Below are 57,671 nucleotides of genomic sequence, written 5' to 3'. Positions count from 1 at the left end.
TATTCCAGGGGATTTGCGCCTTGGGGTGCTGGTGTTCGTGCATCGCGCCGAGTGCGTGGCCAAACTCGTGAATGACGACCGTCTCGAAGTCTTCGTGTTCGGGGTCGATGCCAAGGTTCATGGTTGGCGTGTCAGGAAACATATCCAGTGCATCGGTACCCAGAAATGAACTGTTCACCACACCCTCGGTGGCGATTCGGATCTCACCCTCTACGCCTTCAACGAACTCAAACTTCAAACTGATATAAGGAAGCCATTTTTCGGCGGCGGCAATGATTTTATCTTTGTGTTCCGGAGTTGGGTTATCCATGAAAGCTATTTTAAGAGTGTGTCGGCTTGGCCAAAGTTTGTCGTAGTGTACCAACGAGCGTTTTTTTCGGCTGTTGTTAAGGGCGCTGGATTTGAGTTCTTTAGCCGGTTTTTGCAGCGTGCAATATTGAAAGTTGTCCATGCTTTGTCTTGCTCCTTGATTTGTCTTTTTGGTTGTTTCGCGCATGCAAAAAACCACTGCGCGAGATTAAGCTTCGGGCAGTGTCTGGAGTAGTCGTAAAGTGGTTTTAAATGTAACTTGAGGGGTATGTCCGTGCCAGATGACTGGCACGGATATTAAAAACTCAGTGTTGGCGGGTGATGAAGTCGCGGATCCGTTCTGCAGCTTCAACACATTCAGCCAAAGGCGCAACCAGTGCCATGCGCACGCGCCCGGCGCCCGGATTCACGCCGTCGACCTCGCGCGACAGATACGAGCCTGGCACGACAGTCACATGTTCCTGCTCGAACAGGTCGCGGCAGAATGCGGCATCGTCACCGGCCACGTTCGGCCAGAGGTAGAAGCTGCCGTCCGGACGCTGTACGTCCATCACCGGGCTGAGAATTGCCAGCACTGCGTCGAACTTCTCGCGGTACAGCGCACGGTTGGCGCGTACATGCACTTCGTCATTCCACGCCGCAACGCTGGCCAGTTGGGTTTGCACCGGCATCGCGCAACCGTGGTAGGTGCGGTACAGCAGGAAACCCTTGAGGATATCCGCGTCACCGGCGACGAACCCGGAGCGCAGGCCCGGCAGATTGGAGCGCTTGGACAGGCTGTGGAACACCACGCAACGCTTGAAGTCCTTGCGGCCCAGTTCGACGCAGGCGCTGAGCAGGCCCGGCGGCGGGGTCTGTTCGTCAAAGTACAGTTCGCTGTAGCACTCGTCGGCGGCGATCACAAAGTCGTATTCGTCGGCCAGGGCGATGAGTTTTTTCAGTACATCAACCGGGATCAAAGCGCCGGTCGGGTTGCCTGGCGAGCACAGGAACAGGATCTGGCAGCGTTTCCAGATGTCCGGTGACACGGCGTCGAAATCCGGGTTGAAGCCGTTTTCGTCCAGGCAAGGCAGGTAGTGCGGCTTGGCCCCGGCGAGGAACGCTGCGCCTTCGTAGATCTGATAGAACGGGTTCGGGCTGACCACCAGTGCATCGTCGCCACGGTTGACCACGGTCTGGGTGAAAGCGAACAGCGCTTCGCGGGTACCGTTGACCGGCAGCACATTGCGCGCCGGATCGATCCAGCCGCTCGGTACGCCAAAACGACGTTCGCACCAGCCGGCGATGGCTTCGCGCAGGGCCGGGATGCCGAGGGTGGTCGGATACACCGCCATCTGATCCAGATTGTTCGCCAGCGCTTCGGCGACAAAGCCTGGCGAGCGATGTTTCGGCTCGCCGATCGACAGGGCGATCGGGCGTTTGTCCGGGTTCGGCGTGACCGTGCCAAGCAGCGCGCGGAGTTTTTCGAACGGGTAGGGCTGGAGCTGGTTCAGAGCGTTGTTCATGGGGGCCTCGTTCAATGTGGGAGCGGGCTTGCTCGCGAAAGCGGTGTGTCAGTGAATGATGTGTTGCCTGACACACCGCTTTCGCGAGCAAGCCCGCTCCCACAGGGGGGAATTGCTGGATCAAATACTGATGCGCGAAAGCTTGATATCCGGTTCCTGATTGACGCTCAGTTGCTCGACGATTGCGTCCTGCAAACGGCTGCACAGCAGCGGGTCGGAGAGCGGCTGGTTGTGGGCGTCGGTGATGAAGAACACGTCTTCCACGCGTTCGCCCAGGGTCGCAATCTTGGCGTTCTGCAGCGACAGGTCGAATTCGAGGAAGATCCCGCCGATCCGTGCCAGCAGGCCCGGGCGGTCAGGCGCCGTCAACTCCAGCACCGTCACCGGACGTTGCGCGTCGTTATGGATCGTCACCTGCGGCGCGAAGGCGAAGTGCTTGAGCTGGCGCGGCACCCGGCGCTGGATGATCGTCGGGTAATCGTCAGGATTGCGCAGCGCTTCGGTCAGGCCGTCGCGAATCTGTTTGACCCGCGCCGGGTTGTCGCCTATCGAGTCGCCGTCGGTGTCGAGCACGATGTAGGTGTCGAGGGTGAACTGGCTGCTCGAGGTGATGACCCGGGCATCGTGAATGTTCAGGTTGAGCTGGTCCATCGCGGCCACGGTCACGGCGAAGAAGTCGTGCTGGTCCGGGGCATAAATGAAGATCTGCGTGCCGCCCTCGAACTCGCGCTGGGTGGTTTCCTTGATCAGCACCAGCGGACCGCCATCGGCCGGCTGCTGCAGGATCGCGTCACTGTGCCAGGCCACGTCGCCGGCTGTGTGACGCAGGAAATAGTCATCGCCCAACTGCGCCCACAACTGCTCGACGTCGTCCGGGTCGGTGCCGCCGCGCACCAGGATGTCCAGTGCCGCACTCTGGGTCTGGCGGATCTGCTCTTCGCGATCCACCGGATTTTCCAGTCCACGGCGCAGAGCGCGTTTGGTCTCGGTGTAGAGCTGGCGCAGCAGGCTGGCGCGCCACGAATTCCATAGGGTCGGGTTGGTGGCGTTGATGTCGGCCACGGTCAGTACATACAAGTAGTCCAGACGGGTTTCGTCGCTGACGATCTGCGCGAAATCGTGGATCACCTGCGGATCGGACAGATCCTTGCGCTGTGCGGTGGTCGACATCACCAGGTGGTTCTGCACCAGCCAGACGATCAGGCGGCTGTCCCACAGCGGCAACTGATGGCGCTGGCAGAACGCTTCGGCATCGACCGCGCCGATGTCGGAGTGGTCGCCATGCCGGCCCTTGCCGATATCGTGATACAGGCCGGCCATGTAGATCAGTTCGGGCTTGGGCAGTTTGGCCATTAGCTTGGCGGCCAACGGGAATTTTTCCGACACCTGGGTGTACTGCAACTTACGCAGGTGCTTGATCAGGTTCAGGGTATGCGCATCGACCGTATAGATGTGGAACAGGTCGTGCTGCATCTGCCCAACGATGAAGCCGAACTCCGGCAGATAGCGCCCGAGGATGCCGTAGCGGTTCATCCGGCGCAGGTTGCGGTGCACGCCGATCTTGCACTTGAACAGCTCGATGAACAGGCTGGTGTTGCGGATATCGTTGCGGAAGTTGTCGTCGATCAGGTGCCGGTTCTCGCGCAGCAGACGAATGGTGTCGGCGCGCACGCCTTTGATTTCCGGCTGCTGGGCCATCAGCACGAAGATCTCGAGCATGGCGAACGGCGTGCGGCGGAACACGTTGTCGTTGCGTGCTTCGATGTAGCCGTCGTGCAGCTGGAAGCGCGAGTTGATCGGCTGCGGCGGTGCTTCGTCTTCCGGGGCGAGGATGACTTCCTCGAAGTGCTGGATGATCAGGTCGCTGAGCTGGGCGATGCTCATGACCACGCGGAAGTACTGCTGCATGAAGTTTTCGACGGCCTGTTTGGCGTCGTCGCCTTCAAAACCGAGCAGGCCGGCGATGGTCCGTTGATGATCGAACAGCAGACGGTCTTCCGAGCGCCCGGCGAGCATGTGCAGGGCGTAGCGCACTTTCCAGAGGAATTCCTGGGACGACGCCAACAGGGCGTTTTCGCTCTCGACCAGGAAACCTTCACCGGCGAGGGCGCGCAGGTTCAGGGTGCCGTACTGACGCCGGGCCACCCACAGAATCGTCTGGATATCCCGCAGGCCACCGGGCGAGCCTTTGACGTTGGGTTCCAGGTTGTATTCGGTGTCGTTGTACTTGTGGTGACGGGCCTTTTGCTCGGCGCGTTTGGCCAGGAAAAACTCCTTGGCCGGCCACATATGCGCGGTGCTGGTGACATCGAGCATGCGCTGGCGCAGGCGTTCGGGGCCGCAGATGGTGCGGCTTTCCATCAGGTTGGTGACCACCGTCAGGTCGGCGCGGGCCTCTTCGGCGCATTCGTCGACCGAGCGTACGCTCTGACCGACTTCCAGGCCGATGTCCCACAGCAGCGTCAGAAAACGCTCGATGGAATCGCGGAAGACTTCGTGATCGGCGCTGTCCAGCAGGATCAGCAGGTCGATGTCGGAATAGGGGTGCAACTCACCCCGGCCGTAGCCGCCGACCGCGACCAGCGCGATATCGGCGTCTTCGCTCCAGTTGAACTGCTCCCAGGCTTTTTGCAGGATGTTGTCGACGAACCACGCACGGTCTTCGATCAGCCGGCGGATGTCGCGGCCGCCGCGAAAACGCGTGTCGAGGACCTCGCGCGCCTGGCGGATCGCCTTCTTGAACGCCGCGATGGGACTCGCTTTCAGGGCCAGTTCAGCCTGGAACTGGCCGCGGTCGAAGAGTTCGGGATCCACCTGCGGCATCGATTGGCTTTCCTTCTATAGAGCTGGGAGCGTTCTTGGGATCAGGCCGAGACGCGCGGGATGGTGTCGTCGGCGCGCAGGGTGAAGATCTCGTAGCCGGTGTCGGTCACCAGCAGGGTGTGTTCCCACTGCGCCGAGAGCTTGCGGTCCTTGGTGATCGCGGTCCAGCCGTCGCCCAGTACCTTGGTGTCGGCCTTGCCCTGGTTGATCATCGGTTCGATGGTGAAGGTCATGCCGGCCTTCAGTTCCATGCCGGTGCCGGCGCGACCGTAATGCAGGATCTGCGGCTCTTCGTGGAACACCTTGCCGATGCCGTGGCCGCAGAACTCGCGAACCACCGAGAAACCGTTCTTTTCCGCGTGCTTCTGGATGATTTCACCGATGTCGCCGAGGCGGCAGCCAGGTTTGACGATTTCGATCGCCTTGTACATGCATTCCTGAGTGACCTGCGACAGGCGTTCGGCCCAGACCGGCACTTCGCCAACGTGGAACATGCGGCTGGTGTCGCCGTGGTAGCCGTCCTTGATCACGGTGACGTCGATGTTCAGCGTGTCGCCATTCTTCAGCGGCTTGTCATTCGGGATACCGTGGCAGACGACGTGATTGATCGAGGTGCAGATCGACTTCGGGTAGCCCTTGTAGTTGAGCGGGGCAGGGATGGCCTGCTGCACGTTGACGATGTAGTCGTGGCAGATCTGGTTCAGTTGATCGGTGGTCACGCCCGGTTTGACGTGTTCGGCAATCATTTCCAGCACATCGGCGGCCAGTTTGCCGGCGACACGCATGCCAGCGATGTCCTCGGGGGTTTTGAGGTTGACGGTCATACAGGCTCTCTCTGCGCTCGGCGGCGCTTGCTGATACGGATAGGGTGGCAGGTGTGGGATTTGCGACCCTGAAAAACGCGATTCTACCAGACGAAAGGAGCAAATCCGCGCCTGCGTGCATTGCGTCTGTCTATACAATGGTGCGCTTGAAGGCGATTCCAAGGGGGCTGAGCCCATGTCCCTGGTGCGATTGCAGATTCCGGGTTCCGTTTCTGTGCACCCTGTGGTATAAAATGCGCCGCTTTCCGGGGATACCCCGAAAAGCTTAAATCCACACACGTGTCGACACGATGACCTGGGTGCTTTTGGCTTTATGCCACTGGTTGGTCATTGGGATACGTGGAGGCCAAACCCGACTTATTAAGGAACTATCATGTCCCAAGTCAACATGCGCGATATGCTGAAGGCCGGTGTGCACTTCGGTCACCAAACCCGTTACTGGAATCCGAAAATGGGTAAGTACATTTTCGGCGCGCGTAACAAGATTCACATCATCAACCTTGAAAAAACCCTGCCAATGTTCAACGAAGCTCTGACTTTCGTAGAACGTCTGGCCCAGGGCAAAAACAAGATTCTGTTCGTCGGCACCAAGCGTTCCGCTGGCAAGATCGTTGCTGAAGAAGCAGCACGTTGCGGTTCGCCGTACGTCGATCACCGCTGGTTGGGCGGCATGCTGACCAACTTCAAAACCATTCGTGCTTCCATCAAGCGTCTGCGTGACCTTGAAGTTCAAGCCGAAGACGGTACTTTCGCCAAGCTGACCAAGAAAGAAGCGCTGATGCGCTCCCGTGACCTGGAAAAGCTGGATCGTTCGCTGGGCGGCATCAAGGACATGGGCGGTCTGCCAGACGCACTGTTCGTGATCGACGTTGACCACGAGCGCATCGCGATCACCGAAGCCAACAAGCTGGGCATCCCGGTCATCGGCGTTGTCGATACCAACAGCAGCCCGGAAGGCGTTGACTACATCATCCCAGGCAACGATGACGCAATCCGCGCTATCCAGCTGTACATGGGTTCGATGGCTGACGCAGTGATCCGTGGTCGCAACAATGTTGCTGGCGGCACTGTTGAATTCGCAGCTGAAGAAACTCAGGCTGCAGCTGAGTAATCGACGCCCTGGCGTTGACTCAGTAAGCAAAAAGGGGGCTTGGCCCCCTTTTTGCCACCTCGAAAACCGTTTGTTGGCGCCCACTTGTGGCAGCGCACCTCCTGCATTTGTAACGTGCAGCAGCTACAAGGTGTTTCGGGAAGAATTGAACGCCCGTTCGATCGGGTGGAATGGTTGAAAACCTATCCAAGAGGAATTTGAAAATGGCAGCAATTACTGCAGCGTTGGTTAAAGAACTGCGCGAGCGTACCGGCGAAGGCATGATGGACTGCAAGAAAGCCCTGGAAAAGGCTGACGGCGACATCGAAAAAGCCATTGATGACATGCGTGCTTCGGGCGCGATCAAGGCTGCGAAAAAGGCTGGCAACGTTGCCGCTGAAGGCGCAATCGCAATCAAGGACGACGGTAAAGCTGCCGTTATCCTGGAAGTGAACTCGCAGACCGACTTCCTGGCTCTGCAAGACGACTTCAAAAACTTCGTCGCTGCCAGCGTTGAAAAAGCTTTCGCTGACAAGCTGACCGACGCTGCTCCGCTGATCGCTTCGCAAGAAGCTGCTCGCGAAGCACTGGTTGCCAAAGTAGGCGAGAACGTCAACATCCGTCGTCTGGCCCGTATCGAAGGTGACGTTGTCGGTTCTTACCTGCACGGCAACAAGATCGGTGTCGTTGTGGCTCTGAAAGGCGGTGACGTCGAGCTGGCCAAAGACATCGCGATGCACGTAGCTGCCAGCAACCCTGAGTTCCTGCTGCCTTCGCAAGTTTCGGCTGAAGCGATCGAGCGTGAAAAAGCTGTGTTCCTGCAGCTGAACGAAGAGAAGATCAAAGGCAAGCCAGAAAACATTGTTGAGAACATGGTCAAAGGCCGTATCAGCAAGTTCCTGGCAGAAGCAAGCCTGGTTGAGCAGGCGTTCGTCAAGAACCCTGAAATCAAGGTTGGCGAGCTGGCCAAGAAAGGCGGCGCAGAAATCGTTTCCTTCACCTACTTCAAAGTAGGCGAAGGCATCGAGAAGCCGGTCGACAACTTCGCTGAAGAAGTTGCTGCCCAGCTGGCTGCCGCCAAGCAATAAGACGGTTTTTCAACTGTCGCCCGAAAGAGGCTGCCCGCTCACGCGCGCAGCCTCTTTTCAGATGGGGTTACCATTTTTTAATTGGTTTCCACTGGGAACTGACTTACAAAGCCAGGTTCCGATGGCGCTGAAGCAGCGCCAAGCTAGAGTGAACGGCAGCTGTAAAACAGCTTGCACAGAATTTTTTAAATACGCCGCAGGAGAGATTCGCAATGGCTCAGCAGGGCAGTGGTTATCAGGCTCGCTATAAACGCATTCTACTCAAGCTTAGCGGCGAGGCCCTGATGGGCTCGGAAGAGTTCGGGATCGATCCAAAAGTGCTGGATCGGATGGCGCTGGAAGTCGGCCAACTGGTCGGCATCGGCGTACAGGTCGGTCTGGTGATCGGCGGTGGCAACCTGTTCCGTGGTGAGGCCTTGAGCAAGGCTGGCATGGATCGGGTGACAGGCGACCACATGGGCATGCTGGCCACTGTGATGAACGCCCTGGCCATGCGCGATGCGCTGGAACGTGCCAATATCTCGGCCATCGTGATGTCGGCCATTTCCATGGTTGGCGTGACCGATCACTATGATCGCCGCAAAGCCATGCGCCACCTGAACTCCAAGGACGTGGTGATCTTCGCCGCCGGTACCGGTAATCCGTTCTTTACCACGGATTCGGCAGCCTGCCTGCGTGCCATCGAAATCGATGCCGACGTCGTGCTGAAAGCGACCAAGGTTGATGGCGTTTACACCGCAGACCCGTTCAAAGACCCGCATGCCGAGAAGTTCGATCATCTGACTTATGATGAAGTGCTGGATCGCAAGCTGGGCGTGATGGATCTGACTGCTATCTGCCTGTGCCGCGATCACAAGATGCCGCTGCGCGTATTCAACATGAACAAGCCCGGCGCCCTGCTGAACATTGTGCACGGCGGCGCTGAAGGGACTTTGATCGAGGAAGGCCAACAATGATCAACGAAATCAAGAAAGACGCCCAAGCGCGTATGCAGAAATCCTTGGAATCTCTGAACCACGCGTTCGGCCAGATTCGTACCGGCAAGGCTCACCCGAGCATTCTCGGCAGCGTCATGGTGCCTTACTACGGTACTGATACCCCGCTGAGCAGCGTCGCCAACGTCACCGTGAAAGATTCGCGTACCCTGCAAGTCGTGGCCTTCGAGCGCAACATGCTTGCTGCCGTCGACAAGGCGATCCAGAGCGCCGGTCTGAACCTCAATCCGACCAACCTGGGTGAGTTGCTTTTGATCCCGATGCCTGCCCTCACCGAGGAAACGCGCAAGGGCTTCACCAAGCAGGCCCGTAGCGCAGCGGAAGACGCGCGTGTTGCCGTGCGCAATATTCGTCGTGACGCATTGGGTGAGCTTAAAAAGCTGGTCAAGGACAAGGAAATCAGTGAAGACGAAGAGCGTCGTGCCATCGCTGATATCGATAAGCTGACCAAGGAATCCGAGGCCCAGATCACCAAGGCCACGGACGAGAAAGAAAAAGACCTGATGGCCGTATAAGGGTCGAGCTTTTAATGGACAAGACCAAGCAGTCTGCGCCGTCCGCGGTGCCGCGCCATGTCGCGATCATCATGGATGGCAATAATCGCTGGGCGAAAAAACGCTTTATGCCGGGTGTCGCCGGGCATAAGGCCGGCGTGGATGCTGTGCGGGCAGTGATCGAGGTGTGCGCCGAGGCCAAGGTCGAAGTGCTCACCCTGTTCGCCTTTTCCAGTGAAAACTGGCAGCGCCCGGCCGATGAAGTCAGTGCCTTGATGGATTTGTTCTTCAAGGCGCTGCGTCGTGAGGCCAAGCGTCTCAATGACAACAACATCAGCCTGCGCATCATCGGCGATCGCTCGCGCTTTCATCCTGAGCTTCAGGCGGCGATGCGCGAGGCCGAGGCCATGACCGCTGGTGCCAACCGCTTCATCTTGCAGATCGCCGCCAACTACGGCGGTCAGTGGGATATTGCCCAGGCGGCGCAGCGTCTGGCGCGTGAAGTCCAGGCCGGGCATCTGCGTCCGGAGGACATCACCCCGGATCTGCTGCAAACCTGTCTGGCCACCGGTGATCTGCCGCTGCCGGACCTGTGCATCCGCACCGGTGGCGAGCACCGCATCAGCAACTTCCTGCTGTGGCAACTGGCGTATGCCGAGTTGTACTTCTCCGACCTGTTCTGGCCGGACTTCAAACACGAAGCCATGCGCACTGCGCTGGCCGATTTCGCTTCACGCCAGCGTCGCTTCGGTAAAACGAGCGAACAGGTTGAAGCTGGAGCCCGGGTTTAATGCTTAAACAACGAATCATCACTGCGCTGATCCTGCTGCCGATCGCCCTGTGCGGGTTTTTCCTGCTCGAAGGCTCCGGTTTCGCGCTGTTCATCGGTCTGGTCGTAAGCCTGGGCGCCTGGGAATGGGCGCGCCTGGCTGGCTTTACCGCACAGTCGTTCCGTGTCGGCTATGCCGCTGTCGTCGCGCTGATGCTGTTCGTCATGTACGTCCTGCCGGGCCTCGCCCCTTGGGTGTTGGGCGCTTCGGTGTTGTGGTGGGCGGTAGCGACGTACCTGGTGCTGACGTACCCGCGCTCGAGCGAGCACTGGTCTACGGCGGCCACCAAACTGGTGATCGGCTTGCTGATCCTGTTGCCGGCCTGGCAAGGGCTGGTGCAGATCAAACAGTACCCGCTGGGTAACTGGCTGATCATGGCGGTGATGGTGCTGGTCTGGGGTGCCGACATCGGTGCTTACTTCTCCGGCCGTGCTTTCGGCAAGCGCAAGCTGGCGCCGCAAGTCAGCCCGGGTAAGAGCTGGGAAGGCGTTTATGGTGGTCTGGCGCTGAGTCTGGTGATCACTGCGATCGTCGGCCTGGTGCGTGACTGGACCGTGGCCGAACTGCTCAAGGGCTTGATCGGCGCTGCGTTGATCGTGTTCATTTCGGTGGTGGGCGACCTCACCGAAAGTATGTTCAAGCGCCAGTCCGGCATCAAGGACAGCAGCAACCTGCTGCCCGGTCATGGCGGTGTGCTTGATCGCATCGACAGCCTGACCGCTGCGATCCCGATTTTTGCCGTACTGCTGTGGATGGCTGCACCGTGAGCCGCCCGCAACAGATCACTGTCCTGGGGGCTACCGGTTCGATTGGCCTGAGCACCCTCGACGTTATCGCTCGGCATCCCGAGCGTTATCAGGTTTTCGCCCTGAGCGGTTTCACGCGCCTGAGCGAGTTGCTGGCCTTGTGCGTTCGGCATGTGCCGCAGTTTGCGGTGGTGCCTGAAGTGGCTGCGGCGCGTGGCTTGCAGGACGACTTGCGGGCTGCCGGGCTGTCCACTCGGGTGCTGGTGGGGGAAGAGGGCCTGTGCCAGGTCGCCTCCGCCCCTGAAGTTGATGCTGTGATGGCGGCCATTGTCGGCGCCGCGGGCCTGCGCCCGACGCTGGCGGCGGTGCAGGCCGGGAAGAAAATTCTCCTGGCCAACAAAGAGGCGCTGGTGATGTCTGGCGCGCTGTTCATGCAGGCGGTGCACAAGAGCGGTTCGGTGTTGCTGCCGATCGACAGCGAACACAACGCGATCTTCCAGTGCATGCCGCAGGATTTTGCCCGTGGACTGGGTGCGGTCGGCGTGCGGCGGATTCTGCTGACGGCTTCGGGCGGTCCTTTCCGGCAGACGCCGATGAGCGAGCTGGCGCATGTTTCGCCTGATCAGGCGTGTGCGCACCCGAACTGGTCGATGGGTCGCAAGATCTCAGTGGACTCGGCCAGCATGATGAACAAGGGCCTGGAGTTGATCGAGGCCTGCTGGCTGTTCGATGCCAAGCCGTCGCAGGTCGAGGTGGTGATCCATCCGCAGAGTGTGATTCACTCGCTGGTCGACTATGTGGATGGCTCGGTATTGGCGCAGTTGGGCAACCCTGACATGCGCACGCCGATTGCCAACGCACTGGCCTGGCCTGAGCGAATCGACTCGGGTGTGGCGCCGCTGGATCTGTTTGCCGTTGCGCGCCTGGATTTCGAGGCGCCGGACGAACAGCGCTTCCCTTGTCTGCGCCTGGCGCGACAGGCGGCGGAGGCCGGCAACAGTGCGCCGGCCATGCTCAATGCGGCCAACGAAGTGGCAGTCGCGGCGTTTCTCGACGGACGCGTTGGTTATCTGGAAATCGCGAGTATTATCGAGGACGTGCTGAACCTCGAGCCAGTGGTTGCGCTTGAGGATCTGGACGCGGTGTTTACCGCGGACGCGAAAGCGCGGATTCTGGCCGAACAGTGGCTTGATCGTCACGGCCGATAGCCGTTGCAGACCCATGGCTTCACGCGGCACTGAACAGGATTGCGGAGAAAGTAGATGAGCGCGCTCTATATGATTGCCGGCACCCTGATCGCTTTGGGTGTACTGGTCACCTTTCACGAATTCGGCCACTTCTGGGTCGCGCGTCGCTGTGGCGTCAAGGTTTTGCGTTTTTCCGTAGGCTTCGGCATGCCCCTGCTGCGCTGGCACGACAAGCAGGGCACCGAGTTTGTCGTCGCCGCGATTCCGCTGGGTGGCTACGTCAAAATGCTCGATGAGCGTGAAGGCGAGGTGCCAGCCGATCAGCTTCATCAGTCCTTCAATCGCAAATCGGTTCGCCAGCGCATCGCTATTGTCGCGGCGGGACCGATCGCCAACTTCCTGCTGGCCCTGGTGTTTTTCTGGGTGCTGGCGATGCTCGGCAGTGAGCAGATCCGTCCGGTCATCGGTGCCGTCGAGTCCGGCAGCATCGCGGCCAAGGCCGGTTTGAGTGCCGGTCAGGAAATCGTCGCCATCGATGGCGAGCCGACTTCCGGCTGGGCGGCCGTCAATTTGCAGTTGGTTCGTCGTCTTGGGGAAAGCGGTTCCCTGCGATTGCTCGTGCGCGAGCAGGGCTCTACCGCTGACACGCCGCGCGAACTGGCGCTGGACCACTGGCTCAAAGGGGCTGATGAACCCGATCCGATTCGCTCGCTGGGTATTCGCCCATGGCGCCCGGCGTTGCCGCCGGTGCTGGCCGAGCTCGATCCAAAAGGTCCGGCGCAGGCCGCTGGTCTGAAAACCGGCGACCGCCTGTTGTCGCTCGATGGCCAGGCGCTGGGTGACTGGCAGCAAGTGGTTGATACCGTTCGTACGCGTCCTGATACCAGAATCTTGCTGCGCGTCGAGCGCGACGGTGCTCAAATCGACGTCCCGGTGACCTTGGCTGCGCGTGGCGAAAGCAAGGCGCCGAGCGGTTATCTGGGTGCTGGCGTGAAAGCAGTGGACTGGCCGCCGGAAATGATCCGCGAGGTCAGTTATGGCCCGTTGGCCGCAATTGGCGAGGGTGCCCGGCGTACCTGGACCATGAGCATCCTGACGCTGGACTCACTGAAGAAAATGCTGTTTGGCGAGCTCTCGGTAAAAAACTTGAGTGGGCCGATAACCATTGCTAAAGTGGCGGGCGCTTCTGCCCAGTCGGGCGTTGCTGATTTCCTGAATTTCCTTGCTTATCTGAGTATTAGCCTGGGGGTTCTGAATTTGCTGCCCATTCCTGTACTGGATGGGGGGCATTTGTTGTTTTATCTGATTGAGTGGGTGCGTGGTCGCCCCTTGTCGGATCGGGTGCAAGGTTGGGGGGTGCAGATCGGTATCAGTTTGGTGGTCGGAGTGATGTTGCTTGCTCTGGTCAATGATCTGGGTCGACTGTAAAGCTTCGCTGAATTGCGAATCTGCCGCATTTTGCGGCAGTTTGTTTATTGCCAGTTGGAATAAGAAAGGACTTCATGAAACGTCTGCTGCTAACTGCGGTTCTCACCGTATTGATGATCGCCGAAGTTCACGCCGAGTCCTTCACTATCTCTGATATTCGCGTCAATGGCCTCCAGCGGGTCTCCGCGGGTAGCGTCTTTGGTGCCTTGCCGTTGAACGTCGGCGAGCAGGCGGATGATCGTCGCCTGGTGGAATCCACTCGTGCGTTGTTCAAAACCGGTTTCTTTCAAGATATCCAGCTGGGCCGCGAAGGCAACGTTCTGGTGATCACGGTCGTCGAACGTCCGTCGGTCGCCAGTATCGAGATCGAAGGCAACAAGGCGATCTCCACCGAAGACCTGATGAAGGGCCTCAAGCAGTCCGGTCTGTCCGAAGGTGAAATCTTCCAGCGCGCCACCCTCGAAGGTGTCCGTAACGAGCTGCAACGTCAGTACGTTGCCCAGGGCCGTTACTCGGCGACCGTCGACACCGAAGTGGTCTCGCAGCCGCGCAACCGCGTCGCGCTGAAAGTGAAGATCAACGAAGGCACCGTGGCGGCCATCCAGCACATCAACGTGGTGGGTAACACGGTCTTCCCTGATGACGATCTGATCGACCTGTTCGAGCTGAAAACCACCAACTGGCTGTCGTTCTTCAAGAACGACGACAAGTATGCCCGTGAAAAACTCTCCGGTGACCTGGAGCGCCTGCGTTCCTACTACCTGGACCGTGGCTACATCAACATGGATATCGCTTCGACCCAGGTGTCCATCACCCCGGACAAGAAGCACGTCTACATCACCGTCAACATCACCGAAGGCGAGAAGTACACCGTTCGTGACGTCAAGCTCAGCGGTGACCTGAAAGTGCCTGAAGACCAGGTCAAGTCGCTGTTGCTGGTGCAGAAAGGCCAGGTGTTCTCGCGCAAGCTGATGACCACCACCTCCGAACTGATCACCCGCCGTCTGGGTAACGAGGGTTACACCTTCGCCAACGTCAACGGCGTACCTCAGCCGCATGACGACGATCACACTGTGGACATCCTGTTCGCCGTCGATCCGGGCAAGCGTGCCTACGTCAATCGCATCAACTTCCGTGGCAACACCAAGTCCGAGGACGAAGTGCTGCGTCGTGAAATGCGTCAGATGGAAGGTGGCTGGGCTTCGACCTACCTGATCGACCAGTCCAAGACCCGTCTGGAGCGTCTGGGCTTCTTCAAGGAAGTGAACGTTGAAACGCCGGCTGTACCGGGTGTCGACGACCAGGTTGACGTGAACTACGCCGTTGAAGAGCAGGCCTCCGGTTCGATCACCGCCAGTGTCGGTTTCGCCCAGAGCGCCGGTCTGATCCTCGGTGGTTCGATCACCCAGAACAACTTCCTCGGTACCGGTAACCGTGTGAGCGTGGGCCTGACCCGCAGCGAATACCAGAGCCGCTACAACTTCGGCTACGTTGACCCGTACTGGACCGCCGATGGCGTGAGCCTGGGTTACAACGCGTTCTATCGCACCACCGACTACAAAGACCTCGACGTCGACGTAGCAAGCTATGCGGTAGACAGCCTGGGTGCCGGCGTCAACGTTGGCTACCCGATCAGCGAGACTTCGCGTCTGACCTTCGGTCTGTCCGCTCAGCAGGACAAGATCAAGACCGGTCAGTACACCGTTGACGAGATCTTCGACTTCGTTAACAAGGAAGGCGACCAGTACCTGAACTTCAAGGCATCGGCCGGTTGGTCCGAGTCGACCCTGAACAAGGGCGTACTGCCGACCCGTGGTCGTTCGCAGAGCCTGACGCTGGAAACCACGATTCCGGGCAGCGACCTGTCGTTCTACAAACTCGACTACCGTGGTCAGTTGTTCCAGCCGATCACCGAAAACTACACCCTGCGTCTGCACACCGAGCTGGGTTATGGCGACGGTTATGGTTCGACCGACGGCTTGCCGTTCTATGAAAACTACTATGCTGGTGGTTTCAACTCGGTACGTGGCTTCAAGGACAGTACTCTGGGGCCGCGCAGTACTCCGAGTCGTGGTACCAATCCGGGTACTTCGGTTGACCCGGATCAGGATCCGCTGCCGTTCGGTGGTAACGTCCTGATCCAGGGCGGTGCCGAGGTTCTGTTCCCGCTGCCGTTCGTCAAGGATCAACGCTCCTTGCGTACCTCGGTATTCTGGGACGTGGGTAACGTTTTCGATTCGCAGTGCAAGGACACCACCAACGCAAATGGCTCGACGTCCAACACCAAGTGTAACGACATCAGCCTGAGCAACATGGCCAGTTCCGTTGGTGTGGGTGTGACCTGGGTCACCGCACTGGGTCCTCTGAGTTTTGCTCTGGCGATGCCGGTCAAGAAACCGGATAACGCTGAAACTCAAGTGTTCCAATTCTCCCTCGGCCAGACGTTCTAAGCGTCTGACCCAAGATAACGACAATGGATTTTGTAGGAGTGCATCGTGCGTAAGTTGACTCAATTGGTTCTCCTGGCCTCCGTACTGGTGGCAGGCCCGGCGTTCGCCGACATGAAAATCGCCGTTCTGAACTATCAGATGGCACTGCTGGAGTCCGACGCGGCCAAGAAATACGCCGTGGATGCCGAGAAGAAGTTCGGTCCGCAACTGACCAAGCTCAAGACGCTGGAAAGCAGCGCCAAGGGCATTCAGGACCGTCTGATGGCCGGTGGCGACAAGATGCAGCAGGGCGAGCGTGAGCGTCTGGAGCTTGAATTCAAGCAAAAGGCCCGTGACTTCCAGTTCCAGTCCAAGGAACTGAACGAAGCCAAGGCAGTTGCCGACCGCGAAATGCTCAAGCAACTGAAGCCGAAACTGGATAGCGCAGTGGAAGAAGTCATCAAGAAAGGTGGTTTTGACCTGGTGTTCGAGCGTGGCGCAGTGATCGATGTCAAACCTCAGTACGACATCACGCGCCAGGTTATCGAGCGCATGAATCAGCTGAAGTAACCCATGACCGTGACTATCAAGCTCGGCCAGTTGGCCGAGTTCCTCGGCGCCACCCTGCGTGGCGACCCCGAGACGCAAATTACTGGGCTAGCCACCTTGCAGGAGGCTGGCCCAGCTCAGTTGAGCTTTCTGGCAAATCCTCAATATCGCAAATACCTGGCAAGTTCCCAGGCGGCTGCGCTATTGCTCAAGGAAGCCGACGCCGAAGGTTTTGCCGGCAACGCGCTGGTGGTGCCGGATCCTTACCTGGCTTACGCCCGTATCTCCCATCTGTTCGATCCCAAACCGAAAGCCGCTGCGGGCGTTCATCCCACGGCGGTGATTGCACCGGATGCGGTAGTTGATCCAAGCGCCAGCATCGGTCCGTTTGTGGTGATCGAGGCCGGTGCGCGCATTGGTGCGCAGGTCACCCTGGGGGCCCATTGCGTCATCGGTGCCCGCAGTGAAATCGGCGAGGGCGGCTGGCTCGCTCCGCGGGTGACGCTGTACCACGACGTGCGCATCGGCAAGCGTGTAGTGATCCAGTCCGGTGCCGTTCTCGGTGGTGAAGGCTTCGGTTTTGCCAACGAGAAAGGTATCTGGCAAAAGATCGCCCAGATCGGCGGCGTGACCATCGGCGACGATGTCGAGATCGGCGTGAATACCGCCATCGACCGTGGCGCGCTGGCAGATACCGTGATCGGCAACGGCGTGAAACTCGACAACCAGATCCAGATCGCGCACAACGTCCAGGTCGGTGATCACACCGCCATGGCGGCCTGTGTCGGTATCTCCGGCAGCACCAAAATCGGCAAGCACTGCATGCTCGCCGGTGGTGTCGGCCTGGTGGGGCACATCGATATTTGCGACAACGTTTTCTTGACCGGGATGACCATGGTGACCCACTCGATTACCGAGCCAGGCGCCTATTCTTCCGGCACAGCCATGCAACCGGCGGCCGAATGGCGCAAAAGCGCGGCCCGCATCCGTCAGCTCGATGACCTCGCGCGACGTTTGAAGCAACTGGAAAAGCGCGTCGGGGAAGTGACCCCCGGCAGCAATGCTTCATCTGATGGCTGATACCATTTCCATATCAAGTGTGCACAGCCTCTAGACTGCCTCCTTGATTTGCTAGAGGAGTGCGCGTCAGTCGCGCTCCCAATCTTTACATAGGCTTCCCCCCGAAATGATGGACATCAACGAGATTCGCGAATACCTGCCTCACCGTTACCCGTTCCTGCTGGTGGACCGGGTGGTGGAACTGGACACTGAAGGCAAGCGCATTCGCGCCTACAAGAATGTCAGCATCAATGAGCCATTCTTCAACGGCCACTTCCCGGCGCACCCGATCATGCCGGGCGTACTGATCATCGAAGCGATGGCCCAGGCTGCCGGGATCCTCGGTTTCAAAATGCTCGACGTGAAACCGGCCGATGGCACCCTTTACTACTTCGTCGGTTCCGACAAGCTGCGTTTCCGTCAGCCGGTGCTGCCGGGTGACCAGTTGATCCTGGAAGCCAAGTTCATCAGCTGCAAGCGCCAGATCTGGAAATTCGAATGCCAGGCTTCGGTCGACGGCAAGCCAGTCTGCTCGGCTGAAATCATCTGTGCGGAACGCAAGCTATGAGTTTGATTGACCCTCGCGCAATCATCGATCCGTCGGCCGTTCTGGCTGACGGCGTCGAGGTCGGCCCGTGGTCGATCGTCGGCGCAGGTGTGGAAATCGGCGAGGGTACTGTGATCGGACCGCATGTGGTCCTCAAAGGCCCGACCCGCATCGGCAAGCACAACCGCATCTACCAGTTTTCCTCGGTAGGCGAAGACACGCCGGATCTGAAGTACAAAGGCGAAGAAACCCGTCTGGTGATCGGTGATCACAACGTCATTCGCGAAGGCGTGACGATTCACCGTGGCACCGTGCAGGACCGTTCGGAAACCACGCTGGGCGATCACAACTTGATCATGGCCTATGCCCACATCGGGCATGACAGCGTGATCGGCAACCACTGCATCCTGGTCAACAACACCGCGTTGGCCGGGCATGTGCACGTTGACGATTGGGCGATCCTTTCCGGTTTCACCCTGGTGCATCAGTACTGCCACATCGGCGCCCACAGTTTTTCCGGCATGGGCACCGCCATCGGCAAGGACGTTCCGGCGTTCGTGACCGTGTTCGGCAACCCGGCCGAAGCGCGCAGCATGAACTTCGAAGGCATGCGCCGTCGTGGTTTCAGCGAAGACGCGATTCACGCGCTGCGCCGCGCTTATAAGACCGTGTATCGCCAGGGCCTGACCGTGGAGCAAGCGTTGGCCGAATTGGCCGAACCTGCTGCGCAGTTCCCGGAAGTTGCGCTGTTTCGTGACTCGATCCAGTCGTCGACTCGCGGCATCACCCGCTGATCATGGCCAGTCTGCGTATTGCGCTGGTGGCGGGCGAAGCTTCCGGCGACATTCTGGGCGCCGGCCTCATGCGCGCCCTCAAGGCTCAACATCCGGCAGTCGAGTTCATCGGTGTCGGCGGTCCGTTGATGCAGGCCGAGGGCCTGACGTCTTATTTCCCCATGGAACGTCTGTCGGTCATGGGGCTGGTGGAAGTCCTTGGGCGGCTGCGCGAGTTGCTCAAGCGCCGCAAGGACCTGATCGCCACGCTGATCGCCGAGAAACCGGATGTGTTCATCGGCATCGACGCTCCCGATTTCAACCTCAACATCGAACTCAAGCTGCGTCAGGCCGGGATCAAGACCGTGCATTACGTCAGCCCTTCGGTGTGGGCGTGGCGCCAGAAGCGTGTGCTGAAGATTCGCGAAGGCTGCGATCTGATGCTCACCCTGTTGCCGTTCGAAGCAAAATTTTACGAAGAGCAGGGCGTGCCAGTGCGGTTCGTCGGTCATACGCTGGCCGATACCATTCCGTTGCAGGCCGATCGCGCCGCAGCGCGTGCCGAACTCGGCTTGCCCGACGGGCCGCTGGTGGCATTGATGCCCGGCAGTCGCGGTGGTGAAGTCGGCCGTCTCGGTGCGCTGTTCCTGGATACTGCCGAACGTCTGCGGGCCATGCGCCCCGGGCTTCGCTTCGTCATCCCGTGCGCCAATGCCGAGCGTCGCGCTCAGCTCGAAGAGTTGCTGGTTGGCCGCGACTTGCCAGTAACCCTGCTCGACGGCAAGTCGCATCTGGCCTTGGCGGCGTGTAACGCGGTGCTGATCGCTTCGGGCACGGCGACGCTTGAGGCGTTGCTGTACAAGCGGCCAATGGTCGTTGCGTATCGCCTGGCACCGCTGACCTTCTGGATTCTCAAGCGCATGGTCAAGAGCCCGTACGTGTCGCTGCCGAACCTGCTGGCCCAGCGTCTGTTGGTGCCGGAATTGTTGCAGGATGATGCGACAGTCGAGGCCCTGGCCCAGACACTGTTGCCATTGATCGAAGGCGGCGAAGAGCAGACCCGAGGCTTCGACGAGATCCACCGCACCCTGCGGCTGGATGCTTCCAATCAGGCGGCGGATGCCGTCCTCAACCTGATCGGTCAGAAACAATGAGCAAGACGATGCAGATGGGCCTGGATTTCACCCTGGTCGCCGAAGTCGAAGAACTGGTGGCCGGTGTCGACGAAGTCGGTCGTGGCCCGTTGTGCGGCGCAGTGGTGACGGCGGCGGTGATCCTCGATCCGAACCGGCCGATCCTCGGCCTCAACGACTCGAAGAAACTCACTGAAGCCAAGCGCGAGAAGCTCTACGACGAGATCATCGAGAAATCCCTGAGCTGGTGCATTGCACGCGCCGAAGTCGAGGAAATCGACGAGCTGAACATCCTCCACGCGACCATGCTCGCCATGCAACGCGCAGTGGCCGGGCTGCATATTCAGCCGAAACTGGCGATGATCGACGGCAACCGGTGCCCGAAACTGCCGATGCGCGCCGAAGCGGTGGTGCAGGGTGACGGCAAGGTACCGGCCATCGCTGCCGCGTCGATTCTGGCCAAAGTCAGCCGCGACCGTGAAATGGCTGCATTCGAATTGATCTACCCGGGGTACGGCATCGGCGGTCATAAAGGCTACCCGACGCCCGTTCATCTGGAAGCGTTGGTGCGCCTTGGCCCGACCCCGATTCACCGGCGCTCCTTCGCCCCGGTGCGTCAGGCTTACGAGGCGCTCGAAGGCCTGACGCAGGTTTAGGCGCAAGGCTGATGTTTTGTTCGAGGCCCGGTACAATCCGGGCCTTGTTGTCTCTATGTAACTGGACAGGATCACTATGCCGGCTTCATTCGTTCATCTACGCCTGCACACTGAATACTCCCTGGTCGACGGGCTGGTGCGGATCAAGCCACTGGTCAAGGCGCTGACCGGCATGAACATGCCGGCCGTGGCGGTCACCGATCAGAACAACATGTGTTCCCTGGTCAAATTCTATAAAAACGCCATGGGCGCCGGCATCAAGCCGATCTGCGGTGCCGACCTGTGGCTGTCGAACAAGGATCCGGACGGGCCATTGAGCCGGATCAGCCTGTTGGTGATGAACGCCAAGGGTTATCGCAATCTCACCGAGCTGATCTCGCGCGGCTTCATCGACGGCCAGCGCAACGGCATGATCATCATCGAGCGTGAATGGGTCGCCGAGGCCAACGAAGGCCTGATCATGCTGTCCGCCGCCAAAGAAGGCGAGATCGGCATGGCCATGATCAGTGGCAACCCGGACGAAGCCGAAACGCTGGCGCGCGAATGGATGGCGGTGTTCCCGGATCGTTTCTATCTGGAGATCCAGCGCACCAATCGTCCCAACGACGAAGAGCAACTGCACGGTGCCGTGGCCCTGGCCGACAAGCTCGGCGCGCCGCTGGTGGCGACCAACGACGTGCGCTTCATCAAGCAGGAAGACTTCGCTGCCCACGAAACCCGCGTGTGCATCGGTGAGGGCCGCGCCCTCGACGATCCGCGGCGTTCGAAGAATTACAGCGACCAGCAATACCTCAAAAGCGCCGAGGAAATGGCCGAGCTGTTCAGCGACATTCCCGACGCGATCGAAAACACCGTCGAGATCGCCAAGCGCTGCAACATCGACGTGAAGCTGGGCAAGCACTTCCTGCCCGACTACCCGATTCCCGATGGCATGACCATCGACGAATATTTCCGCAAGGTGTCGTTCGACGGTCTGGAAGACCGCCTCAGCGTATTGCTGCCCAAGGACACCACCGAAGACTATGAGGCCAAGCGTCAGGTCTATGTCGACCGGCTGAATTTCGAGCTGGATATCATCATCCAGATGGGCTTCCCCGGTTATTTCCTGATCGTGATGGACTTTATCCAGTGGGCCAAGAACAACGGTGTGCCGGTGGGCCCGGGCCGTGGGTCGGGTGCCGGCTCGCTGGTGGCCTATGTGCAGAAGATCACTGACCTCGATCCGCTGGAATACGACCTGCTGTTCGAACGTTTCCTTAACCCGGAACGGGTCTCGATGCCCGACTTCGACGTCGACTTCTGCATGGACGGTCGTGACCGGGTGATCGACTACGTGGCCGAGAAATACGGTCGCAACGCGGTAAGCCAGATCATCACCTTCGGTTCCATGGCCGCCAAGGCTGTGGTGCGCGACGTGGCGCGGGCCCAAGGCAAGTCATTCGGCCTGGCGGATCGTCTGTCGAAGATGATTCCGTTCGAAGTCGGCATGACCCTGGAAAAAGCCTACGAGCAGGAGGAGATCCTGCGCGACTTCATCAAGGTCGATGAGGAAGCGGCGGAAATCTGGGAGATGGCGCGCAAGCTTGAGGGCGTGGTGCGTAACGTCGGCAAGCACGCCGGTGGTGTGGTAATCGCCCCGACCAAGCTGACCGACTTCTCGCCGATCTATTGCGACGAGGCTGGCGATGGTCTGGTGACCCAGTTCGACAAGGACGACGTCGAGGCGGCCGGTCTGGTGAAGTTCGACTTCCTCGGCCTGCGGACCCTGACGATCATCGACTGGGCGCTGAAAACCATCAACCGTGACCGCGCCAAGGTCAACGAGCCGCCGCTGGATATCGCGTTTATCCCGCTGGATGACAAACCGACTTATCAGTTGCTGCAAAAAGCTGAAACCACCGCGGTATTCCAGCTCGAATCCCGGGGCATGAAAGAGCTGATCAAAAAGCTCAAGCCTGACTGTCTCGAAGACTTGATCGCACTGGTGGCCCTGTTCCGTCCGGGCCCGCTGCAATCGGGCATGGTGGATGACTTCATCAACCGTAAGCACGGTCGCGCCGAATTGGCTTATCCGCATCCGGATTACCAGTATGAAGGCCTGCAGCCGGTACTGGCGCCGACTTACGGCATCATTCTGTATCAGGAACAGGTGATGCAGATCGCCCAGGTCATGGCCGGTTACACCCTCGGTGGTGCGGACATGCTGCGTCGGGCGATGGGTAAGAAAAAACCCGAGGAAATGGCCAAGCAGCGCGGCGGCTTTATTGAAGGTTGTGCGTCGAACAATATCGACGCGGATCTTGCCGGTAACATTTTCGACCTGGTGGAAAAATTCGCCGGTTACGGCTTCAACAAGTCCCACTCCGCTGCTTACGGCCTGGTGTCGTACCAGACTGCCTGGCTGAAAGCCCACTACCCGGCGCCATTCATGGCGGCGGTGCTTTCGGCGGATATGCACAACACCGACAAGGTCGTGACCTTGATCGAGGAAGTGCGCACGATGAAGCTGCGCCTCGACGCGCCGGACGTGAACACTTCGGAGTTCAAGTTCACGGTGAACGACGAAGGCCGCATCGTGTACGGCCTGGGCGCGATCAAAGGTGTCGGTGAAGGTCCGGTGGAAGCGATTACCGAGGCTCGTCAGGCCGGTCCATTCAAGGATCTGTTCGACTTCTGCGCCAGGGTCGACCTCAAGCGCATCAACAAGCGCACGCTGGACGGTTTGATCCGCAGCGGCGCGCTGGATCGCCTCGGGCCGTACTTCCATGACGAGCAGAAGGCTTATCAGGCCAACATCGACCGCAACCGCGCGGTGCTGTTGGCGGCGATGGAGGAGGCGATCAAGTCGGCCGAACAGACCGCGCGCACCCGCGACAGCGGCCATGCCGACCTGTTCGGCGGGCTGTTTGTCGAGGAAGATGCGGACGTCTACGCGACGCACCGCAAGGCCAAGGAGCTGACCCTCAAGGAGCGGCTCAAGGGTGAGAAAGACACTCTGGGCCTGTACCTGACCGGTCACCCGATCGACGAGTACGAAGGCGAGATTCGCCGTTTCGCCCGGCAGCGCATCATCGACCTGAAACCGGCCCGCGACACACAAACCGTGGCCGGGATGATCATTGCCCTGCGGGTGATGAAGAACAAGAAGGGCGACAAGATGGGCTTCATCACCCTCGACGACCGCTCGGGGCGGATCGAGGCGTCGCTGTTTGCCGATGCGTTTCACTCTGCGCAGTCGCTGTTGCAGACCGACGCGATGGTGGTGGTTGAAGGCGAGGTCAGCAACGACGACTTCTCCGGTGGCCTGCGCCTGCGGGTCAAACGGGTGATGAGCATGGAAGATGCACGGACCAATCTGGCCGAGAGCCTGCGCCTGAAGCTGCACACTCAGGACTTGAAAGGCGATCAGCTACGCTGGTTGGGTGAGCTGCTCAAGCGTCACCGCGGGGCGTGCCCGATCACCATGGAGTACACCAGCCCGGATGCGAAGACCTTGCTGCAGTTTGGCGAGACCTGGCGAATCGACCCGGCGGATGCGTTGATTCAAGCCCTGCGTGACCAGTTCGGGCGAGACAACGTCTTCCTCCAATACCGTTGACCGGCAAGTGCCATCATTGCGCTTGCCCACAACCTGAATTTTTAATCTCGACCTCAGCGCGCCTCTCCCTTAAGGTAGGGCGCGAATAGACAACCGGCCGGCCCAAGCTCATTTGGGACACGACCCAAGACGGACGCCTATGAACCCGAATTTTCTAGATTTCGAACAGCCGATCGCCGACCTGCAAGCCAAGATCGAAGAGTTGCGCTTGGTCGGTAATGACAATTCGCTGAATATCGGCGATGAGATCTCCCGCCTGCAGGACAAGAGCCGCACGCTGACCGAAGACATCTTCGGCAAGCTGACCAGCTGGCAGATCGCACGCCTGGCGCGTCACCCGAAACGCCCGTACACCCTCGACTACATCGAGCACATCTTCACCGAGTTCGACGAACTGCACGGTGACCGTCACTTCTCCGACGACGCGGCCATTGTGGGCGGCGTGGCACGTCTGGAAGATCAGCCGGTGATGATCATCGGCCACCAGAAGGGCCGTGAAGTGCGCGAGAAGGTGCGCCGCAACTTCGGCATGCCGCGTCCGGAAGGCTACCGCAAGGCCTGCCGTCTGATGGAGATGGCCGAGCGCTTCAAGATGCCGATCCTGACCTTCATCGACACCCCGGGTGCTTACCCGGGCATTGACGCTGAGGAGCGTAACCAGAGCGAAGCGATTGCCTGGAACCTGCGCGTGATGTCGCGTCTGAAGACCCCGATCATCGCCACCGTAATCGGTGAGGGTGGTTCCGGCGGTGCACTGGCGATCGGTGTCTGCGATCAGCTGAACATGCTGCAATATTCGACCTACGCGGTGATCTCGCCGGAAGGTTGCGCTTCGATTCTGTGGAAAACCGCCGAAAAGGCACCGGATGCCGCTGAAGCGATGGGCATCACCGCTGAGCGTCTGAAAGGCCTGGGTATCGTTGACAAGGTGATCGGCGAGCCTCTGGGCGGCGCCCACCGTGATCCGGCCGCTGCCGCTGCGTCGATCCGTGCCGAGCTGAGCTCGCAACTGGCGATGCTGAAGAAGTTCGACAACGAAGCGTTGCTCAAGCGTCGTTACGATCGTCTGATGAGCTACGGTCTCTGACAGATCTCGCAATACCCAATGTGGGAGCGGGCTAGCTCGCGAAAGCGGTATAACAGTCGACAGATGTGTTGATTGTTGAAACGCCTTCGCGAGCAAGCCCGCTCCCACATTTGATTTGGGCAAACAGTTAGATAGGGGTCAGTCCGTGAGTGATCTGCCGTCCCGGCTTCTGCTGAACGTTGCAGCCTGGCGCAATGCCAGGACCTGGCGCGTGGCTTTCTCCGGTGGTCTCGATTCCACCGTCCTGCTGCATCTGCTGGCCCATCTCGCCCAACACCATTCCCTGCCGGCGCTCAGCGCCATCCATATCCACCATGGCCTCCAGGCTGCGGCTGATGCGTGGCCGGCGCATTGTCAGTCGGTCTGCGATGCGCTGGGTGTGCCGCTGCACGTGATGCGGGTGACGGTGCAACCCGGCGCCAGTCTTGAAAGGGCGGCGCGGGAGGCGCGGTATGCGGCGTTCACCTCGCTGACCGAGGCCGGGGATTTGCTGCTGACCGGGCAGCACCGTGATGATCAGGCCGAAACCCTATTGTTTCGTTTAATGCGCGGTGCCGGCGTGCGCGGACTTTCGGCGATGCCGGCGCAGCGACCGTTGGGGCAGGGCACGCTGGTGCGGCCATTGCTCGACGTCACGCGCTCCGAGCTTGAGGCTTACGCCCGCGTGCATCAGTTGCACTGGATCGAAGACCCGTCAAACCAGGATCGGCAGTTCTCGCGCAACTACCTGCGCCATCAGGTGCTGCCGTTGCTCACCGCGCGCTGGCCGCAGGCGCAGGCGAGCATGGCCCGCAGCGCGGTGCACCTGCGTGAGGCGCAAGGCCTGCTCGATGAGCTGGCGCAGCTCGATCTCGCGCAAGCCGCCACGCCGAGCGAGTTTTCATGGCTGGGCCTACCGTCGCTGGAGCTGGCGCCGCTGACGAGTCTGTCCGCCGCTCGTCAGCGCAATGCACTCAGCCACTGGCTCGAACCGCTGACCCAGTTGCCCGACACTGACCATTGGTCGGGTTGGGACGACCTGCGTGGTGCTGCCAACGATGCATCCCCGGTCTGGTGTCTGGCCGACGGTGAGCTGCATCGCAGCGCCGGCCGGGTATGGTGGTTGAGCGGAGGCTGGCTGCGCGCGCCAGCGGTCAGCGTCGAGTGGCCTGACCCGTCGACGCCGCTACGCTTGGCGAATAACGGGCGTGTCATGTTCAGCGGGCAGACTCCCGTCGGGCCGCTGCGCATTGGCTATCGGCAGGGCGGCGAGCTGATGCATCTGGCGGGGCGCGGCCACCGCGATCTCAAGCGCCTGCTCAATGAGCGCGCGGTGCCGGGCTTCGTCCGTGGCAGATTGCCGCTGCTGTTTCGCGGCGCAGAATTGCTCGCCGTGGCGAACCTGCCGGGCCTTGACGGGCAGGGGCCGGACGGCTGGACATTGCATTGGCAGCCAACAGACGAAGATCAAGGTTTGAGATGAAAGGGGCATTCCGGTAGACTACGCTCCCTTCTTGATACAACTTCTGTGGATTCGCCTGAATTGCAGGAGTTGCCGATTACCAAGCAGTCTTTGCTGGGCGATTCCAAAAAATGTGTAGCGAGCAACGTACCGGTGTTTCATCTGCCGGTCTGTCCCAACGCGGCGGTTTTTTTGAAAGGTGCACTGTGATTAATGCAGGTGATCGGGGGCTTCGGCCTTCCTTCGCTTTCCCCGGCGGCTCGTACCGCTTTAACGCAGACTTCTAGGGTTTTTCATGACGCGCTACATATTCGTCACGGGCGGTGTTGTTTCTTCATTGGGGAAAGGCATTGCCTCGGCTTCATTGGCGGCCATCCTGGAGGCGCGGGGGCTTAAGGTCACCATGCTTAAGCTGGATCCGTACATCAACGTCGACCCGGGCACCATGAGCCCGTTCCAGCACGGTGAAGTGTTCGTCACCCACGACGGCGCCGAGACCGACCTGGACCTGGGCCACTACGAGCGGTTCATCCGCACGACCATGACCCAGAACAACAACTTCACCACTGGCCGTGTCTACGAGCACGTGCTGCGCAAAGAGCGCCGTGGTGACTACCTGGGTGCAACCATCCAGGTGATTCCGCACATTACCGACGAAATCAAGCGTCGCATCATCAAGGGTGCCGGCGATGCCGACGTGGCCCTGGTGGAAATCGGCGGTACCGTTGGCGACATCGAATCGCAACCGTTCCTCGAAGCCATCCGTCAACTGCGTGTGGAAGTCGGTTCCAAGCGCGCGATGCTGATGCACCTGACGCTGGTTCCGTACATCGCCACCGCTGGCGAAACCAAGACCAAGCCAACCCAGCACTCGGTAAAAGAGCTGCGTTCGATCGGCCTGCAGCCAGACGTGCTGATCTGCCGCTCCGACCATCCGGTGGATGTGTCGTCGCGTCGCAAGATCGCACTGTTCACCAACGTTGAAGAGCGTGCGGTGATCTCCCTGGAAGACGTCGACACCATCTACAAGATTCCGGCCGTGCTGCACGCTCAGGGTCTGGACGATTTCGTCGTCGAGCGTTTCGGCCTGCAATGCAATGGCGCCGACCTGTCCGAGTGGGAAAAGGTCGTCGATGCCAAGCTCAATCCAGAGCACGAAGTGACCATCGCGATGGTCGGCAAGTACATGGAACTGCTGGACGCCTACAAGTCGCTGATCGAAGCGATGAGTCACGCCGGCATCACCAACCGTACCAAGGTCAACCTGCGTTACATCGATTCCGAAGACATCGAGAACCAGGGCACTGCGCTGCTCGAAGGTGTCGACGCGATCCTCGTTCCGGGCGGCTTCGGTCTGCGTGGCGTGGAAGGCAAGATCACTGCCGTTCAGTACGCTCGTGAAAACAAGGTTCCGTACCTGGGCATCTGCCTGGGCATGCAAGTGGCGGTTATCGAGTTCGCCCGTAACGTGCTGGGCTGGAAAGACGCCAACTCCACCGAGTTCGATCGCGCCAGCGGCCATCCGGTCGTGGGTCTGATCACCGAGTGGGAAGACGCCACCGGCGCAGTTGAAGTGCGTACCGAAGCGTCCGATCTGGGCGGCACCATGCGCCTCGGCGCTCAGGAATGCCTGCTCGAAGCCGGCTCCAAGGTGCACGATTGCTACGGCAAGGACGTGATCGTTGAACGTCACCGTCACCGCTACGAAGTGAACAACAACCTGCTGCCACAAATCATCGAAGCCGGCCTGAAAATCTCCGGTCGCTCCGCTGATGCCGCGCTGGTTGAAGTGGTCGAAGCGCCGGATCATCCATGGTTCGTCGCTTGCCAGTTCCACCCGGAGTTCACCTCGACGCCACGTGACGGTCACCCGCTGTTCAGCGGTTTCGTAAAAGCTGCGTTGGCTCAACACCAGAAGAAGGCGTAACCCGATGGCACAGAAGATCATTCGCGTTGGCAACATCGAAATCGCCAACGACAAACCCATGGTGCTGTTCGGCGGCATGAACGTGCTGGAAAGCCGTGACATGGCCATGCAGGTTTGCGAGGAGTACGTGAAGGTCACCGAGAAACTCGGCATCCCTTACGTGTTCAAGGCCAGCTTCGACAAGGCCAACCGGTCTTCTGTGACTTCGTATCGCGGCCCTGGCCTGGAAGAGGGCATGCGCATCTTCCAGGACATCAAACAAGCCTTCGGCGTGCCGATCATCACCGACGTCCACGAGCCTGATCAGGCCGCGGTCGTCGCTGAAGTCTGCGACATCATTCAGCTGCCGGCCTTCCTGTCGCGCCAGACCGATCTGGTCGTCGCGATGGCCAAGACCAACGCTGTGATCAACATCAAGAAAGCCCAGTTCCTCGCGCCTCAGGAAATGAAACACATCCTGAACAAGTGCGTGGAAGCGGGTAACGATCAATTGATCCTCTGCGAGCGTGGTTCGAGCTTCGGCTACAACAACCTCGTGGTCGACATGCTCGGCTTCGGCATCATGAAGCAGTTCGAGTACCCGGTATTCTTCGACGTGACTCACTCGCTGCAAATGCCTGGCGGTCGTTCCGACTCTGCCGGCGGTCGCCGCGCCCAGGTCACCGATCTGGCCAAGGCCGGCATGAGCCAGTCGCTGGCCGGTCTGTTCCTCGAAGCGCATCCGGATCCGGACAACGCCAAATGCGACGGCCCTTGCGCCTTGCGTCTGGACAAACTGGAGCCATTTCTGGCCCAGCTCAAAGCTTTGGACGAACTGGTGAAGAGTTTTCCGACGGTAGAAACCGCGTAAAGCTCATTTCTCCGGTAAAGTACCGCACGATTTGTCGCACATGCCCTCGGGCATGTGCGTTGTCGTCTGCAAGCTGCCCGCTGCACACCACTTGCCGACGGTCAAAAGATTTCCTCTAGCTGCGTCGTTTTCGTCAACTTTGGAGTGTTTACAACAATGGCAAAAATCGTCGACATCAAAGGTCGTGAAGTTCTCGACTCCCGTGGCAATCCCACCGTGGAAGCGGACGTGCTTCTCGACAACGGCATCATCGGCAGCGCCTGTGCGCCTTCCGGTGCATCCACTGGCTCGCGTGAAGCGCTCGAGCTGCGTGATGGCGACAAGAGCCGTTACCTGGGCAAAGGTGTGCTCAAGGCGGTAGCCAACATCAACGGTCCGATCCGCGATCTGCTGCTGGGCACCGACCCAAGCGACCAGAAAGCCCTCGACCACGCGATGATCAAGCTCGACGGTACCGAAAACAAGGCAACCCTGGGCGCCAACGCCATCCTTGCCGTATCCCTGGCTGCGGCCAAGGCGGCTGCACAGGACCAGGATCTGCCACTGTACGCACACATCGCCAACCTGAACGGCACCCCGGGTGTGTACTCGATGCCGGTTCCGATGATGAACATCATCAACGGTGGCGAGCACGCCGATAACAACGTCGACATCCAGGAATTCATGGTGCAGCCGGTTGGCGCCAAGACGTTCTCGGAAGGTCTGCGCATGGGCACCGAGATTTTCCATCACCTCAAAGCTGTGCTGAAGGCCCGTGGCCTGAGCACTGCCGTTGGCGACGAAGGCGGTTTCGCACCGAACCTGGCGTCCAACGAAGACGCGCTGAAAGTGATCTCCGAAGCAGTGGCCAACGCCGGTTACAAGCTGGGCACCGACGTGACCCTGGCGCTGGACTGCGCGGCCAGCGAATTCTACGAAGACGGCAAGTACAACCTGTCCGGTGAAGGCCAGGTGTTCACCGCTGAAGGTTTCGCCGATTATCTGAAAGGCCTGACCGAACGTTATCCGATCATCTCGATCGAAGACGGTCTGGACGAGTCCGACTGGGCTGGCTGGAAGATCCTCACCGACAAGATCGGCGAGAAGACCCAACTGGTCGGCGACGACCTGTTCGTGACCAACACCAAGATCCTGAAAGAAGGCATCGATAAAAAGATCGCCAACTCGATCCTGATCAAGTTCAACCAGATCGGCACCCTGACCGAAACCCTGGAAGCCATCCAGATGGCCAAGGCTGCCGGTTATACCGCGGTGATCTCGCACCGTTCGGGCGAAACCGAAGATTCGACCATCGCCGACCTGGCCGTGGGCACTTCGGCTGGCCAGATCAAGACCGGTTCGCTGTGCCGTTCCGACCGCGTTTCCAAGTACAACCAACTGCTGCGTATCGAAGAGCAGTTGAATGGCAAAGCCAAGTACAACGGTCGCAGCGAGTTCCGCGGCTGAGTTGTAAATGGTAAAAAGACACCGGATTGTGTCGAAAAAGTCGTGACAGCGATGGATTTGCCACTAATCTGATGCCTTACATGCACAAGCCTGGATCTTCCAGGCTTCGTGCTATCAGACGTTTCAAAGTTTTGGCGTGGCTGTCTTTTTTCACTGGATACCTGATATTCGATGCGCAGTCCTTACTGGTTGTTTCTCGTTTTGCTCTTGCTGCTGGCCGGTCTGCAGTACCGCCTGTGGGTGGGCAATGGCAGTCTGGCGCAGGTCGCCGAGCTGAAGCAGCAGATTGCTGATCAGCACGCCGAGAACGAAGGCCTGCTGGAGCGCAATCGGGTGATGGACGCTGAAGTCAGCGAATTGAAAAAAGGCATGGAGACCGTTGAAGAACGGGCTCGCCATGAGCTGGGCATGGTCAAGGACGGTGAAACCCTTTACCAGCTCGCGCAATGATCGATTCCCTGCCGGCCTTCTGGGCCGTGATTCCTGCCGCGGGCGTCGGTGCCCGAATGGCCGCGGACCGTCCCAAGCAATACCTGCAACTGGGCGGACGCACAATTCTCGAACACAGCCTCGGCTGTTTCCTTGATCACCCGAGCCTCAAGGGCCTGGTGGTCAGTCTGGCGGTTGATGATCCTTATTGGCCAAACCTGGCCTGCGCCAGCGACTCGCGGATTCAGCGGGTCGAGGGCGGCGCCGAGCGTTCCGGGTCGGTGCTGAACGCTTTGCTGCATCTGCATGCGCAAGGTGCCGATGACGATGACTGGGTGCTGGTGCACGATGCGGCACGGCCCAACCTGAGTCGCGACGATCTCGACAAGTTGCTGGTTGAACTGGCGGATGATGCCGTCGGCGGTCTGCTGGCCGTGCCGGCGCGCGATACCCTGAAGCGGGTCGACAAGCACGGTCGTGTGCTTGAAACCGTGGATCGCAGCGTGATCTGGCAAGCCTATACGCCGCAGATGTTCCGTCTCGGTGCCTTGCATCGGGCGTTGGCCGACAGTCTGGTGGCGGATGCGGTGATTACCGATGAAGCCTCGGCGATGGAGTGGGCCGGTCTGGCGCCGCGCCTGATCGAAGGGCGGGCGGACAACCTCAAGGTCACCCGGCCGGAAGACCTGGAGTGGTTGCGTCAGCGTTGGGCTAACCGTCGCTGAGTGCTGTGGCGCTTGTTCGATCGCTTTCGCGAGCAAGCCCGCTCCCACCCTTGAATTGCGCCGAACACAAATTTTGCATGCACCGTCGATCCCCTGTGGGAGCGAGCCTGCTCGCGAAGGCGATCGTTCAAGCAACCCATCACTCAGCCCCGATACTCCGGCCGCTCGGCCAATCCTTCCTTCAAGAAATCCACCAGCTTGCGCACCTTCGGCGACAAATGCCGCTGCTGTGGATACAACGCCCACACCGCCGTATTCGGCGGCTGATGCGCCTCCAGCAGCGAAATCAGCGCACCACTGTGCAAATGCTCCAGCACGTAATAGTCCGGCAACTGACACAAGCCGACCCCTTGCAGCGCCGCATCCAGCACCGCTTGCCCACTGTTGCAGCGCCAGTTTCCCTGCACGCGCTGGGAAAATTCCCGGCCGTTCTGTTCCAGTTGCCACAGATCCGAACTGCCGATCAGGCAATTGTGCCGGCTCAGTTCCGACAAGCTGTGTGGGCGGCCATACCGTTCCACGTAGGAAGGAGACGCGCACAGGTACATCCGACGCGGCGCCAGGCGGGTGGCGACCAATCGAGAATCCTGCAATCGGCCCAGACGGATCGCCAGATCCAGTCCCTCATGCACCAGATCGAGTTGGCGGTTACTCAGCTCGATATCAACGCGCAGTTGCGGGTATTGCCCCATGAACCGCGTCACCAACGGCACGATAAACCGCTCGCCATAGGCCACGGCGCAGGTCATGCGCAGCATGCCTTTCGGTTCGCTGGTCAGGTCGCCGACCGCGCGCAGAGCTTCTTCGCGACCGTCCTGCAGGCGCTGACAATGCTGCAGAAAGGTCTGACCGGCTTCGGTCAGGGTCACACGACGGGTGCTGCGGTAGAGCAGGCGCGTCTGTAATCGATCCTCCAGCCGTACGATTTGTCGACTGATGTGTGAGGAAGAAACTCCAAGGCGTTCGGCCGCAGCGGTGAATTGGCTGCATTCGGCGACGGCGACGAACTCGTCGATACCTTCCCAGCGGTTTTCGGACATTTGATTATCCCTGTGCAGCAATAATATTTTGCATTTGTTCGGATTATTAATCAGTTGGCGCTGAACTACACTGCCGGTCTGGTTTTTTTATTCATTGGATTCACTGGAGAGTCAGCATGATCAAGTCGCGCGCCGCCGTTGCCTTCGAGGCCAAGAAGCCGCTGGAAATCGTAGAAGTCGATGTGGCCATGCCCAAGGCCGGTGAAGTGTTGCTGCGCGTGGTGGCTTCCGGGGTTTGCCACACTGACGCCTACACCCTGTCCGGCGCGGATCCGGAAGGTATCTTCCCGTCGATCCTCGGCCACGAAGGTGGCGCGATCGTTGAAGCCATCGGCGAGGGCGTCACCTCGGTCGCCGTCGGTGACCACGTGATTCCGCTGTACACCCCGGAATGCGGCCAGTGCAAATTCTGCAAGTCGGGCAAGACCAACCTGTGTCAGGCGATTCGAGCCACTCAGGGCAAAGGCCTGATGCCGGACGGCACTTCGCGCTTTTCCTACAAGGGCCAAACGATTTTCCACTACATGGGTACTTCGACGTTCTCGGAATACACCGTACTGCCGGAAATCTCCGTGGCGAAAATCGCCAAGGATGCGCCGCTGGAAAAGGTCTGCCTGCTCGGTTGCGGCGTAACCACCGGTATCGGCGCGGTAATCAACACTGCGAAGGTCAAGCCAGGTGACACCGTGGCGATCTTCGGTCTCGGCGGCATCGGTCTGTCGGCAGTCATCGGTGCAGTGAAAGCCAAGGCTGCGCGGATCATCGCCATCGACATCAACCCGGCCAAGTTCGAGATCGCCAAGCAGTTGGGCGCCACCGATTGCGTCAACCCGAAAGACTTCGATCGTCCGATCCAGGAAGTGATCGTCGACATGACCGACGGCGGCGTCGATTTCTCTTTCGAGTGCATCGGCAACGTGCAACTGATGCGCGCGGCGCTGGAATGCTGCCACAAGGGCTGGGGCGAATCGGTGATCATCGGTGTTGCCGGTGCCGGTCAGGAAATTTCGACCCGTCCGTTCCAGCTGGTGACCGGTCGCGTCTGGCGTGGTTCGGCGTTCGGTGGCGTGCGTGGCCGTACCGAGCTGCCAAGCTATGTCGACATGGCGCAGAGCGGCGAGATTCCGCTGGATACTTTCATTACCCACACCATGGGTCTGGAAGACATCAACAAGGCCTTCGACCTGATGCACGAAGGCAAGAGCATCCGCACCGTCATTCATTTCTGATCAATCGCGACGCCACGGCTACAGACCTTGAAGGTTTATAGCCGGGGCCGCGTAGGAGTCTTTACATGAGTCTGGAAAACATCTCCTGTCAGAAAAGTTTCGGCGGCTGGCACAAGCGCTATCGCCACCGTTCCGACGTGCTCGGCTGCGACATGGTGTTTGCCGTGTATTTGCCGCCGCAAGCGGAGCAGGGCGGCAAGCTGCCGGTGCTGTATTGGCTGTCCGGCCTAACCTGCACCGACGAGAACTTCATGCAGAAGGCCGGGGCGATGCGCATGGCCGCCGAACTCGGTCTGATCATCGTCGCGCCGGACACCAGTCCGCGCGGCCCGGATGTGCCGGGTGATCCAGATGGCGCCTGGGATTTCGGTCTCGGTGCCGGGTTCTACCTGAATGCCACGCAGGAACCGTGGTCGCGGCACTATCGGATGCATGACTATGTCGTGCAGGAATTGCCTGCACTGGTTGAAGCGCATTTCCCGGCGTCGGACAAACGCAGCATCAGCGGCCACTCCATGGGCGGTCACGGTGCACTGGTCTGCGCGCTGCGCAACCCGGGGCGTTATCAGTCGGTGTCGGCGTTTTCGCCGATCAACAACCCGATGGATTGTCCGTGGGGGCAGAAAGCATTCTCCCGCTATCTGGGCGAAGACCGTTCCAAGTGGAAAGAATGGGATGCCTGCGCGCTGATTGCTGAAGCCGACGAGAAACTGCCGTTGCTGGTCGATCAGGGGGATCGCGATGACTTCCTCGCCACGCAGCTCAAACCCGAAGCCCTGCAACAAGCTGCAAAACAAGCGGGTCATCCGCTGACGCTGCGCCTGCAACCGGGCTACGACCACAGCTATTTCTTCATCTCAAGCTTCATTGACGACCACTTGCAGCATCACGCACGCGCCCTGCGCGGTTAATGCAGGTAGAATCACGCCCTGACAAAAATCGGGGCGTTTTTTTATGCGTATTGGCCACGGCTACGATGTTCACCGTTTCGCTGAAGGCGATTTCATTACTCTGGGCGGCGTGCGTATTGCACACGGCTTCGGGCTGCTCGCTCATTCCGACGGTGACGTCCTGCTGCATGCCTTGAGCGATGCCTTGCTCGGCGCGGCCGCGCTGGGCGATATCGGCAAGCACTTTCCGGACACCGACCCGCAATTCAAGGGCGCCGACAGCCGTGTGCTGCTGCGGCATGTGGTCGCGCTGATCCACGCCAAGGGTTGGAAAGTCGGCAACGTCGACAACACCATCGTCGCTCAGGCACCGAAAATGGCCCCGCATATCGAAGCGATGCGCGCGTTGATCGCCGCCGATCTGCAAGTTGAACTGGATCAAGTGAACGTGAAAGCTACCACCACCGAAAAGCTCGGCTTTGTCGGTCGCGAAGAAGGCATCGCCGTGCATTCCGTTGCCTTGTTGCTGCGCGCATGAACGAACTGCAATTGCTTGGCCCGCGGGCCTATGGCGAACCACTCGGCACTGCGGTTCTGAAAGCCATTGCCGAAGATTTTCAGGTCGATGAAGTGCTCGACATCCCGTTCAGCGGCGATGGTGAGCACCTGTGGATCTGGGTCGAAAAACGTGGCCTGAACACCGAAGAAGCCGCGCGCCGAATTGCCAAGGCTGCCGGCGTGCCGTTGCGCACCGTCAGTTATGCCGGGCTCAAGGATCGTCAGGCGCTGACCCGCCAGTGGTTCAGTGTGCAACTGCCGGGCAAGGCCGACCCGGATCTCTCGGCGGCGGAAAACGACACGCTGAAGATCCTCAAGACCACGCGGCACAAGCGCAAGCTGCAACGCGGCGCGCATTCGGCCAACGGCTTCACCTTGCGCCTGACCCAGTTTGTCGGCGACAAGGACGCGATCGAACAGCGTCTGCAGATGATCGCCAAGCAAGGCATTCCCAATTATTTTGGCGCCCAGCGTTTCGGCCATGACGGCGGCAACGTCGTTGATGCGCGTGCCTGGGCGGCGCGCAAGGCATTGCCCGAGCAGCGCAATGTGCGTTCGCGGCTGCTGTCGACGGCGCGCAGTTTTCTGTTCAATCAAGTGCTGGCGGCGCGGGTTGCCGACGGCACCTGGCAGCAGGCGCAGGTCGGCGATCTGCTGGCGTTCACCGACAGCCGCAGTTTCTTCCCGGCGGGTGTTGCCGAATGCAGTGACCCGCGTCTGGCGATTCTCGACCTGCACCCGACCGGTCCGCAGTGGGGCGAAGGTGACTCACCGACCGCTGGCGCTGTCCATGATCTGGAGCAGGGGATTGCCGAGCGTGAAGCGGATCTGCGCGATTGGTTGATCAATGCCGGAATGAGCCACGAACGTCGCATCCTGCGGCTGCCCATTGGCGGGTTGTCGTGGCATTATCCCCAGCCTGACATTCTGCAACTGGAATTCGTCCTCCCGGCCGGATGCTTCGCCACCGTATTGGTGCGCGAACTCGTTGATCTGGTGCCGGTGGGGCAGACGGACAGCCCATGCGTATTCTGATTTCTAACGACGATGGGGTAACCGCACCCGGTCTCGCCGCGCTTTATGCTGCGCTGGCGGATTACACCGAGTGCGTGGTTATCGCCCCGGAGCAGGACAAAAGCGGCGCCAGCAGTTCGCTGACGCTCGACCGTCCGTTGCACCCGCAATACCTGGCAAACGGTTTCATCAGCCTCAACGGTACGCCGACCGACTGTGTGCACCTGGGCCTCAACGGCCTGCTGGAGCGCGAGCCGGACATGGTGGTTTCCGGGATCAACCTCGGTGCCAATCTGGGCGATGACGTGCTGTATTCCGGTACCGTGGCGGCTGCCCTCGAAGGGCGCTTTCTCAAGCGCCCTTCGTTTGCGTTCTCGCTGTGCTCACGACAGGTGGACAACCTGGCGACAGCCGCACATTTCGCGCGCAAACTGGTCGAGGCTCACGCCGGGCTGGACCTGCCGCCGCGCACGGTGCTGAACGTGAACATTCCCAATCTGCCGATCGATCATATTCGTGGCATTCAACTGACCCGTCTGGGCCATCGCGCCCGGGCTGCGGCGCCGATGAAAGTGGTCGACCCGCGTGGCAAGGCCGGCTACTGGATTGCCGCGGCCGGCGATGCCGAAGACGGCGGCCCGGGCACCGACTTTCATGCGGTGATGCAGGGTTACGTGTCGATCACGCCATTGCAGCTCGATCGCACTTTCAATGATGCCTTCAGAAGTCTCGACGGCTGGCTGGAGGAACTGCGCTGATGGCTCGTGAACACGAAGACAGACTGCGCAGTGGCATCGGCATGACGTCGCAGCGCACCCGTGAACGTCTGATCCAGCGGCTGTATGAAGAAGGCCTGTCCAACGCCAAGGTACTGGAAGTGATCCGCCGTACGCCGCGTCATCTGTTTGTCGATGAAGCGCTGGCGCACCGTGCCTACGAAGATACCGCACTGCCAATCGGCCACAACCAGACCATCTCCCAGCCTTATATGGTGGCGCGCATGAGCGAGCTGCTGCTGGAGGCGGGATCGCTGGACAAGGTGCTGGAGATCGGTACCGGTTCGGGTTACCAGACCGCAGTGCTGTCGCAACTGGTCGAGCGGGTATTTTCGGTCGAACGCATCAAGGTCCTGCAGGATCGGGCCAAGGAACGCCTGGTCGAACTCAACCTACGCAACGTGGTGTTCCGCTGGGGCGATGGCTGGGAAGGCTGGCCGGCGCTGGCGCCGTACAACGGCATCATCGTCACCGCAGTCGCGACTGACGTGCCGCAGGCCTTGCTCGATCAACTGGCACCGGGTGGGCGGATGGTGATTCCGGTTGGCTCGGGGGAAGTGCAGCAACTGATGCTGATTGTGCGTGAAGAACACGGCTTTTCCCGTCACGTATTGGGAGCCGTGCGCTTCGTGCCATTGCTCAATGGCCCGCTGGCCTGAGCATTTATTTGCGGGCGCTGAATTCCTCGCGCTGGCCTGTGTCTTACATCGGCAGCGATGGTTTAAACGCTACGAATTGTCCAAGGGCAAACGTGTGCGTGAAGCGTTTTCGCATCTTTAACGGTAAAGCCGGTTCGGCCCGTTATACTTGCGACACTACTTGCCGCGATTCGGCATTCCACATATTTCAGCCACCACAAAGGGAGCGGCGGGTGAGTCTCACAGTCATTGCGCAGCGTATGGGTAACACGAGCTTTCAGCGCCTGGTGACTGGCCTTGTATTGAGCACCTTGCTGGTCGGTTGCTCCAGCACCAAATCGAGCAACGTGCGGGTGGTCGATCGCAACAGTGCGGCGGCCCAGCGTCCGGCCGTCACGACCGGGCAGTATGTAGTCCGTCCGGGCGATACGCTGTTTTCCATCGCTTTTCGCTACGGCTGGGACTACAAAGCCCTCGCGGCCCGGAACAATATTCCTACGCCGTATACGATCCACCCGGGTCAGACAATTCGCTTTGACGGCCGCACCGGTTCAACACCGACAGCGGTGGTGAGCAACGGCAGTTCCGCGCCATCATCGTCGAGCAAAACCACGGTAATCCGGCGCCAGGCGAATGGCACGACGACCACCACCGTGACCGGCTCCGGAGCCGCTGCTGCGGGGGCTGCACCGTCCGTCGCGAACAAATCGGCTCCGGCTCCGATGCCTCCACCGGGCCCGGCCCCGACCGGCTGGGGATGGCCATCTAATGGCATTCTGATTGGAAAATTCTCTTCAAACGGTAGTTTGAATAAAGGAATTGATATCGCCGGAGATTTGGGACAGCCTGTTTTAGCTGCGTCTGATGGGACGGTGGTTTACGCCGGGAGTGGCTTAAGGGGCTACGGCGAATTAGTCATCATCAAACACAGCGAAACCTACGTCAGTGCCTACGGACATAACCGCAGGCTGTTGGTACGGGAGGGGCAGCAGGTCAAGGTCGGACAGACAATTGCCGAAATGGGGTCCACGGGTACAGACCGGGTGAAACTGCATTTTGAGATTCGCCGCCAAGGTAAACCTGTAGATCCGCTGCAGTTCCTGCCCAAACGTTGATTTGAGGCCAGCCTGTTCCGTCGCGTAGAGGGGACAGGCTCCAGCGCTGCCAAGGATAAAGGCGTCGCTTGAGCTTGGGGTCGAACTCACCAAAGGACTATAACAATGGCTCTCAGTAAAGAAGTGCCGGAGTTTGACATCGACGATGAGGTTCTCCTTATGGAGGCCGGCATCGATTCGGAATCTTCGATGTCGAATGATGAAGGGGCTGCTCCACCTTCCGTTCGTTCCAAATCCAGACAATCCGCTTCACTTAAACAACACAAGTACATCGACTACACTCGGGCACTCGATGCCACGCAGCTGTATCTCAACGAAATCGGCTTTTCACCACTGCTCTCCCCGGAGGAAGAAGTTCATTTTGCGCGTCTGTCGCAAAGTGGCGACCCTGCCGGGCGCAAGCGCATGATTGAAAGTAACCTGCGGCTGGTCGTGAAGATCGCCCGGCGTTACGTCAATCGGGGGCTGTCGCTGCTGGATCTGATCGAAGAGGGTAACCTCGGCCTGATCCGCGCAGTGGAAAAGTTCGATCCCGAGCGCGGCTTCCGCTTCTCGACCTACGCGACCTGGTGGATCCGTCAGACCATCGAGCGCGCGATCATGAATCAGACCCGGACCATCCGGTTGCCGATCCATGTGGTCAAGGAGCTCAACGTGTACCTGCGGGCCGCACGGGAGCTGACGCAGAAGCTCGATCACGAACCTTCACCCGAAGAAATCGCCAACCTGCTGGAAAAACCGGTGGGCGAGGTCAAGCGCATGCTCGGCCTGAACGAGCGGGTTTCTTCGGTCGATGTCTCGCTGGGTCCGGATTCGGATAAAACCCTGCTGGACACCCTGACGGATGACCGTCCGACCGATCCATGTGAACTGCTGCAGGATGACGACCTGTCGCAGAGCATCGATCAATGGCTCTCGGAACTGACCGACAAGCAGCGCGAGGTGGTCGTACGCCGCTTCGGTCTGCGCGGCCATGAGAGCAGCACGCTGGAAGACGTAGGCCTGGAGATCGGCCTGACCCGGGAACGGGTGCGGCAGATCCAGGTGGAGGGCCTCAAACGCCTTCGCGAAATTCTCGAGAAGAATGGCCTGTCGAGCGAGTCGCTGTTTCAGTAAGCGCCTCACACGCCTGCCGCAAGAAGCCCCGACTGGTTCGGGGCTTTTTTATTGCTCGGATATTGGCTGATGACTGTCTGTGGCGAGGGAGCTTGCTCCCGCCGGGTTGCGCAGCAACCCCAAAAATTCATGAGCGCTACGCACTCAAGCGGGAGCAAGCTCCCTCGGCACAAAGTTCATTGCCGGACAAATGGTCAGCATTTCCATCGTTTGTAGTCTCGCGGTGTAAGCCTTGGCTTACTCTTTCGTAAGCGTTCCCCATTTTTGCAGGACGGTAGACGTCGACTTCTGCCGAGAGTCGTTTTTAACCGATTGATTTATATGCTTATTTTTTAATATGAAGTGCTTATTACAGCGACTTTCACCCCGCCGGGCCGATTGCTCTCGGCAGGGAACTCTCTAGTATCAGCACTGTGTCGACGGACAGACACGCCCTTCAGGGAAGAGGGGAATGGACATCGCAGGACGCGATTCATCAGGACGATGAAAAGGAATACAGGGAATAGGGAAAAAATGTGGGCGGGTCAAACCGCCCCTTTTTTTGTCTGTAGAAAAGTAAAACCCGAAAAAGCAAAAAGGCCCCAAGGGGCCTTTTGGTAACGCGCGACAGATCAGCGTTCGAGGTCTTTGATCTTGCCTTTGACGCCATCCCACTCTTCGGCATCCGGCAGCGATTCTTTCTTCTCGGTGATGTTCGGCCAGATTTCGGCCAATTCAACGTTCAGTTGAATGAACTCCTGCATATCCTCCGGAACTTCATCCTCGGAGAAAATCGCGACGGCCGGGCATTCCGGTTCGCACAGGGCGCAGTCGATGCACTCGTCCGGGTGAATCACCAGGAAGTTCGGGCCTTCGTAAAAGCAGTCCACCGGACAGACTTCTACGCAGTCGGTGTACTTGCACTTGATGCAGTTGTCGGTGACGACGAAGGTCATTTCTAATTTTCTCCTCAGGCGGCGGCAGCGTAGCCCCTTCACGGTTGGGGTCGCCAGGTTCGGGAGCGATGTCTGCCAGCCAGGCTATTAGCCAGCAGCATCCCAAACCGCGCGAGATTCTAACAGCTTGAAGCCATTTGCGTTATATCCGGTTCTTCGCTGCTTAGATCCGGTTCTTAAGTGCATATAACAATTCGAGCGCTCGACGCGGGGTCAGGTCATCGAGATCCACTTTGGCCAACTCATCGAGCACCGGGTGCGGCAGGCTGGCGAACATGTCGCTCTGCTGCGGAACGGCCGGTTTGCCTTTGACGGCAGGCTTGGGCGCTTCATGCGGCAATGCGGTGTCTTCCAGTCGGCTCAGGTGCTCACGGGCCCGCACGATCACTTCACTCGGCACGCCGGCCAGTTGCGCCACCGCCAGGCCGTAGCTCTGGCTGGCAGGCCCCGGCAACACGTGGTGCAGGAACACGATGCGCTCGTTGTGCTCAGTGGCGTTGAGGTGCACGTTGGCCACCAGCGGCTCGGCTTCCGGCAACACGGTCAGTTCGAAATAGTGCGTGGCAAATAGAGTATAGGCACGCAGATGCGCCAGACGCTCGGCGGCCGCCCATGCCAGCGACAGACCGTCGAAGGTGCTGGTGCCGCGCCCAACTTCGTCCATCAGCACCAGACTGCGCTCGGTGGCGTTGTGCAGGATGTTGGCGGTTTCGCTCATCTCGACCATGAAGGTCGAACGGCCACCGGCCAGGTCATCGCTGGAACCGATTCGGGTGAAGATCCGGTCCACCAGCGACAACTCGCAACTGGCCGCCGGCACGAAGCTGCCGATATGCGCCAGCAGCACGATCAATGCGGTTTGGCGCATGTAGGTGGATTTACCACCCATGTTCGGGCCGGTGATCACCAGCATCCGGGTGTTGTCATCCAGGCTCAGGTCGTTGGCCACGAATGGCGTAGTCAGCACTTGCTCGACCACCGGGTGACGCCCTTGGGTGATGCGCATGCACGGCTCGCTGACGAAGCGCGGGCAGTTCAGATCAAGGTTCAGCGCACGCTCGGCAAGATTGCTCAGCACGTCCAGCTCGGCCAATGCGCCGGCAGTGTCCTGCAACGGTGGCAACTGGCTGATGAGATCTTCCAGCAGCGCCTCGTAGAGCATTTTCTCGCGAGCCAGGGCACGGCTCTTGGCCGACAGCGCCTTGTCTTCGAATTCTTTCAGCTCAGGCGTGATGAAGCGCTCGGCGCCCTTGAGCGTCTGGCGCCGGATGTAATCGGCTGGAGCCGATTCGGCTTGCTTGCTCGGCAGTTCGATGAAGTAGCCGTGAATGCGGTTGTAACCGACTTTCAGGTTGGCCAGACCGGTGCGGGCCTTTTCCCGGGCTTCCAGATCGATAAGGAACTGGCCGGCGTTTTCGCTCAGCGATTGCAACTCGTCGAGTTCGCTGTCGTAACCGGTTTTCAGCACGCCGCCGTCGCGGATCACTGCTGGCGGGTTGTCGATGATGGCTTTTTCCAGCAGCGCCGCCAGTTCCGGATAGGTGCTGGTGGTGGTCGCCAGGCGTTGCAGGTGCGGTGCTTCGAGGTCGGTCATCGCCACTTGCAGTTGCGGCAGGGCACCGAGAGCATCGCGCAGACGCGCGAGGTCACGGGGGCGCGCATTGCGCAGGCCGATCCGCGCCAGAATCCGCTCGATGTCGCCGATTTCCTTGAGCTGCGGCTGCAGCTTTTCGAAGCGGTAGCCGTCGAGCAGGCAAGTGATCGAGGTCTGCCGCGCCAAAAGCACGGTCAGATCGCGCAGCGGACGGTTCAGCCAACGGGTCAGCAAACGGCTGCCCATTGCGGTCTGGCAGCGATCAACCACTGATTGCAGGGTGTTGTCGCGACCACCAGCCAGGTTAGTGTCGAGTTCGAGGTTGCGGCGGCTGGCGCCGTCGAGCACCACGGTATCGTCCAGACGCTCATGACGCAGGCTGCGCAGATGGGGCAGGGCGGTGCGCTGGGTTTCCTTGGCATAGGCCAGCAGGCAACCGGCAGCGCCGATGGCCAGGGTCAGGGTTTCGCAACCGAAGCCTTTGAGATCTTGCGTGGAAAACTGCTGGCAGAGACTTTTCAGCGCCGAATCACGCTCGAAATCCCACGGCGCGCGACGACGCACACCACGGCGCTTTTCCGCCGGCAGGTCTTTCGGCCAATCGTCCGGGATCAGCAGTTCCACCGGGTTGACTCGCTCCAGCTCCGCCAGCAGGTTTTCCCAGCCCTTGATCTCGAGCACAGTAAAGTTGCCGCTGGTGATGTCCAGCACTGCCAGACCGAACAGGCGCTCGTCGCCTAGCACGGCGGCAATCAGGTTGTCGCGGCGTTCATCGAGCAGCGCTTCGTCGCTGACCGTGCCCGGGGTAATGATCCGTACCACCTGACGTTCTACCGGGCCCTTGCTGGTGGCCGGATCGCCGACCTGCTCGCAGATCACCACCGACTCACCGAGCTTGACCAGTTTCGCCAGGTAACCTTCCGCCGCGTGGTAAGGAATCCCGCACATCGGGATCGCTTGCCCCGCCGACTGGCCGCGCGCGGTCAGAGTGATGTCGAGCAACTTGGCCGCCTTCTTCGCATCTTCATAGAAGATCTCGTAGAAGTCGCCCATGCGATAGAACATCAGCTGATCCGGGTGCTGATTCTTCAGGCGCCAGTATTGCTGCATCATCGGGGTGTGGGAGGACAGGTCGGAGACGGCTTTATTCATCGGATTGTCAGGTAACTCGTTAAATGATGTAGGGCAAAAGCGAGGGCAACCGCCGGGCTTTTCCGCGATGGGCGCAAGGTTACCATGGGCGGTCGGCTCGACGCAGGCATGACGGCCGGCTGACACTTTCTGCGTTTAATTGTGATTTATGCACGATTTATGCAAATCAGCATTTGTCTTCGGAAAAAACTTCAAGCACTATGCGCGTTATGCAAAAACGCAACGTATCCTCCGTCTTAAGAGCACTGCTCGACCAGCACGGGATCTCCCCCACGGAGCTCCACCGTCGCACCGGCGTGCCTCAATCAACGCTCTCGCGGATTCTCAGCGGGAAGATCGTCGATCCTTCGGATAAACATATCTCGAAGATCGCCGAATACTTCAATGTGAGCACCGATCAATTGCGTGGCCGCGCCGATGTCGCGATCGCGACCGGTGGCGCGCGCGATGACGTGCATGCGGAACTCAAGGACATAAGCCTGTGGGACGACGATACCCCTGTCGATGACGACGAGGTGTCGGTGCCCTTTCTTCGTGAGGTTGAATTGGCTGCTGGATCAGGAAGATTCGTCATCGAAGAGAGCGAACGCTCTAGCCTGCGCTTCGGCAAACGCAGCCTGCGCCATAACGGTGTGCAGTTCGACCAGGCCAAATGCGTGACGGTGCGCGGTAACAGCATGATGCCGGTGTTGCGTGACGGCGCCACGGTCGGAGTCAATGCCGGCAAGTGCGGCATCGGCGATATCATCGATGGCGATCTGTATGCGATCAACCACAACGGTCAGTTGCGCGTGAAGCAGCTCTACCGCCTGCCGACCGGTATCCGTCTGCGCAGTTTCAACCGTGATGAACATCCGGACGAGGACTACAGCTTCCAGGATATGCAGGACGAGCAGATAGTCATCCTTGGTCACGTCTTCTGGTGGGGCATGTACGCTCGATAGGTACTCCCCTTCGCATAAAACCCGCCTCATGGCGGGTTTTTTTTCGCCTGAACAAAACCCTCGGCGCCTTGATTTATGCGGTCTGCATGCGCCCGTGCATTTCTCGCGCATAAATAAATGCATTTATGCATTGACTGTATATGCATCCATGCATATTCTTGCCACCAAGCCGCTCGACAAAGCGGCTGGCAACAACAGCTCTTTAGTTCCACAAGAACAGGCAGCGATGAACCGGCCTCAACGGTTCAGAGGGTTGGCAACTGACCCGGGTGTGCAGCGTAAAGCACCAAGAGCAGTTATCCGGCGGGCAGGGACCGCGGTCGGAAAAACAATTTGAATGGACTCGTACCGCGCCAGTAGCGCCGAAAAGTCAGCTTCCTTCTCGAATACAGGATTTGAAGGAAGGCGAAGGAGCGCATTACTGAAAAGCCCGGCGTAATGCCGGGCTTTTTGGAATGCCTACCCGGGCAGGAACTGAAAAGCCGGGATGCCGGCAATCAATCAGGATGATGAGCATGAAGAAGTACGCACGTGTCGTCGAAGGCAAAGTCGACAACATTTTTGAAACCGCTAACCCGATCACCGAAGAGTTTCCGGCGAACCAAGTCTGGGTGGATGTCAGCGCATTGCCCAAGATCGACTATTCCTGGAACGCGGTGAACACCGACGGCGTCTGGACATTTACCGACAGCGATATGTGGGGGCAACCGTCCTCGTTGGCCATTCAAATGCGTAATGAAAGAGCTATTCGTTTCGACAAAGTCAACGCCACTCTGGCGTCGTCGGCGCTGGTGCAGAAGGTTGAGCTGGGGCTGGCCACGCCGGCAGAGGAAGCCGCACTGCTGGAATACAAGCAGTTCTTCATCGCGATGAGCAACGTCAACAAACAGCCGGGCTACCCGCTGACTGTTAGCTGGCCTCAAGTTCCATAAACAACGCTTGGCGCGCCCACAGCGTTCAGGCGCGGTGGACGCGAGATCGAAACACCAAGCGTTGAGTGTTGAAAAACTTAAACCAAGGAGAAACACATGAATCGATATGTCTTTATTTCATTGAGCACTTTCAAAGTTTATCGGGTACTCGATACTGATGAGGGGATGCCGACCAGTCCTCCCGATGGCGTGTGGGGGCAATGGGTGGATGCCACTGGAAATACCGAAGTTGTGGTCGGATGGAACGCTAGAATTGTCAACAATCAATGGGAGTTGCATGCACCCACCTATGAGGAGGTAGCCGCTGAAGTCAAAGTTCTTGCGATTGAGAGGTTGTCGGATGCCAGAGGCTGGCTGAGCATCAACCCGTTGGATTACAAGAAGGATTTGGGCATTGCAACGCCGGAGGAGGAAGCGGCGCTATTGGCTTATAAGCAATACGTCGTCGCGCTGTGCGATTTCAAGAATCAACCAGGTTACCCGTACACCATCATTTGGCCGACAGTGCCTTTTCCGCTGGTTTGAGTCGGCTGTGTGATTTTATTGGTCTGTATTACTCAAAAGCCCGGCCCCGCGTCGGGCTTTTTGGAATGCCTACCTGAAGAGACATCGCTTGAACCCGACATACATCACTCATCAACTGAAACCAGGAGGCGTGACATGACAAACGAGCAACAAGCGTTGGCGGACATGCCGATCTGGCTGGTCATCCTCCTCGCTGTAGTGGGCGGGGTGTCCGGCGAAATGTGGCGCGCCGACAAGGAGGGCGCCCGCGGCTGGTCATTGCTGCGGCGTCTGGCCCTGCGCTCCGGCGCCTGCATGATCTGCGGCGTCTCGGCGATCATGCTGCTGTATGCAGCAGGGCTTTCGATCTGGGCCGCCGGAGCCTTCGGTTGCCTGACCGCCATGGCCGGTGCCGACGTCGCCATCGGTCTGTACGAACGCTGGGCCGCCAAGCGCATCGGCGTCTGCGAAGTTCCCCCGCCGCGCGATCCCCAGTAACTCAACACTTTCCTGCCTCGCTGCAACTGATGCGGCGGGGCTGCGCGTGGACAATTGAAAAGGAGGTCATGCATGCCCGCACCGATCCAGCAGCCTTCGCAGCTGTTCACGGCGATGGCGACAACCCTGCGCAACAGCGCCGGCCTGAATCTGCAGGTTGGCAATCACGACGACTTCACCGCCCCCGGCGCTCAGGCCTGGGCATTGATTGACTTCGACCGTAATGCGCCCGGTGTGCGTGGCGCCGACGGACGTATCGCCCACGTCATGACGGTGTCGCTGCAAGTCATTCCGGCACTGTCCGCCAGTGCATTTGCCGCCTGCGATCTGATCGCCGTGCTGAAAAACCTGATCACCGACAACCGCCGGGGCCTGCCCGGTGCTCAATGTGATCTGCCGATGAACCTTGATGGTCTGCCGTCAGTGCTCATCCGCGCCGATCAGCAATACAAGGCGTGGACTCTGACTTTCACCCAGACCCTCTACCTCGGTCCGACGCTGCTCGACGACCCGCTCGGCACGCCGAAATTCGCCCGCACCTGGGAAGTCAGCAATATCGACGATCCGGACCAATACACCGCGCTGGAGGCCTGACCGATGTTCGACGCATTACTGCGCATGCAACTGGGGCCGATCATCGAGCGGCTGGCCGAGATGGAAGCGGAAATCGACGACCTGCACCGACGCGCCGAGAGTTTCTGTCGCATCGGCGTCTGTCAGGCAGTCGATGCCGCGAGCAACACTTGTCAGGTCAGCCACGGTGGACTGCTGACGCCCGCCATCAAGTTCTTCAACCCGAGCGCCGGAGCGCAGAGCGAATCGCGGATTCCGAGCGTGGGCGAGCAGTGCCTGCTGTTCAACTACGGCAGCGGTGAAAGTGGCGCGCAAAGCGTGGCGTTGTTCGGATTGAACAGTGACCGCTTTCCACCCACGGCGACGGTACCGACGCTGACGCGCCGGGTGCATGTCGACGGCAGCGAAAGCGGCTATGACGACGCTACGCACACCCTGCACTGGCAGAACGGCCCGGCCGCATTCAGCGGCTCTCGCGAATCGCTTGCACTGAGCATCGGCCCGGCGCAACTGACGATGACGCCACAGCTGATCAGCCTGCAACTCGGCGCCGTCGGCCTGAGCATCGACGCCTCGGGCGTGCACTTCAGCGGCCCATTGGTGGATCACCAGGGCCGCGTCATCAGCCCCTGAATCAAGAGCTTCCCATGATCGGAATCGATAGAGACTCCGGGGCCACGGTCGACGACTGGCTGCAGTTCGTGCAGCGCGCGACACGAGCCCTGACCACGCCGCTGGGCACCCGGCAAAAAAGGCCCCTTTATGGCTCACTGATCCCCACGCTGCTGGGGCAGAACCTCGGTGACGACGTTCTGCTTATGGCCCAGAGCCACGCGGCTCAGGCGTTCTACAACGCGCAGAACGGGATCAGCGATTTTCAGCCGAGCGTGATCGTCGCCAGCCGTAAGGGCGCCGGTCTGCTGCTGCGTTTCGCCGGCACCTGGAAAAACCGTCAACAGACATTCGAGGTCGTGACATGAGCATGTTGATCCCCGGCCAGAATCAGTTGGCCGAACCGGCGCTGATCACCGTCGACGCCTTCGAAGACCTGCTCGCCGAGTTCAAGACCTTCGTCGTCGAATACGTCGGCGCCCGGGCGCCGGACAGCGCAGCGAAACTCAAGACCAGCCTCGATAACGAAAGCGAACTGCTGACCCTGGCGCTTGAGGCTTTCTGCGTGCGTCTGCAAACCCACGAACGCAAATACAACGCCCGCATCAAGCAGATGCTGGCGTGGTGGGCCACTGGCAGCAACCTCGACGCACGGCTGGCGGACATGGGCCTGGAGCGGCAGTTGCTCGACCCCGGCGACCCGGCGGCATTTCCGCCGGTACCGCCGATTTATGAAAGTGATGACGACGCCCGGCTGCGCTATTACCTGGCGCCGCATGCCCCGGCTGCGGGTTCGCGAATGCAGTATCGCCGCGAGGTATTCACCCTCGGTGAACGGCCAACGGTGAAGGTCGAATCCAGCGATGGCGGTGTGGTGAACGTCACCTACACCTTCAACCCGGACGGCCTCGCGGCACAGGTCAAGGACGGCAACGGTCGGCGTACTGCGCCGGGCGAGGTGCAGGTCACGGTGTTGTCGCGAGACGGCGATGGCACTCCGTCTGCAGCGTTGCTTGACGGTGTACGTCAGCACTTCGCCCGCCCTGATGTGCGACCGGAAACCGACCTCGTCACGGTCAAGGCAGCCGACATTCAGCGCTACAAAATCCGTGTCGTGGCGAAGATCAATTCCGGTCCCGATTCGGGCCTGACCAAAGTCGCCGCGCAGCAGCAATTGCAGGCCTACGCCGACAGTTGCCATCGCCTCGAAGGGCGGGTCGATCCGAGCTGGATCGACTACACGCTGCACAGCGCCGGCGCCGTGCAACTGCAGATTCTTGAACCGCTGGCGCCGATCGTGACCACTGCGTTTCAGGCACCGTACTGCACGGCAGTCGAGGTCGAGGTGCTGACACTATGAGTGAGCCAACGCGTAGCCCGACCTTGTTGCCGGCCAACAGCTCGGCACTCGAACGTGGACTGGATCTGGGTTTCGGCGCACTGCTTGATCGCATCGCGCCGCCATTCCCCGAACTGATGAATCCGAGCGAAACACCGGTGGCGTTCCTGCCGTATCTGGCAGCGGATCGCGGTGTCGCCGAATGGAGCACCAGCGCACCGGAAGCGGAAAAGCGCCTGACCGTCGAACTGGCCTGGCCCACCGCGCGCCAGGCCGGTACTCGTAAGGCGCTGGAAAACGCAGCCAAGGGTTTGCAACTGCGCCCGGAAGTTCGCGCCTGGTACGAACAGACGCCGCCCGGCGTGCCTTACAGCTTCAGGGTGCGCGCTTTCAGCGATCAACCTTACAGCGCAGAAATCGACGCCCGTCTCGACCGTCGTCTGGCCGATGCCAAGAGCGAACGGGACATTCTCTCGGTAACGGTTGGCTTGAGTGCGTTTGGCAGTCACTCCATCGCCGCCGCGACCTTTTGCGGTGAGCTGACCACGGTTTATCCGGTGTTCATCGAAGGGCTCGAAACCTCGGGAGAGGCGTTCCTGGCTGCCGGCATGTACACCGTCGAAACATCCACTATTTATCCTCAGGGGGCCTGAATGGCTGACTATTACACCCTGCTCACCAACGCAGGGATTGCCTACGAAACGGCGTGCAAGGCTGCGGGCACACCGATCAAGCTGACGCAGATTTCTGTCGGCGACGGCGGCGGCTCGGTCTACAACCCGGCCGCGACCGCCACTGCGCTGAAGCGCGAAGTCTGGCGCGGGCCGCTCAACGCGCTGTTTCAGGACGAGAAAAATCCGAGCTGGCTGCTCGCCGAAGTCACCATTCCGCCGGACGTTGGCGGTTGGTACGTGCGTGAAGCCGGGTTGTGGACCGAAACCGGGATTCTCTACGCCATCGTCAAATATCCGGAGTCGTTCAAACCGGTGTTGGCCACGTCGGGCTCGGGCAAAGAGTTCTACATTCGCTCGATTTTCGAGACCAGCAATGCATCGCTGGTGACGTTGCTGATTGATGACACCGTGGTTAAGGCCACCCGTGCCTGGGTCATGAGTTACCTCGCCGAGGAACTCGGCAAACTCGATGGCAAGCAATCGGTGCGCGTCGCGGCCTCTACCAACATCGTGCTGAACGGTGCGCAACAGATCGACGGCGTGGCCGTGATTGCCGGCGACCGCATTTTGCTGGCGAACCAGACCCTGGCCAAGGATAACGGCCTGTGGATCGTGGCTAACGGTGACTGGGTGCGGGCGACTGATGCCAATACCAGCGCCAAGGTCACGCCGGGCCTGACGGTCATGGTGGAGGAGGGTACGGCGAACGGCGATTCGCTGTGGCACCTGACCACGAATGCGCCGATCACTCTTGGCACCACCGCGCTGACGTTCAAGATGTTGGCCGGGCGCACCGGGATTGCTGCCGGCACTTACAAGAGTCTGACGGTTGATGAATATGGCCGCGCGACGGCAGGTGCGAATCCTGAAACGTTGGCCGGTTTTGGCATCAAGGATTCCTACACCAAGGCGGAAGTTGAAGCGCTGATCGCCAAGGCCTCGGCGTTGCCGGTGGGTTCGATTGTTGCGTTCCCGGTGGATGCACCGCCGCCGGGTTTTCTGGAGCTGGATAACAGCGTCAAGAGCAGTGCGACTTACCCGGACTTGAGCGCTTATCTGGGAGGCAAGTTCAACAAGGGTGATGAGGGCGTCGGGAATTTCCGTTTGCCGGAAGCGCGTGGGGAATTTTTACGCGGTTGGGATCATGGACGGGGAGTCGACCTGGGACGTCAAGTCGGTAGCCTTCAGGCTGATGATTATAAAAGTCACAGTCACCGGTACTTTGACAGCGTAGCTGCAAACATTGACCCTTTTGGGGGTACGGGCGCTGGAGTTGTTAACGGTGTCGTAACACCTCCCGCTACGGGTGGGTATCTGGCAACTTCAGGGCCTGATTCAAACAATCTGACGTCGCCCACAACTACCGTCAATGCAGGGGGAAATGAAACTCGCCCACGCAACATCGCCGTCATGTGGTGCATCAAAGCCTGGAACGCCCCGGTCAATCAGGGAACCATCGATGTAGCCGCACTGGCCAAGGAAGTCGAACGGCTCAAATCCGCTGTTCCGGTGGGGGCCGTTCTGGCATTCCCGACGGGGATCGTCGCGCCGGGTTATCTGGAACTGGATGGCAGTGTGCAGAGCATTGCGACTTATCCGGATCTGGCGGCTTTTCTCGGTACCACTTACAACAAGGGAGATGAGGGCGCGGGCAACTTCCGCTTGCCGGATTCGCGCGGTGAGTTCTTGCGTGGTTGGGATCATGGACGTGGCGTGGATGCTGGTCGACAGATTGGTACGGTTCAACTGGATGCGATGCAGCGCCTGACCGGTGCGATATCTGCAGCAGACTCCACTGGAATGGGCCAGATACTCAACGGTGTGTACGGTGGGTCGAAGTCCGGCGTGTCAAAGGGCGTAAATGCTGCTGTTGATGCTTACACCTCCATAGATTTTGACAACGCCCGACAAGCCCGGACAGCAACAGAAAATCGTCCCCGCAACATCGCCGTCATGTGGTGCATCAAGGCCTGGAACGCACCGATCAATCAGGGAAACATCGACATCTCCGTGCTCTCTGAACAGCTACAACAGCTTTCGTTGAATGGACCCCTTGCAGGGGACATTCGAAACGCTCGGGTCTCGATTCCGCTTGCTGCTCCGACTGCGACATTCACAGCTTCCGAGATCGTTCTGGGAGATGGGAATGGGAAAAGGTTGGTTATTTCCAACTTCAACCAGAGCCTCAACCTGTCGGCTTCGGTCAAGGGCCTGGGGGCAATGGATGCGGGCGCAGCGCCGGTCAATGGGTTTGTCGCGCTGTACGCGCTTTACAGTCCTGCGTCCAAATCCACCGGCATTGTTGCCGTCAATGCCACAGCTACAATCGCTCCGAAACTGTTGGCGGGTGTTGCTCCTGATGGCTATACATTTTCCGCGCTTCTCAGCATTTTGCCGACGAATGCCAGCGCTCAGTTTGCTGTAGCTGAACAAGTTGATCGTCAGGTGTTTTATGGCGCTCAAGTGTTGTCGACAACCGTCTCGGTTTCGACTCTCACAGGGTTGTCGATCTCTGCCGCTGTCCCATTGAATGCCAAGTCGGTTTCCGGAAATTTTCAAGGCTCGGTGTCGGCCAATGGATACAGCATGGCGCTTGCCGGGTCGGCTGCCGCCATAGGTCTTCAGACCTTTATCGTGAACTTTACAGGAACCGGCGGCGGGTCATTTCTGGATGTTCCCTTGTTGTCGCCGCAAACGCTGTTTTATCGCCTGACCAGCGCTGGAACCTTTAGTGCTTTTGCGATCACGACGAATAGTTACAGATTTTGAGGGTGAACCCAGTGGAAGATAAATCACGCATAAACGTCATGTTCTCGGATGAAACTCAAACGAAGATCGTTGCGGTTTTTTCCTGCCCTCAAGATGAGGGAAATTACGCCAATCTGGGGGTGGTCGAACCGCAGGATCAACGCTATCTGACTTACATGTCGGAGTCTCCAGTTGATCCGCAGCTGAGCCCTTCACAGATAATTGCGTCCGAGAGATATCGTCGGGAAGGTCTCGGTATCGTTGTGGGATCAATGGCTATCGAAACATCTCGCGACAGTCAGGCGCTGATCGCCAGCACCGGTCTGTCCGCCATTCTCGACCCCGAGTACCGCTGCAACTTCAAAACCCTCAATGGTTTTGTCGAGATCGGCGCCGAACAGATTCTCGCCATTGCCAAAGCTGTAAGGGCGCACGTCCAGGCTTGCTTCGACCGAGAGCTTGAGTTGCTCCGGGCTATTGAAGCGGGCACCTACACAGACGAAATGCTCAAGGAAAGCTGGCCGGATTCTCTACCAGCGACATCCGTCTCGGCTCCCCAGTAAACGCCCCGCACCCCGGAGCGTTTTCTTGTCCGCTTAAAACCAATCAACACCCGCCAAGCCCCTCCCCACGAGGGGCTTTCCCGTTTATGGAGAAACGAAAAATGGCAACCCGCCAAACCTACACCGTGCTCGTTCCATTCCCCACCGGCGGTGGGCACTGGTCGAGCGTCGGTCAAGACCTTGATCTGCTCGACGTCGAGGCCAGTGCCCTGCACAGCGCCGGTCGACTGGAACTGAAAACACCTACCACCCAGGCCAAAAAGGCCGCTGCCAAGAAGGCTGACTAACCATGGCTGAGGTTCTGAACTTCGAGCACAACGGCATTACCGTCAATGCCACCGAATCCCCCGAGGCCATGGGTGGCCTGGGTGACAACGTCATCGGTCTGGTCGGCACTGCGCCGAAAGCCGATCCGCTGATTCCGCGCAACGCACCGTTTCGCATCAACAGCTTCACCACCCACGCGCTGCTCGATCCGACCGGCGCCGAAGAGGGCACGCTGTACCACGCGGTTTACCAGATCCTCAAAGTGGTCAAGGTGCCGGTCTACGTGGTGATCGTCGAAGCGGGCGCGACTCCGGCCGACACTGTTAACGCAGTGATCGGCGGTGTTGATCCAACCACCGGCCGCAAGCTCGGTCTGGCCGCACTGGGCAGTGTCCCGGAAGACCTGACCATCATCGGCGCGCCGGGCTTCACCGGCACCAAAGCGGTGGCCAGCGAGTTCGCCTCGTTCGGCAAGCGCATCAAGGCCCGTGTGGTACTGGACGGCAAAGACGCTTCGGTCGCTGATCAAGTGACTTACAGCCAGGAACTCGGCGGCGCTGATCTCGGTTTCGACCGCTGCCTGGTTGTGCACAACATGCCGGCTGTGTACTCGAAAGCGGCGAAGAAAAATGTCTTCCTCGCACCGTCCAGCCTGGCGATTGCAGCGCTGGCCAAGGTCAAGCAGTGGGAGAGCCCGGGCAACCAGGTGACCTACGCCGAAGACGTGTCCCGCGTCGTTGAATACAACATCCTCGACACCTCCACCGAAGGCGATCTGCTCAACCGTTACGGCGTGAGCTACTACGCCCGCACCGTGCTCGGCGGCTTCTCGCTGCTGGGTAACCGTTCGATCACCGGCAAGTTCATCAGCTACGTCGGCCTCGAAGATGCGATCAGCCGCAAGCTGGTCAAGGCCGGCCAGAAAGCCATGGCAAAGAACCTGACCAAGTCGTTCATGGATCAGGAGGTCAAGCGCATCAACGACTGGCTGCAGACCTTGGTCGCCGACGAAACCATTCCTGGCGGCAGCGTCTATCTGCACCCGGAACTCAACAGCGTCGAGAAGTACAAGAACGGCACCTGGTACGTGGTCATCGACTACGGCCGCTACGCGCCGAACGAACACATGGTTTATCAACTCAACGCCCGCGATGAAATCATCGAGCAGTTCCTGGAGGACGTTCTCTAATGTTTACCAACCGCGTAAGACAGGCCATCGCGGCCACCCTGCAAGGCCTGCCGTTGTCGGCGACCGTTGAGGAGTTCACCCCGCCGAAAATCGATTTCGACATGGAAAGCATGACGGGCGGGCGCTTCATCGTTGAGGAAATGGCCAAGAGTGCCAAGGCTCTGAACGCCACGCTCAAGCTGCAAGGCACCGGTGCTGAAGTGTTGCTGGCGATGGGTGTGAAGCTGGGCGACGACATCCTGCTGAACGTGCGTGAAGCCGGTCAGGATCAGGACGGCAACACCTGGTTCACCTATCACACCATCGGCGGCAAGCTCAAAACCATGGGTGAAGACGCGATCAAGATGGGCGGCAAAGCCCTGACGACTCTGGAGTTCTCCTGCCGCACCTACAACCGCCTGGAAAACGGCATCCCGGTGATCGACATCGACGTGCGCACCCAGAAGTTCGTGCTCAACGGCGTCGACATCCTTGGTGATGCGCGCCGTGCGGTGCTGATGCCGTAACCCTCGATACACCACAAACCCTGTAGGAGTGAGCCTGCTCGCGATGAGGTCAGCACAGGCAACATCAATGTGTCTGAAAGATCGCTATCGCGAGCAGGCTCACTCCTACAAGGGAATAGCGACACCCCCTAAAAAAGAATCACCAAGGAATTCATACATGTCGTGGATGCCACCCAAGCATGACCTGCTGTCGCCGATCACCGGCGACGACGGCGCGCAGATCGAGCAGATTCAGCTCAAGCCACTGTTCTACGCCGCACAGAAAGAAGCGCTGGAACGCGCCGGCGATGATGAAGACGATCAGTTCTTCGAACTGGCGCTGCTCGCCACCGGCCTGTCGGTCAAGGAGCTCGACCAGCTCAAACGCCCGGACTACGTGAGCATCGCCCAGTACGTGCACGAGATGTCGACCCGTCCGGCGTCGTACTTTCTGGAGCAGGTCGAGGACGCTGAAAAGCCCGCCGATCCTGACGAAGTGCAGTTGCTGCAACCGCTCGCCGTGACCGGTCGCACCGTGACCTCGCTGTCGCTGGAAATGCCGGCACTGCGCGCCACCAAAGTGATGAAGAAACTGAAAACGGCCAAGGAACGCGCCGAGTTCATCACTGCCCACTGCACCGGTCTGATGATCCCCGATCTGGCCCAGCTGAGCGTGCCTGACTGGACGCAATTGCAGGTGCGCATCGACGATTTTTTAAACCAGCCGGCGGCCTACTTTCGGAACGCGACATCGAAGTAATCCTCGATATCGTCCCGCTCATTTACCCGGTAAGTGAAGCGGAGATTCTGGAATGGGACGCCGAAAGGGCGTTGCGCCGCTACGACATAGCGATCACTCGCCTTGGCGTGAAACAGGAGTAGAGCGGCATGGCAGAGAGTAAAAACGCGCTCATGTACGCCGGTGAGAGCACGGATTCCGCGAGCCGCAATATCGGCTTGACCACTGCAGCAACGGGCACGACTACAGCAGGCCTGGATCGGGATAAGGTCGCCGACCTGAGGCAAGCGTTGAGCACGGCAAGTGACCGAATCGTTTCGCTGACTGCAGCCATCGATTCGCTGATCCTCACCTTGGCGACCCAACGTTCTTTGTCGAAGAGCGCGGTCAATGGCGACGGCGGATCTTCCGCGCAGAAGGCTGCAGACAAGGTAGCCGGCGCCGCCCCTCCCGAGTTGCTCAAAGCCGCTGTCGCGATGGACACAGCCGCTGCGAACCTGAGCGAAGTCGCTCGACTGACTCCGGTTCAGGGCAAGGAAATGGCTCAGGCAAGCCTGATCACGGCCAGTGCGCCGTTGGTGGCTGCCGGAGGAACCACCGGGGTTGAATTGCTCAACGCCGCGGCGTTGGGTGCCAAGGCGGGGATTGGCATCGACTTGCCCAATGCCTCGGACAAGCAGTTCGAACTGCTGAAGTTTGCCGATGACGCTGCGCTCACCGCGTCAGCATTCAAGGTGCCTGCGCTACAAGTCGCCGAGATGATGGCGGCCTGGCGTACCTCGATGAAACTGACCCGTGATCAGGCCATCGATCTGGCAGATGCGGCTCACCACTTGGGCAAAATGCCCGGAGATGTAAACGCGGCAGACATCGGCTCGGTTTTGCAGCATTCCGGCGACACGGCAATTGCTGCGGGGTTGCAACCCGAGCAAGCCGCAGCGCTGTCGGCAGCCTTGCTGAACACCGGAACGAAAGAAGGTGAAGCAAGCGTCGCGTTGAAGAGCATTTCCACAGCCTTGAGCAAGGGAGACCAGGTCTCTGTCGCCGAACAGGGTGCGTGGAAACAACTGGGGCTCGATCCCAAGGCCGTGTCTGCGGCGATGCGTGATCCGAACAAGGACAATGCGCAAGGTGCGTTGCTGACAGTGTTGGCCGCATTGAACGCCAGACCGCCAGAACAACGCGCAGTGTTGGCCAGGACGTTGTTCTCCGATGGCGGTGATGCTGCGCAGAAGCTCTCGCAAAACCTCGGCGAGGTTAATGAGACGTTCTGGCAGGTCAAGGACAAGCAGCGATACGCGACGTCGGAGCTGGGCGAGAAAGGGTCGGTAAAACAGGCTGCCCTGGCGCTTTCCGGTACTCAGCAAGGACAGCTGAATATTCTGAATGCCCGTAGCGAACGATTGGCCGTCGCCAAAGGCAACGCGTTGGCACCCTCCAGCGATTCGCTGGCCTCTGCCGGGGTCGACAAGCTCAGTGAACTGACTGAAACCTTTCCGAAAACTGCTGGCGTGGTGTTGACGGTGAGCGCGTTTCTCAAACCGTTGTTCGATCAAGCGCTCGATGCCATTGGCAGCGA

The 57,671-nt window shown here is 59.6% G+C and carries 54 protein-coding genes (2 of these 54 cut by a window edge); 47 read left to right on the top strand and 7 right to left on the bottom strand.

The annotated features are described in order from the left end of the window. The 4 genes from VLA07_RS02715 to map form a co-directional block, all read right to left on the bottom strand. Positions 1-451, bottom strand: the 5' portion of a protein-coding gene (locus tag VLA07_RS02715; RefSeq protein WP_333988360.1) for a M12 family metallopeptidase. It extends 242 nt beyond the left edge of the window; the window shows 451 of its 693 coding nt (coding positions 1-451); it begins with the start codon at positions 449-451; its stop codon lies off the left edge, out of view. 163 nt (positions 452-614) lie between these two features. Further along, the gene (gene dapC / locus VLA07_RS02710) at positions 615-1,814 is read right to left on the bottom strand and encodes a succinyldiaminopimelate transaminase (protein WP_333988359.1); all 1,200 of its coding nucleotides are present in this window, start codon (positions 1,812-1,814) and stop codon (positions 615-617) included. Between the two features lie 120 nt (positions 1,815-1,934). Beyond that, on the bottom strand, positions 1,935-4,637 hold the full coding sequence (locus VLA07_RS02705) for a [protein-PII] uridylyltransferase (protein WP_333988358.1): 2,703 nt from the start codon (positions 4,635-4,637) through the stop codon (positions 1,935-1,937). 41 nt (positions 4,638-4,678) lie between these two features. After that, positions 4,679-5,461, bottom strand: coding sequence for a type I methionyl aminopeptidase (gene map / locus VLA07_RS02700; RefSeq protein WP_007964271.1), 783 nt, complete (start codon positions 5,459-5,461; stop codon positions 4,679-4,681). Positions 5,462-5,834: 373 nt separating this feature from the next. On the opposite strand from map, the gene rpsB reads away from it, so the two are divergent. The 23 genes from rpsB to ispD all read left to right on the top strand — a co-directional run bounded on the left by rpsB (position 5,835) and on the right by ispD (position 31,968). After that, a complete protein-coding gene (gene rpsB / locus VLA07_RS02695; protein WP_003222119.1) occupies positions 5,835-6,572 on the top strand; it encodes a 30S ribosomal protein S2 in 738 nt (245 codons plus the stop codon). Positions 6,573-6,775: 203 nt separating this feature from the next. Further along, on the top strand, positions 6,776-7,639 hold the full coding sequence (gene tsf, locus VLA07_RS02690) for a translation elongation factor Ts (RefSeq protein WP_027611027.1): 864 nt from the start codon (positions 6,776-6,778) through the stop codon (positions 7,637-7,639). Positions 7,640-7,851: 212 nt separating this feature from the next. Beyond that, entirely contained in the window at positions 7,852-8,595 is a 744-nt protein-coding gene (gene pyrH / locus VLA07_RS02685) for a UMP kinase (protein ID WP_003222124.1), read from the top strand. Further along, positions 8,592-9,149 (top strand): ribosome recycling factor, encoded by a 558-nt coding sequence (gene frr, locus VLA07_RS02680; RefSeq protein WP_047291868.1) that lies wholly within the window; start codon positions 8,592-8,594, stop codon positions 9,147-9,149. The genes pyrH and frr overlap by 4 nt, the downstream gene beginning before the upstream one ends. Before the next feature lie 14 nt (positions 9,150-9,163). Further along, positions 9,164-9,919 (top strand): polyprenyl diphosphate synthase, encoded by a 756-nt coding sequence (gene uppS / locus VLA07_RS02675; RefSeq protein ID WP_003222128.1) that lies wholly within the window; start codon positions 9,164-9,166, stop codon positions 9,917-9,919. Further along, complete coding sequence (locus VLA07_RS02670) at positions 9,919-10,725, top strand: phosphatidate cytidylyltransferase (RefSeq protein WP_027611029.1); 807 nt, start codon at positions 9,919-9,921, stop codon at positions 10,723-10,725. Before uppS ends, VLA07_RS02670 begins: the two co-directional genes overlap by 1 nt. Continuing rightward, positions 10,722-11,912, top strand: coding sequence for a 1-deoxy-D-xylulose-5-phosphate reductoisomerase (gene ispC / locus VLA07_RS02665; RefSeq protein ID WP_135295055.1), 1,191 nt, complete (start codon positions 10,722-10,724; stop codon positions 11,910-11,912). The genes VLA07_RS02670 and ispC overlap by 4 nt, the downstream gene beginning before the upstream one ends. Positions 11,913-11,966: 54 nt before the next feature. After that, the gene (gene rseP / locus VLA07_RS02660; protein ID WP_247269402.1) at positions 11,967-13,319 is read left to right on the top strand and encodes a sigma E protease regulator RseP; all 1,353 of its coding nucleotides are present in this window, start codon (positions 11,967-11,969) and stop codon (positions 13,317-13,319) included. Positions 13,320-13,393: 74 nt separating this feature from the next. Continuing rightward, positions 13,394-15,769, top strand: coding sequence for an outer membrane protein assembly factor BamA (bamA, locus tag VLA07_RS02655; RefSeq protein WP_247269401.1), 2,376 nt, complete (start codon positions 13,394-13,396; stop codon positions 15,767-15,769). Between the two features lie 45 nt (positions 15,770-15,814). Then, positions 15,815-16,318, top strand: coding sequence for an OmpH family outer membrane protein (locus tag VLA07_RS02650; protein ID WP_003222140.1), 504 nt, complete (start codon positions 15,815-15,817; stop codon positions 16,316-16,318). A gap of 3 nt (positions 16,319-16,321) precedes the next feature. Then, positions 16,322-17,377, top strand: coding sequence for a UDP-3-O-(3-hydroxymyristoyl)glucosamine N-acyltransferase (gene lpxD / locus VLA07_RS02645; protein ID WP_123587100.1), 1,056 nt, complete (start codon positions 16,322-16,324; stop codon positions 17,375-17,377). A gap of 106 nt (positions 17,378-17,483) precedes the next feature. Further along, a complete protein-coding gene (fabZ, locus tag VLA07_RS02640) occupies positions 17,484-17,924 on the top strand; it encodes a 3-hydroxyacyl-ACP dehydratase FabZ (protein ID WP_003222142.1) in 441 nt (146 codons plus the stop codon). Continuing rightward, positions 17,921-18,697 carry an acyl-ACP--UDP-N-acetylglucosamine O-acyltransferase gene (lpxA, locus tag VLA07_RS02635; RefSeq protein WP_007964278.1) on the top strand — a complete coding sequence of 259 codons (777 nt, stop codon included), beginning with the start codon at positions 17,921-17,923 and terminating at the stop codon, positions 18,695-18,697. The genes fabZ and lpxA overlap by 4 nt, the downstream gene beginning before the upstream one ends. A gap of 2 nt (positions 18,698-18,699) precedes the next feature. Further along, a complete protein-coding gene (gene lpxB, locus VLA07_RS02630; RefSeq protein ID WP_135295057.1) occupies positions 18,700-19,830 on the top strand; it encodes a lipid-A-disaccharide synthase in 1,131 nt (376 codons plus the stop codon). An 8-nt stretch (positions 19,831-19,838) separates the two neighbouring features. Further along, positions 19,839-20,465 carry a ribonuclease HII gene (rnhB, locus tag VLA07_RS02625; RefSeq protein WP_027611036.1) on the top strand — a complete coding sequence of 209 codons (627 nt, stop codon included), beginning with the start codon at positions 19,839-19,841 and terminating at the stop codon, positions 20,463-20,465. Positions 20,466-20,541: 76 nt separating this feature from the next. Beyond that, on the top strand, positions 20,542-24,063 hold the full coding sequence (dnaE, locus tag VLA07_RS02620; RefSeq protein ID WP_097086450.1) for a DNA polymerase III subunit alpha: 3,522 nt from the start codon (positions 20,542-20,544) through the stop codon (positions 24,061-24,063). Positions 24,064-24,202: 139 nt separating this feature from the next. Continuing rightward, a complete protein-coding gene (locus VLA07_RS02615) occupies positions 24,203-25,150 on the top strand; it encodes an acetyl-CoA carboxylase carboxyltransferase subunit alpha (protein WP_064586192.1) in 948 nt (315 codons plus the stop codon). 145 nt (positions 25,151-25,295) lie between these two features. Next, on the top strand, positions 25,296-26,612 hold the full coding sequence (gene tilS / locus VLA07_RS02610) for a tRNA lysidine(34) synthetase TilS (RefSeq protein ID WP_247269400.1): 1,317 nt from the start codon (positions 25,296-25,298) through the stop codon (positions 26,610-26,612). A gap of 274 nt (positions 26,613-26,886) precedes the next feature. Further along, entirely contained in the window at positions 26,887-28,518 is a 1,632-nt protein-coding gene (locus VLA07_RS02605; RefSeq protein ID WP_003222153.1) for a CTP synthase, read from the top strand. A 4-nt stretch (positions 28,519-28,522) separates the two neighbouring features. After that, the gene (gene kdsA, locus VLA07_RS02600; protein WP_098967470.1) at positions 28,523-29,368 is read left to right on the top strand and encodes a 3-deoxy-8-phosphooctulonate synthase; all 846 of its coding nucleotides are present in this window, start codon (positions 28,523-28,525) and stop codon (positions 29,366-29,368) included. A 156-nt stretch (positions 29,369-29,524) separates the two neighbouring features. Continuing rightward, a complete protein-coding gene (gene eno / locus VLA07_RS02595; protein WP_003222156.1) occupies positions 29,525-30,814 on the top strand; it encodes a phosphopyruvate hydratase in 1,290 nt (429 codons plus the stop codon). A gap of 171 nt (positions 30,815-30,985) precedes the next feature. Further along, on the top strand, positions 30,986-31,264 hold the full coding sequence (ftsB, locus tag VLA07_RS02590; protein ID WP_007964293.1) for a cell division protein FtsB: 279 nt from the start codon (positions 30,986-30,988) through the stop codon (positions 31,262-31,264). Then, on the top strand, positions 31,261-31,968 hold the full coding sequence (ispD, locus tag VLA07_RS02585) for a 2-C-methyl-D-erythritol 4-phosphate cytidylyltransferase (protein ID WP_333988357.1): 708 nt from the start codon (positions 31,261-31,263) through the stop codon (positions 31,966-31,968). The genes ftsB and ispD overlap by 4 nt, the downstream gene beginning before the upstream one ends. A gap of 143 nt (positions 31,969-32,111) precedes the next feature. On the opposite strand, the gene VLA07_RS02580 is transcribed toward ispD, so the two are convergent. Further along, positions 32,112-33,008 carry a LysR substrate-binding domain-containing protein gene (locus VLA07_RS02580; RefSeq protein WP_007964295.1) on the bottom strand — a complete coding sequence of 299 codons (897 nt, stop codon included), beginning with the start codon at positions 33,006-33,008 and terminating at the stop codon, positions 32,112-32,114. A gap of 116 nt (positions 33,009-33,124) precedes the next feature. On the opposite strand from VLA07_RS02580, the gene VLA07_RS02575 reads away from it, so the two are divergent. The 8 genes from VLA07_RS02575 (at position 33,125) to rpoS (ending at position 40,344) form a co-directional block, all read left to right on the top strand. Beyond that, positions 33,125-34,237, top strand: coding sequence for an S-(hydroxymethyl)glutathione dehydrogenase/class III alcohol dehydrogenase (locus VLA07_RS02575; RefSeq protein WP_027611042.1), 1,113 nt, complete (start codon positions 33,125-33,127; stop codon positions 34,235-34,237). Between the two features lie 65 nt (positions 34,238-34,302). Beyond that, a complete protein-coding gene (gene fghA / locus VLA07_RS02570) occupies positions 34,303-35,148 on the top strand; it encodes an S-formylglutathione hydrolase (protein WP_103367846.1) in 846 nt (281 codons plus the stop codon). A 43-nt stretch (positions 35,149-35,191) separates the two neighbouring features. Further along, the gene (gene ispF / locus VLA07_RS02565) at positions 35,192-35,665 is read left to right on the top strand and encodes a 2-C-methyl-D-erythritol 2,4-cyclodiphosphate synthase (RefSeq protein WP_027611044.1); all 474 of its coding nucleotides are present in this window, start codon (positions 35,192-35,194) and stop codon (positions 35,663-35,665) included. Next, positions 35,662-36,720, top strand: a complete 1,059-nt coding sequence (gene truD, locus VLA07_RS02560; protein ID WP_333988356.1) for a tRNA pseudouridine(13) synthase TruD — start codon at positions 35,662-35,664, stop codon at positions 36,718-36,720. The genes ispF and truD overlap by 4 nt, the downstream gene beginning before the upstream one ends. Beyond that, on the top strand, positions 36,708-37,457 hold the full coding sequence (surE, locus tag VLA07_RS02555; RefSeq protein ID WP_027611046.1) for a 5'/3'-nucleotidase SurE: 750 nt from the start codon (positions 36,708-36,710) through the stop codon (positions 37,455-37,457). Before truD ends, surE begins: the two co-directional genes overlap by 13 nt. A 41-nt stretch (positions 37,458-37,498) precedes the next feature. After that, complete coding sequence (locus VLA07_RS02550) at positions 37,499-38,134, top strand: protein-L-isoaspartate(D-aspartate) O-methyltransferase (protein ID WP_247269417.1); 636 nt, start codon at positions 37,499-37,501, stop codon at positions 38,132-38,134. A gap of 212 nt (positions 38,135-38,346) precedes the next feature. Continuing rightward, positions 38,347-39,228, top strand: coding sequence for a peptidoglycan DD-metalloendopeptidase family protein (locus VLA07_RS02545; protein ID WP_027611047.1), 882 nt, complete (start codon positions 38,347-38,349; stop codon positions 39,226-39,228). 105 nt (positions 39,229-39,333) lie between these two features. Continuing rightward, complete coding sequence (gene rpoS, locus VLA07_RS02540; protein ID WP_007964304.1) at positions 39,334-40,344, top strand: RNA polymerase sigma factor RpoS; 1,011 nt, start codon at positions 39,334-39,336, stop codon at positions 40,342-40,344. 611 nt (positions 40,345-40,955) lie between these two features. On the opposite strand, the gene fdxA is transcribed toward rpoS, so the two are convergent. Next, positions 40,956-41,279 (bottom strand): ferredoxin FdxA, encoded by a 324-nt coding sequence (gene fdxA, locus VLA07_RS02535; protein ID WP_003222178.1) that lies wholly within the window; start codon positions 41,277-41,279, stop codon positions 40,956-40,958. A 163-nt stretch (positions 41,280-41,442) separates the two neighbouring features. Next, entirely contained in the window at positions 41,443-44,025 is a 2,583-nt protein-coding gene (gene mutS / locus VLA07_RS02530; protein WP_027611048.1) for a DNA mismatch repair protein MutS, read from the bottom strand. 209 nt (positions 44,026-44,234) lie between these two features. Between mutS and VLA07_RS02525 the strand changes: the two genes are divergently transcribed. The 16 genes from VLA07_RS02525 to VLA07_RS02450 all read left to right on the top strand — a co-directional run. Next, on the top strand, positions 44,235-44,969 hold the full coding sequence (locus VLA07_RS02525) for a LexA family transcriptional regulator (RefSeq protein WP_027611049.1): 735 nt from the start codon (positions 44,235-44,237) through the stop codon (positions 44,967-44,969). A gap of 515 nt (positions 44,970-45,484) precedes the next feature. Further along, complete coding sequence (locus tag VLA07_RS02520; RefSeq protein ID WP_247269394.1) at positions 45,485-45,901, top strand: tail fiber assembly protein; 417 nt, start codon at positions 45,485-45,487, stop codon at positions 45,899-45,901. A 96-nt stretch (positions 45,902-45,997) separates the two neighbouring features. Continuing rightward, positions 45,998-46,426, top strand: a complete 429-nt coding sequence (locus VLA07_RS02515) for a tail fiber assembly protein (protein ID WP_247269393.1) — start codon at positions 45,998-46,000, stop codon at positions 46,424-46,426. A gap of 135 nt (positions 46,427-46,561) precedes the next feature. Further along, entirely contained in the window at positions 46,562-46,903 is a 342-nt protein-coding gene (locus VLA07_RS02510; RefSeq protein WP_003222183.1) for a phage holin family protein, read from the top strand. Between the two features lie 72 nt (positions 46,904-46,975). Continuing rightward, positions 46,976-47,497, top strand: coding sequence for a hypothetical protein (locus tag VLA07_RS02505; RefSeq protein WP_333988355.1), 522 nt, complete (start codon positions 46,976-46,978; stop codon positions 47,495-47,497). Positions 47,498-47,500: 3 nt separating this feature from the next. Next, the gene (locus VLA07_RS02500) at positions 47,501-48,109 is read left to right on the top strand and encodes a phage baseplate assembly protein V (protein ID WP_247269391.1); all 609 of its coding nucleotides are present in this window, start codon (positions 47,501-47,503) and stop codon (positions 48,107-48,109) included. Positions 48,110-48,123: 14 nt separating this feature from the next. Beyond that, positions 48,124-48,456: a phage baseplate protein gene (locus tag VLA07_RS02495; RefSeq protein WP_247269390.1), complete on the top strand. Its 333-nt coding sequence runs from the start codon at positions 48,124-48,126 to the stop codon at positions 48,454-48,456. Further along, positions 48,453-49,448, top strand: coding sequence for a baseplate J/gp47 family protein (locus tag VLA07_RS02490; protein WP_103367840.1), 996 nt, complete (start codon positions 48,453-48,455; stop codon positions 49,446-49,448). The genes VLA07_RS02495 and VLA07_RS02490 overlap by 4 nt, the downstream gene beginning before the upstream one ends. Beyond that, positions 49,445-50,080, top strand: a complete 636-nt coding sequence (locus VLA07_RS02485; protein WP_247269389.1) for a phage tail protein I — start codon at positions 49,445-49,447, stop codon at positions 50,078-50,080. The genes VLA07_RS02490 and VLA07_RS02485 overlap by 4 nt, the downstream gene beginning before the upstream one ends. After that, on the top strand, positions 50,081-52,870 hold the full coding sequence (locus tag VLA07_RS02480) for a phage tail-collar fiber domain-containing protein (RefSeq protein ID WP_247269388.1): 2,790 nt from the start codon (positions 50,081-50,083) through the stop codon (positions 52,868-52,870). An 11-nt stretch (positions 52,871-52,881) separates the two neighbouring features. Beyond that, entirely contained in the window at positions 52,882-53,412 is a 531-nt protein-coding gene (locus tag VLA07_RS02475; RefSeq protein WP_247269387.1) for a DUF4376 domain-containing protein, read from the top strand. A gap of 101 nt (positions 53,413-53,513) precedes the next feature. After that, entirely contained in the window at positions 53,514-53,699 is a 186-nt protein-coding gene (locus VLA07_RS02470; protein ID WP_047291936.1) for a hypothetical protein, read from the top strand. Between the two features lie 2 nt (positions 53,700-53,701). Next, the gene (locus VLA07_RS02465) at positions 53,702-54,868 is read left to right on the top strand and encodes a tail protein (RefSeq protein ID WP_047291938.1); all 1,167 of its coding nucleotides are present in this window, start codon (positions 53,702-53,704) and stop codon (positions 54,866-54,868) included. Next, positions 54,868-55,374 (top strand): phage major tail tube protein, encoded by a 507-nt coding sequence (locus VLA07_RS02460; protein WP_201135673.1) that lies wholly within the window; start codon positions 54,868-54,870, stop codon positions 55,372-55,374. Before VLA07_RS02465 ends, VLA07_RS02460 begins: the two co-directional genes overlap by 1 nt. Before the next feature lie 157 nt (positions 55,375-55,531). Beyond that, positions 55,532-56,113: a phage tail assembly protein gene (locus tag VLA07_RS02455; RefSeq protein WP_330206347.1), complete on the top strand. Its 582-nt coding sequence runs from the start codon at positions 55,532-55,534 to the stop codon at positions 56,111-56,113. Between the two features lie 128 nt (positions 56,114-56,241). Beyond that, positions 56,242-57,671: the 5' portion of a phage tail tape measure protein gene (locus tag VLA07_RS02450; protein WP_333988354.1), read on the top strand. 697 nt of this gene lie beyond the right edge of the window; 1,430 of the gene's 2,127 nt are visible here — the first part of the coding sequence; the start codon lies at positions 56,242-56,244; its stop codon lies off the right edge, out of view.

The sequence above is a fragment of the Pseudomonas sp. S3(2024) genome (genome assembly GCF_036861315.1).
Classification (GTDB): Bacteria; Pseudomonadota; Gammaproteobacteria; order Pseudomonadales; family Pseudomonadaceae; genus Aquipseudomonas; species Aquipseudomonas putida_A.
The sequence above is the reverse complement of the archived record's forward strand: the minus strand, read 5'-3'. Positions and strand labels throughout refer to the sequence as shown.

Bases quoted from the DNA above. Each gene is read 5' to 3' on its own strand.
- dapC (WP_333988359.1), bottom strand. From the start codon at position 1,814: ATGAACAACGCTCTGAACCAGCTCCAGCCCTACCCGTTCGAAAAACTC.
- VLA07_RS02705 (WP_333988358.1), bottom strand. From the start codon at position 4,637: ATGCCGCAGGTGGATCCCGAACTCTTCGACCGCGGCCAGTTCCAGGCT.
- map (WP_007964271.1), bottom strand. From the start codon at position 5,461: ATGACCGTCAACCTCAAAACCCCCGAGGACATCGCTGGCATGCGTGTC.
- rpsB (WP_003222119.1), top strand. From the start codon at position 5,835: ATGTCCCAAGTCAACATGCGCGATATGCTGAAGGCCGGTGTGCACTTC.
- tsf (WP_027611027.1), top strand. From the start codon at position 6,776: ATGGCAGCAATTACTGCAGCGTTGGTTAAAGAACTGCGCGAGCGTACC.
- pyrH (WP_003222124.1), top strand. From the start codon at position 7,852: ATGGCTCAGCAGGGCAGTGGTTATCAGGCTCGCTATAAACGCATTCTA.
- frr (WP_047291868.1), top strand. From the start codon at position 8,592: ATGATCAACGAAATCAAGAAAGACGCCCAAGCGCGTATGCAGAAATCC.
- uppS (WP_003222128.1), top strand. From the start codon at position 9,164: ATGGACAAGACCAAGCAGTCTGCGCCGTCCGCGGTGCCGCGCCATGTC.
- VLA07_RS02670 (WP_027611029.1), top strand. From the start codon at position 9,919: ATGCTTAAACAACGAATCATCACTGCGCTGATCCTGCTGCCGATCGCC.
- rseP (WP_247269402.1), top strand. From the start codon at position 11,967: ATGAGCGCGCTCTATATGATTGCCGGCACCCTGATCGCTTTGGGTGTA.
- bamA (WP_247269401.1), top strand. From the start codon at position 13,394: ATGAAACGTCTGCTGCTAACTGCGGTTCTCACCGTATTGATGATCGCC.
- lpxD (WP_123587100.1), top strand. From the start codon at position 16,322: ATGACCGTGACTATCAAGCTCGGCCAGTTGGCCGAGTTCCTCGGCGCC.
- fabZ (WP_003222142.1), top strand. From the start codon at position 17,484: ATGATGGACATCAACGAGATTCGCGAATACCTGCCTCACCGTTACCCG.
- lpxA (WP_007964278.1), top strand. From the start codon at position 17,921: ATGAGTTTGATTGACCCTCGCGCAATCATCGATCCGTCGGCCGTTCTG.
- lpxB (WP_135295057.1), top strand. From the start codon at position 18,700: ATGGCCAGTCTGCGTATTGCGCTGGTGGCGGGCGAAGCTTCCGGCGAC.
- rnhB (WP_027611036.1), top strand. From the start codon at position 19,839: ATGCAGATGGGCCTGGATTTCACCCTGGTCGCCGAAGTCGAAGAACTG.
- dnaE (WP_097086450.1), top strand. From the start codon at position 20,542: ATGCCGGCTTCATTCGTTCATCTACGCCTGCACACTGAATACTCCCTG.
- VLA07_RS02615 (WP_064586192.1), top strand. From the start codon at position 24,203: ATGAACCCGAATTTTCTAGATTTCGAACAGCCGATCGCCGACCTGCAA.
- VLA07_RS02605 (WP_003222153.1), top strand. From the start codon at position 26,887: ATGACGCGCTACATATTCGTCACGGGCGGTGTTGTTTCTTCATTGGGG.
- kdsA (WP_098967470.1), top strand. From the start codon at position 28,523: ATGGCACAGAAGATCATTCGCGTTGGCAACATCGAAATCGCCAACGAC.
- eno (WP_003222156.1), top strand. From the start codon at position 29,525: ATGGCAAAAATCGTCGACATCAAAGGTCGTGAAGTTCTCGACTCCCGT.
- ftsB (WP_007964293.1), top strand. From the start codon at position 30,986: ATGCGCAGTCCTTACTGGTTGTTTCTCGTTTTGCTCTTGCTGCTGGCC.
- ispD (WP_333988357.1), top strand. From the start codon at position 31,261: ATGATCGATTCCCTGCCGGCCTTCTGGGCCGTGATTCCTGCCGCGGGC.
- VLA07_RS02580 (WP_007964295.1), bottom strand. From the start codon at position 33,008: ATGTCCGAAAACCGCTGGGAAGGTATCGACGAGTTCGTCGCCGTCGCC.
- VLA07_RS02575 (WP_027611042.1), top strand. From the start codon at position 33,125: ATGATCAAGTCGCGCGCCGCCGTTGCCTTCGAGGCCAAGAAGCCGCTG.
- fghA (WP_103367846.1), top strand. From the start codon at position 34,303: ATGAGTCTGGAAAACATCTCCTGTCAGAAAAGTTTCGGCGGCTGGCAC.
- ispF (WP_027611044.1), top strand. From the start codon at position 35,192: ATGCGTATTGGCCACGGCTACGATGTTCACCGTTTCGCTGAAGGCGAT.
- truD (WP_333988356.1), top strand. From the start codon at position 35,662: ATGAACGAACTGCAATTGCTTGGCCCGCGGGCCTATGGCGAACCACTC.
- surE (WP_027611046.1), top strand. From the start codon at position 36,708: ATGCGTATTCTGATTTCTAACGACGATGGGGTAACCGCACCCGGTCTC.
- VLA07_RS02550 (WP_247269417.1), top strand. From the start codon at position 37,499: ATGACGTCGCAGCGCACCCGTGAACGTCTGATCCAGCGGCTGTATGAA.
- rpoS (WP_007964304.1), top strand. From the start codon at position 39,334: ATGGCTCTCAGTAAAGAAGTGCCGGAGTTTGACATCGACGATGAGGTT.
- fdxA (WP_003222178.1), bottom strand. From the start codon at position 41,279: ATGACCTTCGTCGTCACCGACAACTGCATCAAGTGCAAGTACACCGAC.
- mutS (WP_027611048.1), bottom strand. From the start codon at position 44,025: ATGAATAAAGCCGTCTCCGACCTGTCCTCCCACACCCCGATGATGCAG.
- VLA07_RS02525 (WP_027611049.1), top strand. From the start codon at position 44,235: ATGCAAAAACGCAACGTATCCTCCGTCTTAAGAGCACTGCTCGACCAG.
- VLA07_RS02520 (WP_247269394.1), top strand. From the start codon at position 45,485: ATGAAGAAGTACGCACGTGTCGTCGAAGGCAAAGTCGACAACATTTTT.
- VLA07_RS02515 (WP_247269393.1), top strand. From the start codon at position 45,998: ATGAATCGATATGTCTTTATTTCATTGAGCACTTTCAAAGTTTATCGG.
- VLA07_RS02510 (WP_003222183.1), top strand. From the start codon at position 46,562: ATGACAAACGAGCAACAAGCGTTGGCGGACATGCCGATCTGGCTGGTC.
- VLA07_RS02505 (WP_333988355.1), top strand. From the start codon at position 46,976: ATGCCCGCACCGATCCAGCAGCCTTCGCAGCTGTTCACGGCGATGGCG.
- VLA07_RS02500 (WP_247269391.1), top strand. From the start codon at position 47,501: ATGTTCGACGCATTACTGCGCATGCAACTGGGGCCGATCATCGAGCGG.
- VLA07_RS02495 (WP_247269390.1), top strand. From the start codon at position 48,124: ATGATCGGAATCGATAGAGACTCCGGGGCCACGGTCGACGACTGGCTG.
- VLA07_RS02490 (WP_103367840.1), top strand. From the start codon at position 48,453: ATGAGCATGTTGATCCCCGGCCAGAATCAGTTGGCCGAACCGGCGCTG.
- VLA07_RS02485 (WP_247269389.1), top strand. From the start codon at position 49,445: ATGAGTGAGCCAACGCGTAGCCCGACCTTGTTGCCGGCCAACAGCTCG.
- VLA07_RS02480 (WP_247269388.1), top strand. From the start codon at position 50,081: ATGGCTGACTATTACACCCTGCTCACCAACGCAGGGATTGCCTACGAA.
- VLA07_RS02470 (WP_047291936.1), top strand. From the start codon at position 53,514: ATGGCAACCCGCCAAACCTACACCGTGCTCGTTCCATTCCCCACCGGC.
- VLA07_RS02465 (WP_047291938.1), top strand. From the start codon at position 53,702: ATGGCTGAGGTTCTGAACTTCGAGCACAACGGCATTACCGTCAATGCC.
- VLA07_RS02460 (WP_201135673.1), top strand. From the start codon at position 54,868: ATGTTTACCAACCGCGTAAGACAGGCCATCGCGGCCACCCTGCAAGGC.
- VLA07_RS02455 (WP_330206347.1), top strand. From the start codon at position 55,532: ATGTCGTGGATGCCACCCAAGCATGACCTGCTGTCGCCGATCACCGGC.